The sequence below is a fragment of the Companilactobacillus nodensis DSM 19682 = JCM 14932 = NBRC 107160 genome, from assembly GCF_000615905.1.
Lineage (GTDB): Bacteria > Bacillota > Bacilli > Lactobacillales > Lactobacillaceae > Companilactobacillus > Companilactobacillus nodensis.
Map to the genome: position 1 here is coordinate 1 of NZ_BAMN01000015.1, position 51596 is coordinate 51596.

General features: G+C 39.3%; 32 protein-coding genes, 5 tRNA genes and 5 pseudogenes. 34 read left to right on the plus strand and 8 right to left on the minus strand.

Annotated elements, in window-relative coordinates; genetic code table 11:
- The first annotated feature begins 188 nt into the window (after positions 1-188).
- Positions 189-1487: a DASS family sodium-coupled anion symporter gene (locus JCM14932_RS15265; RefSeq protein ID WP_235700585.1), complete on the plus strand. Its 1299-nt coding sequence runs from the start codon at positions 189-191 to the stop codon at positions 1485-1487.
- Between the two features lie 261 nt (positions 1488-1748).
- On the opposite strand, the gene mscL is transcribed toward JCM14932_RS15265, so the two are convergent.
- The 5 genes from mscL to JCM14932_RS10115 all read right to left on the minus strand — a co-directional run bounded on the left by mscL (position 1749) and on the right by JCM14932_RS10115 (position 6935).
- Positions 1749-2162, minus strand: a complete 414-nt coding sequence (gene mscL / locus JCM14932_RS10095; RefSeq protein WP_025024748.1) for a large conductance mechanosensitive channel protein MscL — start codon at positions 2160-2162, stop codon at positions 1749-1751.
- Between the two features lie 76 nt (positions 2163-2238).
- Positions 2239-2916: an MmcQ/YjbR family DNA-binding protein gene (locus JCM14932_RS10100; protein ID WP_051528115.1), complete on the minus strand. Its 678-nt coding sequence runs from the start codon at positions 2914-2916 to the stop codon at positions 2239-2241.
- A gap of 55 nt (positions 2917-2971) precedes the next feature.
- The gene (locus JCM14932_RS10105) at positions 2972-4672 is read right to left on the minus strand and encodes a glycerol-3-phosphate dehydrogenase/oxidase (protein ID WP_025024750.1); all 1701 of its coding nucleotides are present in this window, start codon (positions 4670-4672) and stop codon (positions 2972-2974) included.
- A gap of 92 nt (positions 4673-4764) precedes the next feature.
- On the minus strand, positions 4765-6105 hold the full coding sequence (locus tag JCM14932_RS10110; RefSeq protein ID WP_025024751.1) for an HD domain-containing protein: 1341 nt from the start codon (positions 6103-6105) through the stop codon (positions 4765-4767).
- Complete coding sequence (locus tag JCM14932_RS10115; RefSeq protein WP_025024752.1) at positions 6105-6935, minus strand: lipoate--protein ligase family protein; 831 nt, start codon at positions 6933-6935, stop codon at positions 6105-6107. Before JCM14932_RS10115 ends, JCM14932_RS10110 begins: the two co-directional genes overlap by 1 nt.
- 63 nt (positions 6936-6998) lie before the next feature.
- Here JCM14932_RS10115 and JCM14932_RS10120 point away from each other — a divergent pair, with 63 nt between their 5' ends.
- The 6 genes and pseudogenes from JCM14932_RS10120 (at position 6999) to JCM14932_RS10145 (ending at position 13300) form a co-directional block, all read left to right on the plus strand.
- The gene (locus JCM14932_RS10120; protein WP_025024753.1) at positions 6999-7439 is read left to right on the plus strand and encodes a YwiB family protein; all 441 of its coding nucleotides are present in this window, start codon (positions 6999-7001) and stop codon (positions 7437-7439) included.
- A gap of 46 nt (positions 7440-7485) precedes the next feature.
- Positions 7486-8130 carry a DNA-directed RNA polymerase subunit delta gene (gene rpoE, locus JCM14932_RS10125; RefSeq protein ID WP_025024754.1) on the plus strand — a complete coding sequence of 215 codons (645 nt, stop codon included), beginning with the start codon at positions 7486-7488 and terminating at the stop codon, positions 8128-8130.
- Positions 8131-8291: 161 nt separating this feature from the next.
- On the plus strand, positions 8292-9905 hold the full coding sequence (gene pyrG / locus JCM14932_RS10130; RefSeq protein WP_025024755.1) for a CTP synthase: 1614 nt from the start codon (positions 8292-8294) through the stop codon (positions 9903-9905).
- Positions 9906-9943: 38 nt separating this feature from the next.
- Positions 9944-11220: pseudogene (murA, locus tag JCM14932_RS15270) on the plus strand (UDP-N-acetylglucosamine 1-carboxyvinyltransferase).
- 331 nt (positions 11221-11551) lie between these two features.
- Positions 11552-12952 (plus strand): ATP-binding cassette domain-containing protein, encoded by a 1401-nt coding sequence (locus tag JCM14932_RS15275; RefSeq protein ID WP_235700582.1) that lies wholly within the window; start codon positions 11552-11554, stop codon positions 12950-12952.
- Between the two features lie 99 nt (positions 12953-13051).
- Entirely contained in the window at positions 13052-13300 is a 249-nt protein-coding gene (locus tag JCM14932_RS10145; protein ID WP_025024756.1) for a type B 50S ribosomal protein L31, read from the plus strand.
- A 14-nt stretch (positions 13301-13314) separates the two neighbouring features.
- On the opposite strand, the gene JCM14932_RS10150 is transcribed toward JCM14932_RS10145, so the two are convergent.
- Complete coding sequence (locus tag JCM14932_RS10150) at positions 13315-14553, minus strand: multidrug efflux MFS transporter (protein WP_025024757.1); 1239 nt, start codon at positions 14551-14553, stop codon at positions 13315-13317.
- 89 nt (positions 14554-14642) lie between these two features.
- Here JCM14932_RS10150 and JCM14932_RS10155 point away from each other — a divergent pair, with 89 nt between their 5' ends.
- The 7 genes and pseudogenes from JCM14932_RS10155 to JCM14932_RS10180 all read left to right on the plus strand — a co-directional run bounded on the left by JCM14932_RS10155 (position 14643) and on the right by JCM14932_RS10180 (position 22916).
- Positions 14643-16007 (plus strand): UDP-N-acetylmuramoyl-tripeptide--D-alanyl-D-alanine ligase, encoded by a 1365-nt coding sequence (locus tag JCM14932_RS10155; protein WP_025024758.1) that lies wholly within the window; start codon positions 14643-14645, stop codon positions 16005-16007.
- 81 nt (positions 16008-16088) lie between these two features.
- Positions 16089-17639: a degradosome RNA helicase CshA gene (gene cshA / locus JCM14932_RS10160; RefSeq protein WP_025024759.1), complete on the plus strand. Its 1551-nt coding sequence runs from the start codon at positions 16089-16091 to the stop codon at positions 17637-17639.
- Positions 17640-17750: 111 nt separating this feature from the next.
- Positions 17751-17957, plus strand: a complete 207-nt coding sequence (locus JCM14932_RS17220; RefSeq protein WP_235700583.1) for a 4'-phosphopantetheinyl transferase superfamily protein — start codon at positions 17751-17753, stop codon at positions 17955-17957.
- Entirely contained in the window at positions 17942-18118 is a 177-nt protein-coding gene (locus JCM14932_RS17225) for a holo-ACP synthase (protein ID WP_235700584.1), read from the plus strand. The genes JCM14932_RS17220 and JCM14932_RS17225 overlap by 16 nt, the downstream gene beginning before the upstream one ends.
- A 28-nt stretch (positions 18119-18146) precedes the next feature.
- Complete coding sequence (gene alr / locus JCM14932_RS10170; RefSeq protein WP_025024760.1) at positions 18147-19259, plus strand: alanine racemase; 1113 nt, start codon at positions 18147-18149, stop codon at positions 19257-19259.
- A 117-nt stretch (positions 19260-19376) separates the two neighbouring features.
- Positions 19377-21136, plus strand: a pseudogene (locus JCM14932_RS15285) (ABC transporter ATP-binding protein).
- The gene (locus JCM14932_RS10180; RefSeq protein WP_025024761.1) at positions 21129-22916 is read left to right on the plus strand and encodes an ABC transporter ATP-binding protein; all 1788 of its coding nucleotides are present in this window, start codon (positions 21129-21131) and stop codon (positions 22914-22916) included. The pseudogene JCM14932_RS15285 and the gene JCM14932_RS10180 overlap by 8 nt, the downstream one beginning before the upstream one ends.
- A 49-nt stretch (positions 22917-22965) precedes the next feature.
- Here the strand turns inward: JCM14932_RS10180 and cbpA are convergent, their stop codons facing one another.
- Both cbpA and JCM14932_RS15290 read right to left on the minus strand, forming a co-directional pair.
- The gene (gene cbpA, locus JCM14932_RS10185) at positions 22966-23628 is read right to left on the minus strand and encodes a cyclic di-AMP binding protein CbpA (RefSeq protein WP_025024762.1); all 663 of its coding nucleotides are present in this window, start codon (positions 23626-23628) and stop codon (positions 22966-22968) included.
- A gap of 107 nt (positions 23629-23735) precedes the next feature.
- Positions 23736-24717, minus strand: a pseudogene (locus JCM14932_RS15290) (L-lactate dehydrogenase).
- A 144-nt stretch (positions 24718-24861) separates the two neighbouring features.
- Between JCM14932_RS15290 and pth the strand changes: the two are divergent.
- The 20 genes and pseudogenes from pth to rpoC all read left to right on the plus strand — a co-directional run bounded on the left by pth (position 24862) and on the right by rpoC (position 51367).
- Positions 24862-25418: pseudogene (gene pth / locus JCM14932_RS15295) on the plus strand (aminoacyl-tRNA hydrolase).
- A 396-nt stretch (positions 25419-25814) separates the two neighbouring features.
- The gene (gene mfd, locus JCM14932_RS10200; RefSeq protein ID WP_025024763.1) at positions 25815-29342 is read left to right on the plus strand and encodes a transcription-repair coupling factor; all 3528 of its coding nucleotides are present in this window, start codon (positions 25815-25817) and stop codon (positions 29340-29342) included.
- Positions 29343-29387: 45 nt separating this feature from the next.
- Entirely contained in the window at positions 29388-30902 is a 1515-nt protein-coding gene (locus JCM14932_RS10205; protein ID WP_268870373.1) for a putative polysaccharide biosynthesis protein, read from the plus strand.
- Between the two features lie 2 nt (positions 30903-30904).
- Positions 30905-31147, plus strand: a complete 243-nt coding sequence (locus JCM14932_RS10210; RefSeq protein WP_025024765.1) for an RNA-binding S4 domain-containing protein — start codon at positions 30905-30907, stop codon at positions 31145-31147.
- Positions 31148-31241: 94 nt separating this feature from the next.
- Complete coding sequence (locus JCM14932_RS10215; RefSeq protein ID WP_025024766.1) at positions 31242-31634, plus strand: FtsB family cell division protein; 393 nt, start codon at positions 31242-31244, stop codon at positions 31632-31634.
- A 22-nt stretch (positions 31635-31656) separates the two neighbouring features.
- The gene (locus JCM14932_RS10220) at positions 31657-32058 is read left to right on the plus strand and encodes a S1 domain-containing RNA-binding protein (RefSeq protein WP_025024767.1); all 402 of its coding nucleotides are present in this window, start codon (positions 31657-31659) and stop codon (positions 32056-32058) included.
- A gap of 222 nt (positions 32059-32280) precedes the next feature.
- Positions 32281-33609: a tRNA lysidine(34) synthetase TilS gene (tilS, locus tag JCM14932_RS10225; RefSeq protein WP_025024768.1), complete on the plus strand. Its 1329-nt coding sequence runs from the start codon at positions 32281-32283 to the stop codon at positions 33607-33609.
- 2 nt (positions 33610-33611) lie between these two features.
- Positions 33612-34157 (plus strand): hypoxanthine phosphoribosyltransferase, encoded by a 546-nt coding sequence (gene hpt / locus JCM14932_RS10230; RefSeq protein ID WP_025024769.1) that lies wholly within the window; start codon positions 33612-33614, stop codon positions 34155-34157.
- An 82-nt stretch (positions 34158-34239) separates the two neighbouring features.
- Positions 34240-36399, plus strand: a complete 2160-nt coding sequence (gene ftsH, locus JCM14932_RS10235) for an ATP-dependent zinc metalloprotease FtsH (RefSeq protein WP_025024770.1) — start codon at positions 34240-34242, stop codon at positions 36397-36399.
- Positions 36400-36465: 66 nt separating this feature from the next.
- Positions 36466-37347 (plus strand): Hsp33 family molecular chaperone HslO, encoded by an 882-nt coding sequence (gene hslO, locus JCM14932_RS10240; RefSeq protein ID WP_025024771.1) that lies wholly within the window; start codon positions 36466-36468, stop codon positions 37345-37347.
- 82 nt (positions 37348-37429) lie between these two features.
- A complete protein-coding gene (gene dusB, locus JCM14932_RS10245; protein ID WP_025024772.1) occupies positions 37430-38458 on the plus strand; it encodes a tRNA dihydrouridine synthase DusB in 1029 nt (342 codons plus the stop codon).
- Between the two features lie 52 nt (positions 38459-38510).
- Positions 38511-40000, plus strand: a pseudogene (gene lysS / locus JCM14932_RS15300) (lysine--tRNA ligase).
- A gap of 526 nt (positions 40001-40526) precedes the next feature.
- Positions 40527-40599, plus strand: a tRNA-Val gene (locus JCM14932_RS10255).
- A 49-nt stretch (positions 40600-40648) separates the two neighbouring features.
- Positions 40649-40731, plus strand: a tRNA-Leu gene (locus JCM14932_RS10260).
- Positions 40732-40781: 50 nt separating this feature from the next.
- Positions 40782-40854: transfer RNA gene (locus JCM14932_RS10265), tRNA-Thr, on the plus strand.
- 4 nt (positions 40855-40858) lie between these two features.
- Positions 40859-40930 (plus strand) — tRNA-Gly (locus JCM14932_RS10270).
- Between the two features lie 19 nt (positions 40931-40949).
- Positions 40950-41023 (plus strand) — tRNA-Pro (locus JCM14932_RS10275).
- A 291-nt stretch (positions 41024-41314) separates the two neighbouring features.
- On the plus strand, positions 41315-43807 hold the full coding sequence (locus JCM14932_RS10280; protein WP_025024773.1) for an ATP-dependent Clp protease ATP-binding subunit: 2493 nt from the start codon (positions 41315-41317) through the stop codon (positions 43805-43807).
- A gap of 256 nt (positions 43808-44063) precedes the next feature.
- The gene (rpoB, locus tag JCM14932_RS10285; protein ID WP_025024774.1) at positions 44064-47669 is read left to right on the plus strand and encodes a DNA-directed RNA polymerase subunit beta; all 3606 of its coding nucleotides are present in this window, start codon (positions 44064-44066) and stop codon (positions 47667-47669) included.
- A gap of 29 nt (positions 47670-47698) precedes the next feature.
- On the plus strand, positions 47699-51367 hold the full coding sequence (rpoC, locus tag JCM14932_RS10290) for a DNA-directed RNA polymerase subunit beta' (protein WP_025024775.1): 3669 nt from the start codon (positions 47699-47701) through the stop codon (positions 51365-51367).
- The last annotated feature ends 229 nt before the right edge of the window (positions 51368-51596 follow it).

The window sequence follows — 51596 nt, forward strand, 5'->3', positions numbered from 1 at the left end:
ATACTAAGTTTTATATTTTTGCTATCTCCTTTTTTGATACAATGTAAGAAATTAATTAAGGGGAGAAACAATGCAAGGACGTAATAAAAAAATTATTTATTCGATCCTGATCGTCTTGGCAGTCGTCAGTTATCTGGTTCTTACCAGTTCCAACTGGAGTCAAGGCAGCAGGTTGGCATACTTTCGCAATTTTTGTGGGCTTTATTTTGGGGTGTTTATTAAACGTTGCACCGCTAGCAATATTAGCAATCATTATGATGGCGGTATTGACGATATCCCAGGCAATGCCGGCGATGATGGTTTACGCCGGATTTGGTAACAGTGCCGTTTGGCTGATCATGTTTGCCTTTTTTGTGGCCATTGGTTTTCGGACGACTAGACTAGGATTTCGGATCGCTTATTATTTGATCTATCGGTTTGGTCATTCTTCATTGGCATTATCATATGTTCTGACAATTTGTGATGTTATCATGGCACCATTTGTGCCAAACACGAACGCCCGTGGAGCCGGAGTGCTCTACCCGATTACGATGTCACTTTCGAAGTCACTCGGTTCAGAGCCAGATGACGGTACGCAGAACAAAATCGGTTCGTATTTGTTATTAACGAGTTTTCATCAGAATCTGATTGCTGGTTCATTATTTTTAACGGCAATGGCAACTAATCCACTCGCTATCAGTATGGGGAAGAGCGTTTTTCATATTTCTATCTCATGGTTGGATTGGTTCAAATATACGTCAGTTCCAAGTATTTTGGCTTTGATCATCGTTCCACTGGTAATTTATTTTATCCACAAACCAGAGTTGAAAAAAATTCCTAATGCGCAGAGTTTTGCGAAGCAGGAATTGGATAAGATGGGCAAAATTTCACTCAAGGAAGGCATCATGGTGGCGGTCTTTGTTCTGATGATCATCCTGTGGGCAACGACGCAATTTACTAATTTGGATAATACCAGTATTGCCTTGTTGGGATTAGCAATTCTTATTGTGACGGGAATCATTGGTTTGGATGATATTTTAGCTGAGAAAAAAGTTTGGAATATTTTCTTATGGTTGCCGCCGTTAATGGCAATCACGCCATACTTAGCACAAACAGGTGTCATCGAATGGTTCAAGAATATTATGGCAAATAGTGTTAAGGGTATGAGTCTGACACTAGCATTTATTATTTTGGCATTAGTATATTTATATATTCATTATTTCTTTACCAGTGTGTTAGTCCATATGCAGGCATTATACATTCCGTTTGCGACAGTCCTAGTTAGTTTGGGCGCAAATCCGACAATGGTCATTATGATGTTTGCCATGTTGACATGTATTTCTCCAAGTACGACACATTATGGGACCGGAACGGCTTCAATTTATTTTGCGACTGGTTATGTAACGCAAAAAGAATGGTGGCGCGTTGGTTTCATAGTTTCGTTAACTGAATTCTTGATCTTCATGGTTATTGGACTAGGTTGGTGGAAACTGCTAGGAATGTTTTAAATAAGTTGGAACTAAAAAATCCCTCACAAGAATAAACTCAATTCTTGTGGGGGATTTTAATTTGATTTTAGTTGTTAAACAAGCCGGAGGGAGTGAGTAGATGAAGCCAGCAGTGGAAGTAGTATAAGGACGTTAAACGTCCTTATACTACAAGACATGTTTTGAAATTCACGATTTATGTGAAGTTCAAAACCGAGGTTCGAGGCCAAGGCTCGAACCGGTCTCACAGCAGGCGTAATCTACTCACCCCCGGAGGCGGAACTACCTTCTTTTATCCTTTTCCTGATCACGTAATTGTTGATAACGTAACAAATCACGAATCTGTTGTAAGTATTCAAGTTGAGGATCAAGTTCCTCGACACTTTCGTCGAACTTACTCTTAGAACCATCACGACGCATCTTATTCATTAATTTAACAATTGTGAAGATAACGAACATGATGATCAGGAAGTTGATCAAAGCATTGACGAAGTCACCAATTTGGAAACTAGCACCAAGTACAACAAACTTCATTTCTGATAAGTTGATTTGACCAATCAAAATACCTAATAATGGATTAATGATATAAGTAGTTAACGCTGATACCAAGTTATTAAAGGCGGCACCAACGATAACACCAACAGCCAGGTCAACGACACTACCACGAGAGATAAACTCTTGAAATTCTTTAAACATTAAGTGGCTCTCCTTTACAGTTTTGAATATACTGACTACTTTACTATAAATTCGGAAGGGTGTAACAATAAATTAATTATTTTTTGGCGAGGTCATAGCTGGCGTCAATCCGTTTGAATAATTCTTCATTCGAGAGGCTGCCGTCGAGATAGATCGTGTACCAGTGTTTTTTGTTCATGTGATAACTGGGGAAGAAAACCTTGTTATCAATCACATCTTCTAAGTCATCGGTCTCAATTCTGAGGTCAATTATCTCAATATCGTCATCGGATTCTAAACCAATCTTATCGCCACTGAGACCAATAGTTAGACAGAACCATTTATTATTGTCGGGTCTACGCCAGATAGCATTTTTGGGAAATCTTTTCCACAAGAATTCTAGGTCACTGTCGTACTTGTCTTTGATGTATTTACTGATAGCTTTAATCTGTTTTGTTTTGAAGACATTGGAGTCGAAACACTTTGACGAAATATTGGCGATAACATCGAGATAGGCGGTTCTAACCTCATTGACGAAGGCACCATTAGCCTGCGGGTCTAGATGGAGATTGTATATTTCACCATTACTGTCGATTAATTTAGTAGTCAAGTCTCCGTTGGAACTGAGTCCAATCGATAGGTTGAATTGGTTATCAAGAATAGTAGTTTGGAAACTATATTGATCTGGTGCAGTTTTTTTGAAGCCAAATTTCAGTGCTTTATTTTCGTTAAATTTTTTGTCCTTGAATACATTGTCCGTTATTGCGGTTGCCAAGATATTTCCCCCTAAAAATAAAAGACCTGTCCAATTAGACAGGTCTTTTGATTAATTAAATTTCTTTTGCGATATGTGCGTGATAAGCATCTTTGATGTCGCTCAAATCAGTTAACTTGAGCTTTTCATTGACCTCGTCAGTCATAGCCTGTTTCGTATCTGCATCCCAATTGTAGAATTCGGCCATATAATCGATCACGGCATCTTCAATATCTTTCATGTGATTGATATCAAATAACATTTGGCTGCTACGACGAAGTAAGTAATCAATTGGATGTTCAACCATTTCTGCCTGTAATCCATATTGTAGCATTGCCCAGTCGACACGTGGAAGATTATCCTTGGTTTCTTCATCAGGTAATAAGTCATAGATATCAGTCACGTTTGAACCGTATCTTTGAACTAGTTTTTCGGCGTCTTCACGATCCAAGTCGAAGTTGACGATACCTTGTTCGGCCATTTCATCGAAATAGAGCTTCCAGCCTTCGTCTCCACCAACTTCACCACCGGATAGAGTTAGGTTCTCAGTTTGTTGTGATTGATATTCGTAGTCAGTTTCATTCGATAATTCGAAGGCGACTTCGTTGACGATCTTTTCGGCCATTTTACGATAGCCGGTTAATTTACCACCAGCAATTGATAATAATCCTGAGTCTGACTTGAAGATTTCATCTTTACGAGAAATCTCTGAAGGTGATTTACCTTCTTCTTGAATCAATGGACGAACACCTGACCAACCAGTTTCTACATCATCTGGAGTTAGTTGTTCTGGCAAGTCGAACATTTGATTTGCGGCAGCTAAGATATAAGTTACGTCTTTGATAGTTATATTTGGTTCCTTAGGATCATCAGTCCAAGTTGTATCAGTTGTTCCGATATAGGTCTTACCTTCACGAGGAATGGCGAACATCATTCGGCCATCGTGAAAAGGTGTATCGAAGTAAATTGAGTTGGAGATAGGGAAGTTTTCGTGGTCGATAACTAAGTGAACACCCTTAGTTAAGTGCAAGTGTTTGCCTTCATTAGAACCGTCCATATCTCTGATTTCGTCGACCCAAGGTCCACAAGAATTAACAACTTTTTTGGCGTGGATCTCGCCAGTTTTGCCAGTGACCATATCTTTGAAGATCACGCCGCAAACTTTGTTTTCAGCATCGTATAACAAGCCGGTGACCTTAGTATAGTTAGCAATTAAAGCACCGAGTTCGTTGGCTTTTTTGACTACTTCCAATGTCAATCTGGCATCATCAGTCCGGTATTCGACGTAGACACCTGAACCCTTGAGATTCTCACTCTTGATGAAAGGCTCACGGTCAACAGTTTTCTGTGGATCAAGCATGTACTTACGTTCAGAAGACTTAACTTGTGCTAGTCGGTCGTAAACATCGAGGCCGATAGCAGTACTGAATGGTCCAAAAGTTCCGCCATCATAAAATGGTAGCATCATTTTCAAAGGAGTTGTGATTTGTGGGGCATTGTTATAAACAATGGCACGTTCGCTACCAACTTCGTGAACTTCATTGATAGCAGCTTGTTTCAAGTAACGCAGTCCACCGTGGACTAACTTCGTTGAACGACTTGATGTTCCTGAAGCAAAGTCACGCATTTCGACTAGACCGGTCTTCAAGCCACGAGTCTGGGCATCAAGTGTGATTCCTGATCCGGTGATACCACCACCGATGACCAAGAGATCAAGCTCACCATCTTGCATAGCTTGTAAGTTGTCGTTTCTAGTTTTTTCTGAGAATTCTTTCATTGAGTGTTCCTCCTAAAAAAGTTCATTTGCTTATAGTTTAGTAAATTAAGCAAAAAACTGGAAGCGTTTCACCTTGGAACAGGATACAAATCTTAGATGATAGAATCGTTATGGATGTGGCTTTGGAATTCTACGTATGCGTCACTGAAAATATCACTCGGATGTTCGATCAGCATTGACTTAGGAAAATAGAAGCGTTCATCCCCAGAAATCTTACCAGTCAAGGCATTGACTAGATTACTGATAGTCGAAAGTTCAATCAGTGAACCATCGTCATTCATGATCTCGATTTGGGTACGACTCTTATTACTATTAGGACTGTACGTATCGTATGGTAAGTCGTAACTAGTATTGATAGCTGTGTAATATTTCTTATCAAAACCAGCGCTCTCAACAATATCGGCTAGTTCTGGTAACATTTTTTCGGTTACTTGATTGTATTCAGCAGATTTGAATGGCTTACGATTTAAGAAACGATGTGCCAAGTCCTTGAGTATTTCGTCAGGATAATCTTGCCATAAGGTGAAGTAGGTATTTAGAACCCCGTCATCTAGTAATAAGTAATCATTGATACTAACATGATTCTCGAAGAATGGTATCAACAAACTAGGCATCTCGAAGTCATTCATGTGGTTGTGTTCGTACAAGTCCTTAGCGCGTTGTAATAACTTCGTTAGAACAACTTCCATACCACGTGATACGGGATGGAAATAAACTTGTTGATACATCTGAAATCTTGAGAGCACATAATCTTCAACGGCATGCATCCCATCATTATCGAAGGCGATTCCGTCTTTGTAGGGACGCATAACACGGAGGATTCTAGTTAGGTCGAACATTCCGTACTTGGTACCAGTGAAGTAGGCGTCACGTAGTAAGTAATCCATTCGGTCGGCGTCGATTTGGCTGGAGATCATTTGGACAACTTGAGGATTCTCATATGTGTGAGCAATAACGCCAGCAACTTTTTCAGGGAAGTCAGCAGATACTTTGCGCAATACTTGGTTGATCTCAGTTTCTGGTGATGTGATTATTTCACGTGTCCAGGCTTCATGGTCGGTATTGAAGATGTGTTCGAAGGTATGTGAGTAAGGACCGTGGCCGACATCGTGCAGTAATGCAGCACACAGTGCAACGATTCGTTCATTGTCATCCCACAAACCATCGCCGGGAGTCTTCGTTGGATAATTTCTTTGGAAGTTATCACAAATCTGGCGTGTTATTTCATAGACACCCATACAGTGAGTGAAGCGGGAATGTTCAGCGCCTTGGAAGGTGAATGAAGCAGTTCCCAGTTGTTTAACACGACGTAATCTCTGGAATTCCTTGGTGTTGATCAAGTCGAGGATCACTCGATGTTGAACGTGGATATAGTTGTGGATCGGATCACGGAAAACTTTTTCTCTAGGTAACATTTCGAGATTATAAGTCATTATTTTTCCCCCAGTAGTAGTTTTTTGTTTTTGTAGATAAGATCATCCATAGTTTGGTTATAAGCATCTTTATAAGGTAATGATTCTCTAACGATATTGAAGTTTCCGCGGTCGATATTGTAGTCACTAGTACTTAATTCATCAAGAATTCTTTGCTTGGCAATGTCGATTGTTAATGGAGTATCGAGCATTTCATCCAGATCAGTCATACAGTGGACGTCGATGTCAGGGTATTCAATATTTTCGTGTTTTGGATAATTACTAATTTCATAAAAATCTTTCATTAATTGCGAGCGTTTCTTCTGGTCACCTGTTACACTGATATAGGCCATAATTGCCACAGCGTTTCCGGCACGGCGTTGAGATATTCCGGCAATTTTTTTACCGTCGATACTCAAGTCGTAGGTGCCAGGACAGTATGAACGAGTGATCTCGCCAGTTTTAATTTTGTCAGAAAAACTTTTTTGCATAATTTGGTGCATCTGTTCATATGCTTGGTCAATTGTGATATTGTTTTTATTTGGTAAAAACAATGTAAAATTGAGAATGCCTGAATCTGTGACGACACCTAGTCCACCAGAGTTTCTAACGTAGTAGATGTAATTTTTTTCTTCTAGGCGTCGCATGCCACCGGCAATATTCTTGAGTCGCTGGTCTTGTAGACCTAGGATGACAGTGGGTGGTGTGGTCCAAAAATGAGCCACAGGGATGGAATTCTCAGAGACGAATTTTAAAATTGCTCCCGTATCTGCAAAAGGTACGAGCATATCTTCGTCTTTAATTATTTGTTGATTGTATAATAGAATTGTATTGTCTAATGATTTATTCATTTAAGTAATCACTTCTTTAAGATTAATTGTTATTCTAATTTTAGCATGTAGAGGCGTCGTATATTGGAAAATAACAGTGAGAATATAAATGTAGAACTAAATATGGAAACTCTTCAGTCTGGAGAGCTGACTCATACAAAGATTGCGGAACCTGGTAAGTTTACTAGGATCGGCAAGTCGATGTACTTAAGATTTAACGAAAGTCTAGAAAATAATGATACAGCTTCGATCTTAGTTAAGGTCACTGATAGTGGAGAGATCCATGTCAAACGTGTATCAAAATCAAATAACTTAGCATCACTATTATATTTTACTCATAAAAGTCATAACAGTGGACATCTGGAAACAGAGTACGGAACAATGTTACTTCATACTTTTACGAAGGATTCAGCGGTCGAAATCGTTAACCGACCACTATCTGGAAAGATAAACATTGATTATGATTTGATTTATGACAATAATGTAGTAGGTAATTACAAGTTTCGATTGATTTTTAGTGCTTGACAATCTATCATTATAAATAAGACGCTGCGAAAGGACGTGTACCCGTTTGGAATTTGAAAAATTCAAGAACCAAAACAAAGATGAGCTTTCTCTAATTGAGGTTGCTTACGAAATTCTTGATACAAGCAAGAAAGAGGCAATGAACTTTTCTGACATTGTTAATAAGATTCAAGACTACTTAGGTAGATCAGATGATGATGTTAAGGAATCACTTCCTCAATTTTATACAGATTTAAATAATGACGGAAGTTTTCTTTCACTTGGTGAGAACGTTTGGGGATTGCGCAAATGGTACCCATTTGATTCTGTTGATGAAGAAGTTAATCATCCAGAAGACAACGGTACTGAAAATACACATAAGGCAGCCCAAAAGGTTAATGCCTTCATGAGTGATGACGCTGAAGATGATGACGTTGTTGACTACGATGATGACGCTGATTTGGACGTAAACGATATGGATGATGACGACGAGAGTGATGGATCAACAAGTAATGGTCCTGATCTTTCTAAGTTTACTAATTCAGATCTTTCAGTTGATGATGATAGTGATGATGAACAAGATACTGGCTTAGATGACGGTATTGAGGGTCAATTATCAGAGTTTGATGCTGATGACGAAGATGACGCTGACATCGATCTTGAAGACGATGATGATGACGACTCAGACGATGACGAAGACGACGATATTTAAATTTGTGAATTTAAAGTTTGACGATTTGGATAGATAACAGTATTATATTGTTTGGGCTCTATTAGATTGTCTAATTACAAGTTCCCTGTTCAGTAGAATAGGGAACTTTTTTATTTTTGGTTGAGTAGGAATTCCCTAGAAAGAATATGTGGAGGAAAGCTATGACTAAGTATATTTTTATTACAGGTGGAGTTGTTTCATCTCTTGGTAAGGGTATTGTTGCGGCATCCCTTGGTAGATTACTAAAGAACCGTGGGCTAAAGGTAACAATGCAAAAGTTCGACCCTTATATTAATGTGGATCCAGGAACTATGAGTCCATATCAACACGGTGAGGTTTACGTTACCAACGATGGTACAGAAACTGACCTTGACTTAGGACACTATGAAAGATTTATTGATAACGATTTGAACAAGTATTCAAACGTTACGACAGGTAAGATTTACTCAGAAGTAATTCGTCGCGAACGTCGTGGTGATTACAACGGAGCAACAGTACAAGTTATTCCACATATTACAGATATGATTAAGCAAAAAATAATGCGCGCTGCTACAACAACTGATTCTGATGTTATTATCACAGAAGTCGGTGGTACAGTTGGTGATATCGAATCACTTCCATATCTAGAAGCACTTCGTCAAATGAAGTCTGAAGTTGGTTCAGAAAATGTTGTCTACATCCATACTTCACTAGTACCTTACTTGAAGGCTGCTGGCGAAATGAAGACAAAGCCAACACAACACAGTGTTAAGGAATTGCGTGGAATTGGTATTCAACCAAACATCTTGGTTGTTCGTACCGAAAAACCTATGCCACAAAACATGAAAGATAAGATTGCTTCATTCTGTGACGTTGATTCAGAGGCTGTTATCGAATCACGTGATGCAAGTTCACTATATGATATTCCATTGAACCTACAAGCACAAAACTTCGATGATATCGTATGTCGTTACTTACATCTTGATACTCCAGAAGCTGACATGACAGACTGGAACAAATTGGTTGATCGTGTTCACAACTTGAAGCACACAACAAAGATCACACTTGTTGGTAAGTATACTAAGTTACAAGATGCTTATATTTCTGTTACAGAAGCACTTCACTCAGCCGGTTATGCTTATAATACAGATATCGAATTGAAGAAGATCTCTGCTGATCTTATTACTGAAGATAATGTTGAAGAGATGCTGGGCGATGCTGATGGTATCCTAGTTCCCGGTGGTTTCGGTAGCCGTGGACTTGAAGGCATGATCACAACTATTAAGTATGCTCGTGAAAATGACGTTCCTTACTTTGGTATTTGTCTTGGTATGCAAATGGCAAGTATCGAGTTTGCTAGAAACGTTGTTGGAATCAAAGATGCCACAACTGGTGAAGTTGATCCCGATGCAGAAAATAAAGTTATTGATATTATGGCAGATAAGAAGGATGTTGAGGACCGTGGTGGTACACTACGTTTGGGTGCATATCCATGCAAGTTGAAACCAGGTTCAAAGACAGCTGCTGCTTATGATGATCAATCAGTTATTCAAGAAAGACACAGACACAGATATGAATTTAACAATGCATATCGTAAACAATTCGAAGATTTAGGATTAGTATTCTCAGGTGTTTCTCCCGATAACCATTTGGTTGAAATTATTGAAGTTCCAAGCAATAAGTTCCACATTGCTGTTCAATATCACCCAGAGTTCTTATCAAGACCAACAAAACCAGAAGGTCTATTCAAAGCATTTATTGGTGCAGCTTCAGGGTTAGACGAAGAGAATATGTAATTTCCTGAAGTAGTTAAAAATTAGTTAGGGAAAAGCTTATGCAAAAACTTGTAATCAATGGTGGAAAAAAGTTATCAGGTGAAGTTACGATCGGCGGCGCTAAGAACAGCACTGTGGCGCTGATTCCTGCTGCTATTTTATCTGATACACCTGTAGTGTTAGATTCAGTTCCACAAATTAGAGATGTAAAGAATTTACGTTCTATTTTGAAAGATATGAACGTTACTTCAGAGATGAAGGATGATGTATTAAAGATTGATCCGACAAAGATTCAATTTGCCGAACTACCTAGTGGTAAGGTAAGCAGTTTGCGTGCTTCATATTACTTTATGGGAGCGATGCTGGGCCGTTTTGGCAAGGCAATCGTAGGATTTCCCGGTGGCGATGACATTGGACCACGTCCAATTGACCAACATATCAAGGGATTCGAAGCACTAGGTGCGCATGTTGAAAATAAACACGGTCAAATAATTATTACAACTCCAAATGGCGGTCTAAAGGGTGCAAAAATCTTTTTGGACATGGTTTCAGTTGGAGCTACTATTAATGTTATCTTGGCTGCTGTTAAGGCTAAAGGTACGACCATCATTGAAAATGCTGCTAAAGAACCGGAGATCATTGATCTAGCAACATTCCTTAACAATATGGGTGCTGTTATTCGTGGTGTCGGTACGGAGACTATCCGTATCGAGGGAGTTGATAGTTTGCGTTCAAACAACGCACATACTATTATTCCTGACCGTATCGAAGCAGGAACATATTTGAGCTTGGCCGCTGCTAATGGCGGTGGAATTCTGGTTAAGAATATCATTAGTGAGCACTTAGATGCCTTCCTAGCTAAGTTAGATGAAATGGGCGTTAATTTGGAGATCGGTGAAGATAGCATCTACGTCAAGGATTCTCCAGAACTAAAAGCTGTTAATATCAAGACGATGCCATATCCCGCTTTGCCACTGATTTACAGCAACCAATCACACCTTTGTTGATGAAGGCTGATGGCGAAGCAATGGTGATTGATACGATTTATCCTAAGCGTATCAAGCACATTGCGGAACTTAATAAGATGGGCGCTAATATTACGAGTGAAAATGATTTGATTTTTGTTCGTGGTGGTGCTGAACTTAAGGGAGCAACTGTTTCGGCTGAAGAAATTCGTGCAGGAGCTTGCTTGATGATTGCTGGATTGTTGGCAGAAGGACAGACAACTATCAACAATGCTGAAAATATTCTTCGTGGATATGATCAGGTTGTTTGGAAGTTACACTGTTTAGGTGCTGATGTTAAATTAATCGGTGAAGACGATTTAGTTGAGTAAAGTATTGACAGATATTTAATTTGTTGGTAGATTATTAAATAGTTTATAACAAGAAAGGGAGTGCAGCCGTTGAGAAATTAAGTTGAAATTTCAAATTATACAAAATAAGTGTGTAATTTGACTTCGACTTAGTGTGTCTCAATAGCTAGCATTCTTTAAAAGATATAATTTTAAAGGACGCTAATAATTAGTGTCCTTTTTTGTTGGGGTCAAAACACCGTAAACGAGGTGTTTTATTTATGGGAACAATACAAATAGAAAATTTAAATTTTAAATATGATCAAATGGTGGATAACTTATTTGATTCGTTAAATCTTAGGATCGATGAGAGTTGGAAGTTAGGACTTATCGGCCGCAATGGCGTGGTAAGACGACTTTGATGAATATCTTACTGGGTAAGCTCCCTTATTCAGGTCAAATTGTTTCGAATCTTAATTTTTATTATTATCCACAGAATATTACTGATAAGGATCGTCCGGCTGTGGAAATCGTCAAAGAATTGACCGACTTGGAAGATTATGATCTGTGGAAAATCGAAGTTGAGCTGGACAAACTGCAGGTTAAGACAGATGTTTTGGAGCAAAATTTCTCGACCTTGAGTCCTGGTGAACAAACCAAAATATTGTTAGCAATTCTGTTCATTGATGATTATGGATTCCAATTGATCGACGAACCGACTAATCACTTGGATATTGTCGGACGTAAGATCGTTGCCGACTACTTGAAGAGCAAGAAGGGCTTCATTGTTATTAGTCATGATAAGACCTTTTTGAATCAAGTTATCGACCATGTTATTTCGATCAACCGTCAAGATATCGATGTATATAAGGGCAACTTTGATACCTGGGAGCGAGAGAAGAATCTGCGGGATCAGTCAGAACTTGAGGAAAAGAATCAACTCAAAAAAGATATCAACAGGTTGCATGAAACAGCTGTGAAAAGAGAAAATTGGTCGCGTCAGACTGAAAAGGGTAAATTCAAGACAGGCCTACAACAGGTGAATCTGGATAAGGGATTCATTAGTCACAAGTCATCCAAAATGATGAAAAAAGCTAAGACGATCGCCAATCGTGTGGATAAAGAAATCGACACAAAGCAAAGTCTGTTGAAAAATATTGAGATCGAAGATCCCATTAAACTAAATTACGTGGAATTAAAGCATCCGAAACATTTAATTACTGTGGATAAGTTACAATTGCAGCATGATGAGGTTGTAACTCCAGAAATAAGCTTTAAGCTACCTGTTAATAAAGTTATTGCATTGGTGGGCCAGAATGGTGTGGGTAAGACAACAGTCTTCAAGCAAATTTTGGGCCTCAAGCAGCCGTTTAAGCAGACTGGAGAGTTGCGTATTGGAAGTAACGTAAAAATCTCTTATCTGGCTCAAGAAGACGAATTAACCGGTATGATCAGACAGCTAGCTACCCAAAAACACATTGATGCAGAAATGATCTTCTCTAATCTGCGTAAATTGGGATTCGAACGTGAGTTATTCGAGCAGCCTGTGGAAAACATGAGCCAAGGTCAGAAGCGAAAAGTAGCACTGGCAATTAGTTTGTCCGAAGAAGCAAATGTCTATCTCTGGGACGAACCACTGAACTTCCTGGACGTTATTACACGTCAACAGATTATTGATGCAATCAAAAAGCAGCATCCAACGATGCTGCTGATAGATCACGATCAAGATCTAATAGATGAAGTTTTTGATCAAAAAGTAGTCTTACAAAAATAAAATTGTATTGAATAAAGTGGAAGTTCATGTTAATATTTAATACCGTTAGTAAATTAATCTCTATTTCTGCAAAAGATTTAGGGCAAAGGAGCGCATAGCATGAAACAAGGAATTCATCCAGATTATCACCAAGTTGTATTCATGGACTCATCAACAGGTAAGAAATTCTTAGCTGGTTCAACAGTTCAATCAAGTGAAACAACTGATTACGAAGGTACAGAATACCCACTAATTCGTGTTGAAATCTCATCAGACTCACATCCTTTCTATACTGGTAAGCAAAAGTTTGCTCAAGCAGATGGACGTATCGATCGTTTCAACAAGAAATATGGTTTAGCACAAAAATAAAAAGCCATCCTATATTAGGAGGCTTTTATTTTTTTACCTTTTTTTGATTTGAAATGTGTGGATACCCAAGCTAGGTTGACTGCAGCTAAACAGCTGGTACTGATGAAGACGGCTGAGTAACTTAAGGTGCTGGAAATGAATGAACCGAGTAGTGGTCCGCAGACATTACCAACAGACTGGAACGACTGGTTGTATCCAAAGATTCGACCAGTGTATTTGGCGTCAGTATACTTAGCTAGCAAGGTCTGAACTTGTGGTACTAGACAAGCATCGGAGATCCCAACGAAGAATCGCAAGGTTGCCAGCTGCCAGACATTAGTAACAAAGGCCTGTGGAATATATACCAAGACAGCAAAAATCAAACCACCGATCAAAATCTTACTTGTACCGATCTTATCGCCTAGAGCACCAAATCGTGGTGCGGCAATAATATTGGCAATACCAGGAACAGCGGCTACGAATCCTGCGACTAAAGTTATTTTGTCAGATCCGTGCATCAATTGTTTGACGTACAAACTGATGATGGGGTTGATCGAGTTATTTGAAGTCTGGATGATCATAGTTGTGACGAACATAGCTAAGATCAAATTAGGATTTTTTAACTTGTGGAAAATTTCTTTGGTGGTTTCTTCTTCACCCTTAGGGATAGGAGTGAAATCTTCCTTGATGAAGATCGTAACTAAGATAAATGCCAAGAACAATAATGATCCAGTTAGCATAAATGGAATTCTATATCCGAAGTATTGAGCAATTACACCACCGACTAAAGGACCGAGCAAGGTACCGGAAATAACTCCGGTATTCAATGTTCCAAGTGCTTTACCACTTTCGGCACGTGGTGCTGTCGATGCAATCAAAGTATTAGCGTTACTTACGAAACCTGAGAAGACACCTTGCAAAAGTCTTAAAACGACGATTTGCCAAGCGGCAGTAGCAAAGGCTTGAAGTGAGATGACGATCGCCATACCGAGGGCAGCACGGATAAGCATGAGCTTACGGCCTCTGCGATCAGCAATTTTACCCCAAATTGGAGATACGATCGCCATAACTAAAAAGGTAGAAGAGAATGCAATACCATTCCAAATGACAAGTTGGTTTTTTGTGAAATTCCCTAGTTGATTAATGTATAATGGCAAAAAGGGTGTTATCATACTAAAGCCAATACCTGTCATGAAAGTACTGAACCAGAGAACGGTTAGATTACGTCTCCAATAACTATTCTCTCCAGGTACTTTTGGTGAGTTAGATGTCATAGTGCATCAATTCCTTTCTAAATAATATACTATACTCTTTTTATTTAGTGTGGATTAAAATAATTTTTCAGAATTGGGGAAAAATATTCATGAAAATGAAGTTAAAAGAAGTTTATTCTGCTTTAAAAATCAACGTTGATTCTGTACCTGACGTAGATATTACTGGGGTTTGTTTTGACAGTCGCAAAGCTAAGGAGGGGGATCTATTCTTCCCGCTTAAAGGTGAACGTGACGGTCATGAGTTTATCGGCAGTGCAATTTCTAATGGAGTCAGTGCAACTGTTTGGCAGAGTGATCACGAAATCCCTAATCAAGAGATTCCTTATATAGTGGTTAAGAATGTCTCCGCTGCATTTGAAACACTAGCTAAGTATTACTTGGCAAAGGTCAATCCTAAGGTCGTAGCCGTTACTGGAAGCAATGGTAAGACAACTACTAAGGATATGATCGCAGCAATTTTGGCAACCAACAATAACGTTGCTAAGACACCAATGAACTTCAACAACGAGATCGGTGTGCCATTTACTATTTTGAATATGCCAATCAATACCGAAGTATTAGTGGTAGAAATGGGGATGGATCGTCCTGGTCAGATCGATCATTTGAGTAGTCTCGCTAATCCAGATATTTCAGTTATCACAATGATCGGTGAAGCACATATCGAGTTTTTTGGCACACGCGATAAGATCGCTGATGCTAAGATGGAGATAGTCGATCATTTACAAGAGGATGGCAAGTTTGTTTTTGACGGTGATGAACCACTATTAACTGAGCGTGCTCAAAAAGTTGAACAAAAAAAATTAACTTTTGGAAAAAAAGATGTGAATACGCTTTACGCTACGTCAATAAAGGCTGGCAAGTCCACAATTTCGTTCAAAACTAACCTTTGGCCGGACTTAGAGTTTGATATTCCGATGATGGGCGAATATAATGTTAAGAATGCCTTGGCTGCAATTTTAGTTGGTCAAGCCCTTCATGTTAAGCCAGAGGCTATGGCAAAAGCTTTGGCTGACCTATATGTTACCGAGAATAGAACAGAATGGTTAAAAGCAAAAAATGGCGCAGACATTTTAAGTGATGTATATAACTCAAACCCGACTGCTGCAATAGAAGTTCTAGAAAGTCTCAAAAAGATTTCAACCCCTGGACGTAAGATCGTCGTTCTAGGAGACATGCTGGAACTCGGTAGTGCATCAAAGCATTTGCACGAATCACTTGCGGACCACATCAATACAAGGGACTTTGCAAAAGTTTATCTTGTAGGGGATGAAATGAAGGCTCTGAAAACTAAGTTAGATCAAAAATATGCTGATAATGATTTGATTTGGTATAACAAGGATCAATTAACGGAATTAACAAATGATTTAGAAAAAGAAGTAAACTCAAGTGACACTGTCTTATTAAAGGCTAGTCATGGCATTCATTTGGAGAACGTATTAAGTAAATTAGTATAAGAGTGTGTTATTTGAGAATGATTGAATAACGTGTTATAGTTGCCAATTGTGATTTTAACGCGTAACAACTGGAGGATTTTTGTGAAATTTAGTGAATTAAATTTAGATTCAAGATTACTACAAGCTGTAAATGAGGCCGGTTTCGAAGAAACTACCCCCATTCAAGCAGAAACTATTCCAATGGTATTAGCCGGAGACGACGTCATTGGACAAGCCCAAACAGGTACAGGTAAGACCGCAGCTTTTGGTCTACCTATTCTAGATGCCATCGATATGTCATCTACAGATATTCAAGCGCTAATCATCTCACCTACTAGAGAATTAGCTATCCAAACTCAAGAAGAGTTATACAGATTAGGCCGCGACAAAAAAGTCAGAGTTCAATCAGTTTATGGTGGTTCTGACATTAGAAGACAAATTCGTGCCTTAAAGAACCATCCTAATATTGTTGTTGGTACTCCAGGTCGTATGCTCGATCATATCAACAGACACACTCTTAAATTAGGTAACGTCAAAACAGTTGTTTTGGACGAAGCCGACGAAATGCTAGATATGGGATTCGTTGAAGACATTGAAAGCATCCTTTCAAATGTTCCTAACGTACACCAAACTCTATTGTTCTCAGCAACAATGCCTAAGCCTATCATGCGTATTGCTGATAAGTTCATGACAGATCCTAAGATCGTTAAGATCAAGTCAAAAGAATTAACTGCTGACAAGATCGATCAATACTACGTTAAGGCTCGCGACTTCGAGAAGTTCGACTTAATGACAAGAATCTTTGATGTTCAAGGACCAGAACTAGCCTTGATCTTCGGTAGAACAAAGCGTCGTGTTGATGAATTAACACGTGGTTTGCAAGCTCGTGGATACAATGCTGAAGGACTTCACGGTGACTTGTCACAAGACAAACGTACTAGTGTCCTTCGTAAGTTCAAAGCTGGTAAGCTAGAATTCCTTGTTGCAACTGATGTTGCTGCTCGTGGACTAGATATCTCAGGTGTATCACACGTTTATAACTATGATATTCCTCAAGACCCTGACAGTTATGTTCACCGTATTGGCCGTACAGGTCGTGCCGGACATTCTGGTGTGTCTGTAACATTCGTTACACCTAACGAAATGGGTTACTTACGTACAATTGAGAACCTAACAAAGAAACGTATGAAACCACTTGCTCCACCTACTGACAATGAAGTTCTTAAAGGACAATTGGAAGCAGTTAAGGAAGAAGTTAAGAATACTATTGCTGTTGACAAGAACTTGGATCGTTTCGACGATGCAGTTAAAGAATTGTTAGAAGAGTATTCACCAGAAGACCTAGTTAAGGTTTACTTGAGCACAACTATCAAGGACGCACAAAGTGTTCCTGTTAAGATTGCTCCAGAAAGACCACTTCCTTCACGTAAAAATAGCCATAGCCGTTCAGGCCATGGTCGTCGTGGACGCTTTGGCGGCGGTCGTGATCGCAACCGTAATGGTGGCGGACATCATTCAAGAAGACATGATGATCGTGGTGGAAACAACCACGGTGGTAAGTCAGGCGAAAGACGTCACGACAGTCACAATAACAATTCTTCCAAATCAAAAGGTCAATCAAAGAAGAACTTCAAGATCAGAACAAATCTTTAATCTGACGTAAATATTTGGAATATAAAACATTTGTTTTATAATATAAGTAATTAAGACAAGGTAATTAATTTTGCTTTGTCTTTTTTTTCAAAAAAATTATGGAGAGATATTATGATAAAAGGACTAGGAGTAGACATTGCGGAAATCGATCGGGTTCGTAAGATCTATGGTCGACATCCTAGATTTGCGGATAAAGTTTTGACAAGTGAGGAAATGGCGGTATTCTTAACTAAGAAGACTGAAAAAGCTCAAATGACTTATTTGACAGGTAGGTTTTCGGCTAAAGAATCATTCACCAAAGCATGGGAACCGGATTAGGTAAGATTGGGTTTCATGATCTCAGTGTATTGAATTATGAATCTGGTCAACCATATATTAAAACGGATATTTTTGAGGGAAACATTCAAATTTCTATTTCAGATACGGATGAACTAGTAATAACGGAAGTTATTATTGAGGATGTGGATAAGTCTGAATAGTTATTTGTAACTTTTTAGGAGGTATCACATGTTACCATCAATCCATCGCCCCGCATATGTCGAGGTTAACTTAAGTAATCTAAAGGAAAACTTGCAGAACGAATTGAAGTCTGTGCCTGAAGGTACAGATGTCTTCGCTGTGGTCAAAGCCAATGCTTATGGACATGGGCTAGTAGCTGTTGCTACAGCTGAACTAGAATACGGCGCTAGCGGACTTTGTGTCGCTACACTGGATGAAGGGCTTGAGATCCGTCAAAATGGCGTTCAAGCTCCGATATTAGTTTTGGGTATTACTGGTGTGGATAACGCTAAAGTTGCTGCAGACGCCGATATTTCGTTAACTGTGGGTAGTTTAGAGTGGCTACAACAAGCCGCTGAGGCCGGTGTTAAGAATCTCAAAGTTCATTTGGGAATTGACAGCGGTATGGGAAGAATCGGTTTTAGAGAAAAAGCTGATCTGATTGCTGCCTGCAATTATTTAAATGATAATTCTGATAAATTTATTGCTGAAGGATTATTCACACACTTTGCGACAGCTGATAATCCGGATGAAAAATACTTTGAAAAGCAAGTTAGCCGTTTCAAAGAAATGACCAGTGATTTACCAACTGAATTCAAATACGTTCACTGTGCAAATTCGGCCACAGCCTTGTGGCATCAGGATTTGGCAGTCAACTTAGTGCGTGATGGAATTGCTCTTTATGGGTTGAATCCATCACAAACTGATATCACTAAGACACCTTATGAATTGAAACCTGCCTTAGGCTTGTATTCAGAATTGGTCTTCGTCAAACAGATCAACAAGGGTGACAGTGTTGGTTATGGTGCAACCTATACCAGTGAAGATTCTGAATGGATTGGAACAGTTCCGATGGGATACGCTGATGGCTGGTTACGTCGTATGCAAGGCTTTGAAGTTTTGGTCAACGGTAAACGTTGTCCAATCGTCGGACGTGTCTGCATGGACCAATTCATGGTCAAGTTACCTGAGAAGATGCCAGTTGGTAGTAAGGTTACACTGATCGGTAAGGATGGCGATGATGAGATCACCGCTACTGAGGTTGCTCAATATGCTGGAACTATTAATTATGAAGTTCTTTGCAGTTTGAGTGAAAGATTACCTAGGAAGTATATTAAATAAATTAAAAAAGCCTGCATCGCTTATGATGCAGGCTTTTTGTTTGCCCTAAAGTCCACTTCAAGGTGTAAAGTAAAAGATATCGAATTTTTAATAACATTTAATAACAGGTGAATTAATATGGGGATTTTTTCTAGATTAGGTTGGTTTTTTAAGCATCGTTGGAAGCAGTACACATTAGGCGTTATAGCACTTTTACTTGTGGCTGCCTGTAATGTGATACCGCCGCGGATCGTTGGTATCATCGTCGATGCTGTCAGCAAGAGGACGCTGACGATTCATTTTTTGGTGATGAATTTGGTTCTATTAGTTTTGGTAGCAATCTTGGGATATTTACTTAGATTCGTTTGGCAAAAAATGATTTTTGGTAGTTCATATGTTTTGGAACGTGATCTTCGTGATCGATTGTTCAGACATTTTATGAAGATGGATACGACCTTTTACCAGAAGTGGCGTACCGGTGACTTGATGGCACATGCGACGAATGATATTGATGCTGTCCGTGAAGTTGCTGGCCCCGGTGTATTAACATTAGCTGATTCGTTGATAACTGGGTTGTCGATGATTTTTGCGATGGGGATATTTGTCAATTGGAAATTGACGTTCTATGCTATCTTGCCATTGCTCTTGTTAGCGGTCATGGCAAATGTGCTTGGTAATAAAATCCATGACGCCTTCATGAAGTCACAAGCGGCGTTTTCAAGTATCAACAACAAGACGCAAGAGAGTGTTCTCGGAATCAAAGTATTGAAGGCACTCGGACAAGAGCACCAAGATGAACGGGATTTTGATAAGTATGTGGATAAAAATATCAAAGCTAATAAAAAGTCATATCGCCTGGATGCAATGTTTGATCCATTAACATCCATAATTATGGGTATCTCGTATGTTATTACGATTATTCTCGGTGGTTTGGCAGTCATCCATTCACAGATAACTATTGGTGAGTTGGTTTCATTTATTACGTACATGGCGGAGTTGACTTGGCCGATGTTTGCTATCGGTAGTTTGTTCAACATTTTGGAACGTGGTTCAGCTAGTTATGATCGGATCACCGAACTGCTGGATGAAAAGTCATCTTTAGTAGCACCACGTCATGAAGTAAAATCCGCACCTAGTGGTGTTTTGGATTTTGAAATGAAAAAATTCCACTATCCAGATGACAAAGCAGTTGCTTTGAATGATGTTAGCTTTGAACTAAAGGAAGGTCAAACGATGGGTATCGTTGGTCCGACTGGTGGTGGTAAGTCGACGATTATTGGATTATTGATGCGTGACTTCGATCATTATAATGGTCAAATAACCGTTGGTGATCACGATATTCGTGATTTTAAGCTGGATAATTATTTGGATACGATCGGTTACGTTCCACAGACTAACTTCTTATTCTCAACCGATATCCGTGACAATATTAGATTTGCCAATATTGATGCGACACAAGAACAAGTCGTTTCTGCAGCACACATTGCGACCTAGATCATGATATTGATGGCATGCCAGAGGGTTACGATACGCAAGTGGGTGAGTTGGGTGTATCGCTATCGGGTGGTCAAAAACAACGTCTGGCGATTGCCAGAGCTGTTTTGAGTGATCCTGAGTTATTGATCCTAGATGATTCTCTGTCGGCCGTAGATTCGAAGACGGAACGAAATATTGAAGAACGTATTGCTGCCAATCGAAGTAAGAGTACGACGATCATTGCTGCCAGCAGATTGAGTTCTGTAGAATATGCCGATCAGATCTTGGTGGTTGATCATGGCACAATTATTGAACATGGAACGCATCAAGAATTATTGGCTAATAAAGGATGGTATTATGATACGTTTAATTTGCAAGCTAAAAATGCTGAAATAGAAGGGAGATTGAATAATCGTGGATAAAAAAGAAGAAACAACAATTGAAGATATTCAGACTCTTTCTCGTAAGCAACAACGAAATATTTTGAAACGATTATTTAGTTTTGCTTGGGCATTCAAACGCCAATTTGTTACAGCAATAATTTTTGCAGTTGGTTTGAGTGTAATTAATATAGCTTTACCAAGGTTGCTGCAATATTATATGGATCACTACTTAGTTCACCAAGACACTGGTATTCAAATCATTATTGGTTTCGCAATCGTGTACTTTATTGGAACAGTCATCAAGGCGATGGTGCAATTTATTCAGAACTTTGCCTTTTCAATGGGAGCTGAACGAACGTTAGAAAGTATTCGTAGTCAGTTATTCCGTAAGTTGCATACTTTGGGAATGGATTACTTCGATAAGACACCAGCTGGGTCGATTGTTTCCAGAGTTACCAATGATACGAAGACATTGTACGATTTTTGGACATTATTTTTGATGATCTTGGTTGCGGCCTTTTCGATAATTTCTGCCTTTGTGGCAATGATGTCGGTTAATACTACCTTGGCAATTGCGACAGCCTTATTTGTTCTAGCCCTGTACTTCTTAATCTGGCTGTATCAACACTTGAGCTCTAAGATCTATCAACGATTACGTGAATATTTGAGTCAAATCAATACTAAGCTGAATGAATCATTGATGGGAATCAGTATCATTCAACAATTTGGCCAACAGAGGCGAATGATTGCGGAGTTTGAACATAAGAATAATTTGTATTTCACACAACGTAATAAAATGATCAACGTTAATTCGTTCTTGCTTTACCCAACTATTACGTTGATGTTCACATTGGCAGAAGTAATTGCATTAGGTGGTTTTGGATTAGAAAGCACGCATACGATTGTAGCAGCCGGTGTCATTTATGCTTTTATTTCTTACCAACAAAACTTTTTTAATCCGTTATCTAATGTGATGAATTACATGTCTTATTTCCAAGATGGAATGGTCGCGGGATATCGGATTATGAAGTTGTTCGACAATCAGACAACTAGTCCCAAACAAAACGAAACTAGCGATGCGGAGATTGCGGTCGGTAAAATTGAATTCAGACATGTTACTTTTGGCTATGTACCAGGAGAACCAATTTTGAAGGATATTTCTTTTGTAGTGGAACCGGGGCAAACCATTGCACTAGTCGGTCACACAGGTAGCGGTAAGAGTTCGATCATCAATATTCTGTTACGATTTTATGAGTTTGGCGAAGGTCAAATTCTGATTGATGATCACGATATTCGAGACTATTCAACTAAGGAATTACGTGAGAAGTTAGGATTAGTTATTCAAGAACCGTATTTGTTTTATGGTGATATTTCCAAGAATATTCGTATGTACGACGAGAGTATTTCGGATAAACAAGTGAAACAGGCAGCAAGATTCGTTGATGCGGATGGGTTCATTGAAGAATTGCCAGATCAATATCATGCTAAGGTAACTGAACGTGGTAGCAGTTTTTCAGCTGGACAACGTCAGTTGATATCATTTGCGAGAACCATTGTTCGTAATCCCAAAGTATTGATATTGGATGAGGCGACGGCCAATATTGATCCACAGACTGAGCAGAGTATTACTAAGGGATTGTCGAAGATGAGGGATGACAGGACCACAATTGCGATTGCACACAGGTTATCCACCGTTCAAGATGCCGATCAAATATTAGTCTTGAGTCATGGACGTATCGCTGAACGGGGTACGCATGATGAATTGTTAAAGTTAGGTGGATTATATTCAGAGTTGTACGAACTTCAATCCATGGATTAGACAAAAAAATTGCTACCTTAGCTGGTAGCAATTTTTGTTTGTTATTAAATTATAAAGCATCACGGTTCAAAATCTTACCAGACTTCAAATCGTCGATTTCAGCAACGACAAAACTCTTCTTTTCAAGGCGCTTGATAATTTCCTTTAGAGTTTCAACACTTACACCTGAAGGTAGTGTGAACAATGTACGACGAACAACTTCGTTTGATTTGGCATCCAATGTCACACAAGCAGAGATCGAAGCATACTTCGAAATGATCTTAGACATTTTTTCTAGATCACCACGATCGCCAGATGAACTTACAGTTAGAACGTAACTGCTGATTTCCAAATTCCAGGCATCTGATAACATGCTCAATAGTCTTGAGTGAGTTAGGATTCCGTAGAATAAGTTGGATTCATCAAGTACGGCAATGTAAGGAAGATCCTTGATGTTGAAGAATACTTTGAAGAATGGTGAGTCAACGCTAATTGTCTTAGTAGCGTTTTTCATCAATGTTGTTACGGGCAAGTTCATATCTCCACCACGTGACTTATGACGATAAATGTGCATCTTGTAAATATTTCCCCTGAATATTTGACCACTTTCGTCAAGAATTGGCACACAACGATAACCTGAGTCTTCAAGAACTTTCAAAGCTTCTTCAAGAGTGACTGTTTCTTTGACGGTTGTGAGCTTTTCCTTTTTTAAAACCAATGATTTTACTAACATATATATCACACATCCAATCTTCTCTAATTGAATCAATGATACAGTAAAAAAATGAAAAAAAAAAGAGCCGAAACATAAGTTTCAACTCTTAATTAGGATATTAAGGATTATTGACGACCCTTGATACCTGTAGCTTCAAAACCATCTTTAAGGATCTTTTCAAGTTCTGCAGCTGATTTCTTCATTTGTGTTGATTCTTCATCGTTTAATGGAACTTCGATGATTTGTTTTAGACCTTTACGGTTGATGATAGCAGGTGAACCGATGTAAATATCAGAAACGCCATATTGGCCAGTCATCATGTTTGATAATGGAAGAACAGTGTTTTCGTCGTTTAGCAATGCCTTGCAGATTCTTGCAAGTGCAGTACCAATACCGTAGAATGTAGCACCCTTAGTATTGATGATGTCGTAAGCAGCGTTAACAACCTTCTTGTAGATTGCGTCAAGAGTATCTTGTGTAACCTCTGGGTGTTGTTCCATCCATTCAGCCATTGTAACTCCACCGATTGACAAGTGTGACCATGCAGCGAATTCTGAATCACCGTGTTCACCCATGATGTAACCATTAACGGCACGAGTCGATGTCTAGTTCTTCACCAACGAATTTTTGTAATCTAGCTGAGTCTAGTGATGTACCTGAACCAATTACACGTTCCTTAGGGAAGCCTGAAAGTTTCCAAGTAGCGTATGTCAAGATATCAACTGGGTTAGCAGCAACCAAGAAGATACCATTGAATCCTGATTCAACGATTGGGTCAACGATTGTCTTCAAGATGTTCAAGTTCTTGTTAACAAGGTCAAGTCTTGTTTCACCTGGTTTTTGTGGAGCACCAGCAGTGATAACAACGATGTCAGCATCCTTGGCATCTGAATATTCACCAGCGTGAATGTTCTTAGGGAATGAGAATGGAAGTGCATCAGCAAGATCCATTGCGTCACCCTTAATCTTATCTTTGGCGATATCGCAGATTACTAATTCTTGTGCAATACCTTGAAGTGTCATTGCGTAGGCAAAAGTTGAACCTACAGCACCGTCACCAACTAGAAGTACTTTTTGGTGGTTCTTTTCATTTGTTGGAGTTGTCATATTTTTTTATCATCCCTTCGAAATAAATATGTTTCGTATCCAATTATACAAATAATTTTTGAAAATAAACAGGGTGATTGTGAAAAAAGTAAAAAATTCCCACTTTTTGCATGATATAATTACAAGTTGAAATGAGGTATTAATATGAAACTTATCGTTGGATTAGGCAATCCAGGCAAAAAATACGACCGTACAAAGCATAATATGGGCTTTATGACGATCGACAAGTTAATGGAAGAATATAATCAAACTCAAATGAAAAAAGATTTTGAGGCTGAATATTGTAAATTCAAAGTTGACGGCGAAACAGTCTTTCTAGTTAAACCTTTAACATTTATGAATGAATCCGGTCGAGCTGTGAAGTTCTTAACAGGATATTATCAAATCAAACCAGAAGAAATTATGGTCATCCAAGATGATCTAGATATGCGATCGGCAAAATTAGACTACGTGCCAAGGGCTCAGCCGGTGGTCATAACGGGATTAAGAGTATAATCGCATCTATGGGTACAAAAGATTTCAAACGTATTAAAATCGGTATTCAACATCCAGATAAACAGACTGTTGTAAATTGGGTTTTGACTCCATTTACAAAGGATCAAGCACCAGTCGCATTAACTGGGATCGATAATGCAGCAAGCGCTGTGAAGGATTGGATTGCTGGGGATACGTTTGATCAATTGATGAATAAGTATAATTAGAGAGAGTGGAGGAGGGGCGGTCAGACCTTGAGCATTACCTAGATTAATGATGGTGCCAACGAAGTTGGTGCAATTATTAATCGTAGTAAGCGCAGAGGTTTGCCACTCCGGAACTCGTTTCCGCATACTTATCCGGTTTCCAAAACGAGTTGCGAAAGCCAGATTCCTGCGCCTGCTACAGATAGCAAATGCACCAACTTCGTTGGCACTTTCGCCATCTTAGGCAGTGCTCAGAATCTCCCGGCTTTCGCAACTCTCTGAAACGAGTTGCGAAAAACAACTCCCTCCGCTTAACTACGCTAACGAGAAGATGCCAAGACCGCATCGTCACGTTACCTAGGTTAATGCTCAAGAGTTAACCGTTTTTCTCCACTCTCTGATAGAAAGGAATCAAACGTGAACCTAACAGACTTTATTTCAAATAAATTGAACCTTGGGGAATTTATTGAACAAGTCAAACCAAAGACAAAGAATATGTTGACGGGATTGATTGGTTCAACGATTTCCCTATTTGCATTACAAACACTTAAGCAAAAAAATAAAAAAATATTAATAGTAGAAAATACTAACTTTCATGCTAATCGGCTATACGATGATTTGAACTTGCAAGATAGTGAACATACACATATTTTTCCAGTTGAAGAGGCTATCTCAACTGAAATCGCTACTAGTTCACCAGATGAACTGAGTCAGCGACTTGATGCCTTGAGCTTTTTGATTGGTGATGAACCGGGTATTGTCGTCACTTCTGTCGCAGGGTTGGAATATGCACTTTCACCACGTGAGTTGTTCAAGTCGGCTCAGATGAAGATTGCCATGAGTGAGGAGTATGACTTAGAGAATCTTAATTCCACCTTTGTTCAGATGGGTTATAAGAAGGATAAGTTGGTTGCCAAACCGGGCGACTTCGCAATTCGTGGAGATATCGTTGATATTTATCCATTGAATGTGGATAATCCTGTGCGAATCGAATTCTTCGGCAATGAGGTTGATAAGATCAAGTTCTTTGATACGGAAACACAACGTAGTATGGAGGAACTCGATGAGATCGAGATCTTGCCAGCTAATGATCGTGTCATTACAGCTGAACAAGTGGCAGTTGGACTGAAAAAGCTTCAGAAAAGTTATGATAAGCAGGTTAAGTCAGCTGGAGATAACAAGGAAGTTAAGAATAATCTTGATCTAACTTTCTCGCAGATGATCGAGGAATTATCTGAGGGTATGCGTCCTGATAACATTGGTAGTATTATTGATTACTTATTGGATGAATCCAGCAGCCTGCTTGATTATTTGACTAATGACGACATTGTGATGTTTGACGAATACAGTCGTCTAGTTGAACAGTCGAATGATAACAAAGCTGACAACCAAGCATGGTTAGCCAGTCAATTAGAGTATGGCAAAGCTTTGCCGGAGCAAATTATTCGTCAAAGTTTCATTGAAATGATGAAAACTAACGAAAATCCGCAAGTTTACATGTCAGCCTTTCAACAAGGTATGGGACATATTCGCCTTAATCAATTGCACAATGTGCCTGTCAGAAGTATGCAGCAATTCTTCAGTCAGATGCCATTATTGAAATCAGAAGTTGAACGCTGGCAAAAGCAAGGCTATACGATTTTACTGTTGATCAGTAACGAAAAGCGCATCTCGGCTATTAATAACACTTTGATCGACTTTGGAATCAAGGCAACTTTGACCACGACTGATAAGGTGATCGAAGATCAAACTCAAATTATGAATGCTAGTCTGGGCTTGGGATTTGAAATGCCTGAAGAAAAAGTTGCTATCATTACTGAGAAAGAATTGTTCAATAAGCAACCTAAGCGTCGTCGCCATCAGACCTTAGCTAATGCTGAACGTTTGAAGAGTTACAACGAACTCAAGCCGGGTGATTACGTTGTTCATGTCAATCATGGTATTGGTAAGTTCATCGGAATGCAGACGATGGAGGTTGACGGTAAGCACCAAGATTATATTACGATTGAATATCGTGATGATGGTCGGCTATTTATTCCCGTATCACAGCTTGATATGGTACAAAAGTACGTCTCGGCTGAAGGTAAATCACCACGTGTTAACAAACTTGGCGGTAATGAGTGGCAAAAGACTAAGCGTAAGGTTCAATCAAGTATTGAAGATATCGCTGACGACTTGATCGACTTGTATGCTAAGCGTGAAGCTGAGAAGGGTTATCCGTTTCCTAAGGATGATGATATGCAGCATGACTTCGACAATGCCTTCCCATACCCAGAGACACCTGATCAATTACGTTCGATCGATGAGATCAAACGCGATATGGAAAAGGCTCACCCAATGGATCGATTATTAGTTGGTGATGTTGGTTTTGGTAAGACAGAAGTTGCACTGCGTGCAGCATTCAAAGCTGTTGAAGCTGGCAAACAAGTTGTCTTCTTAGCGCCAACTACTTTGTTAGCGGAACAGCATTATCAAACAATGAAAGATCGTTTCGAAGGATTTCCGGTTAATATTGAAGTATTATCAAGATTCCAATCGAGAAAACACAGCAAGGAAATCATTCAAGGATTAGCCGAAGGTCAAGTGGATATCGTGGTCGGAACGCATCGTTTGTTATCAAAGGATGTTAAGTTCTCAGATATTGGTTTATTGATAATTGATGAGGAACAGCGATTTGGTGTTAAGCACAAAGAAAAAATCAAACAATTAAAGGCTAACGTTGACGTCTTAACATTGACAGCGACGCCGATCCCTAGAACTCTGAATATGTCGATGCTCGGTGTACGTGATCTCTCATTGATCGAGACCGCACCAAGTAATCGCTATCCAGTGCAGACATACGTAATGGAGCAGAATTACGATGTCATTGCTCAAGCTATTAAGCGTGAGATGGAACGTGGTGGTCAAGTCTTCTACCTGCATAATCGGGTTGATGACATGGAACAAGTTGCTGGTCAATTGCAGGCTTTGGTTCCAGATGCTAGAATTGCGACTGCGCATGGTCGAATGACCGAAACCCAAATGGAAGGTGTCATTTCTGATTATCTAGCTGGTGAGTATGATGTGTTGGTTACGACAACTATTATCGAAACTGGTGTTGATATGCCGAATACCAATACCTTGATCGTTGAAAATGCTGATCGATATGGCTTATCACAGTTGTATCAGATTCGTGGACGTGTTGGACGTTCCAATCGAGTTGCCTATGCCTATTTGATGTACAAACCTAACAAGGTGTTGACTGAAGTGGGAGAGCAACGACTAGAAGCCATCAAGAACTTCACTGAATTGGGTTCAGGATTCAAGATTGCGATGCGTGACTTGTCGATTCGTGGCGCTGGTAACTTATTAGGTAAGCAGCAACACGGATTCATTGATTCAGTTGGATTCGATCTTTATACACAAATGCTAAACGATGCTGTTGCTAAGAAACGTGGTCATACTAAGGCTGAGAAGACTAACGCTGAATTGAACTTAGAATTAGACGCTTATATTCCATCTGATTACATCAGTGATGAACGTCAAAAAGTTGAGTTGTACAAACGTATTCGTCAAATCGACTCGGACGAGAATTATCAAGAGGTTAGATCAGAATTACTTGATCGTTTCGGTGATTATCCACAAGAGGTATCTAATTTGTTGGATGTTAGTCTATTGAAGACATCACTGGATGAATCATTGGTTAAGAATGTCATTATGAAGAGTGGCATGATCGTCTTGAAGTTCTCTGACAAGGCTAATGATTATTTGACAGGTGACTTAGTCTTCAAGTTCTTAGGTAATACGACGATGAAGGCAACCGTTCATAATAAGAATGACGAGTTCAGTATTTCATTGGATTCGGGTAGTGTTGAAAAGAATGAATGGTTCCCACAATTACAAAAATTTGCTTTGGAAATGGCAAAAGAGTTCGACAAACTAAAGAAAGAAAAAATTAAAAACTAATAACAATGAAGAGAGAAGTATCAAGAGCCATCAAGTACGTGGATTCTGACGATTGCTTCACTTTTTTCAGAATTGATGAGTGCAATTTATCGGATTCCGCTGCAAAACATTGTTGGTGATCGGGGATATTTTATTTATCAGCAAGTGTATCCAATCTATGGTATTTTTTCAGTTTTAGCTTTATCAGGATTACCGGTAGTTATTTCGAAGACTTTCGCGCAGCAGGATAGTCCGGCGGCTAAGAGTAAGCTCTTGAAACTGACCTTTACAGTTTTGCTGGCAGGATGTTTGGCGTTAACTATCTTTCTTTGGGGTTCGGCTAGATACTTAGCCATTTTTATGGGAGATCCAAATTTGTTTCATGAGATTCGTGCGGTGTCTTTAACATTCCTATTAGTACCGTTTGAGGCAACCTTTCGAGGTTACTTCCAGAGTGATCTAGAAATGACACCGAGTGCGATTTCACAAATTTTGGAACAATTTATTAGAATTATAATTATCATCGGTTCCGCAATCCTTTTTGGTAAGGGATTTTTGGGTATTTACCAAATGGGGATGATTGCTAACAGTGGTGCCTTTATTGGTGGATTGTTTGCAGTTGTGATACTGATGCTGACATTTATTAAGCAACGTGAGCCGTTGTTGCAAGATGACCAAGACGTTAAGGTAAAGATCGAACGCGGATTAGCATTGGAAATACTTCTGATCGTTGTCTTTACCGGAATTACGATTTTTTATCAGTTTATTGATTCATTTACGATTTTGAGATTATTAATGCATAGCGGTATGCCGATCGACCGTGCCGAAATTTTAAAGGGCGTCTTTGATCGAGCACAGCCACTGATTCAGCTCGGAATCGTTATTTCACTATCGTTTGTGTCAACTATCATGCCGCAACTTCGAGAGGCCAATCAGACTAAGGTCAACAAGACCATCATTCAAAAGATGATGCGGGTCTGTCTGTGGTTGGCAGTCGCTGAAACGGCGGGGTTAGTCGCTTTGATGCCAGAAGTTAATACGATGCTGTTCACGACAGCGGACGGTTCGTTGGCATTGGCAATTTACATGTTGTCGATCGTGCTCGTTTCGTTTATCAATTTAATGGTGGCGATAACTAGTGGAGACGATGAGAAGAATCTGATCAAGTTGGTCTTATTCATCGTTTCGTTGGTGGCAAAGATAGCTCTGAATATCTTACTGATACCACATTTCAATATTGTTGGTGCCGCTCTGGCAACCATCTTGAGTGAATGTATCATTTTGGCAGGGATGTATTTGATCTACGACAACGGAGTATTCCTACTTAGTAGAGATTTCTTGACCAAAGTTATTTCAGTGGGACTACTCATGGGCATCGTTATCAAGGCTTTGGCTACCGTTAGCTCACATTACTTGTTCTTAAGTCGTGGGCACAGTATATTAATTAGTGTTGTGTTAATTCCAATTGGGGTATTGATATATTTGGGATTATCCAAGAAATTAAAGATTTTGAGCAAAAGTGAATGGGAAATTTTGCCAATGGGCGAGTTCATTACAAAATTCATGAAGATTGAGGATTAATTATGAGATTAGATAAATTTTTGAAGGTAAGTAGAATTATTAAGAGAAGAACTGTTGCTAAGGAATTTGCAGACAATGGACGTGCAATGGTCAATGACCGTGTAGCCAAATCGTCTACAGAGGTTTCTGTTGGTGACACAATGGAACTGCACTTCGGTGAAAAGACTATGAAGATTAAGGTCTTGAACATTAAAGAAACAACTAAGAAGACTGATTCTGCTGATATGTTCGAAGAAATTGATTAAAAGATTGCAATTAGATTAAAAAAAGTCAAAACAGGTTCAAAACATTCTCTAAAATTGTTATACTCAAAGTAATAATTTCTAGGGGAGTAGTAGCATGGAAGTACGTAAATTAGCAAATTCCAATGTTTCAGTTCTTGAACCGAAGCAACAAAAAACTTCTACAAAACCTAGTCGCAGCAACTTTGAGAGAAAAGTTCATAAACGGCGACTAGTTGCTCTTGGTGTGCTGTTTGCTATTGTTTTGCTTACTTTGGGGTCTCAGATCATCAGTGCACATATGACATATACGTCGACTGCACAGAAGATCGAGGTTAATCAAAAGAAGCTTAACAAACAAAAAGCCACGCAGAGTGACTTGAAAGTAGAAATAAATCAGCTACAGAATAAAAACTACTTGGAGAAATATATTCGGGAAAAATATATGTATTCCAAGCCTGGTGAATTGATTTATAATTTACCGGATAATGTTAATGCGATTCAAAAATAGGGGAAGGAACTATTATATCTAGATGACAGTTGAAGTAGGATCTAAAACAGAGGGTAAGGTTACTGGAATTACAAATTTTGGGGCATTCGTTGACCTAGGCGAAGGACAAAGTGGAATGGTACACATTAGTGAGATTGCTAATGGCTACGTAAAGGATATCCACGATGTACTTAAAGTTGGCGATACCGTAAAGGTTTTAGTTCTTAACGAAAAGGATCACAAGATCGCACTTTCAATCAAACAAGCCACTGAACAACCAAGAAAGCCTAAGTATCAACATCGTGAAAGAAAACCTCAACATAAACCGGTTGAAAGTTTTGATGACATGATGTCAGGATTCATGAAAGAAAGCGAAGAACGAATGAGTGTTATTCGCAAGAATACTGAAGGTAAACGTGGTGGTCGTGGTGGCCGCAGAAGTTAATAAAAAATAATAGAACAAAATAAGAGCTGTGACGATTGTCTCAGCTTTTTTTATTTCAGAGAGAGTGGAGAGAAACGGTAACTTCTGAGCATTACCTAGGTTTGGCAAATTTGCCACGAAGTGGTTAATTTGGCAGACCGTAGTAAGCGGAGGAAGTTGTTTCTCGCAACTCGTTTTAGATAATCCTAAAGGAAATCACAACAGACACCAAGGAGGCAAAAAGTGGAATTAGAAACAAAATTATTAGGAACCGTCAGAAAAACTCTAAAAAAATATCATGCAAAGAGACTACTGGTAGCTGTTTCTGGTGGTGTTGATTCGATGGTTCTGCTGGATTTGATCGCTAGAATAGTTGATAAAGACTCATTTGCAGTCATCAATGTTGATCATAATTTGCGTCCAGAAAGTGCGGCTGAAGTTGAGTTTTTAAGACAGCATTGTCAAAAAAATTCTTATAAGTTTTATACCACTAAGTGGACTGATCAGCCCGATGATGACGTTGGGATGGAAGCTGCTGGCCGTGAATTCCGCTATCAATATTTTGCTAATATAATGGACAAAGATAATTATGATACTTTATTGACAGCTCACCATGCTAATGATCTAGCCGAGAATGTTTTGATGAAGATGATTCGATCTGGCAATGTCTATGAGGTAACTAGTCTGAAGCAACAGCGACCATTTGAAAATGGCCAACTTGTTCGACCATTATTAGATTTTTCAAAGTCCGAATTACGAAGTTACGCCAAAAAACTTGATATAGATCATGTTCAAGATGAGACAAACTTTGAGAACATAACTATGCGCAATCGATTACGAAACAATATTTTTCCTGAATTGCAAAAGGAAAATGGTCAGATGCTATCTCACTTCAGACTATTTGATCAACAACTAACTGCTTTGATAGATCTTGCCGTGACACAATTTGCTACTATCCAATCCAACATGCAAGTAACGATCACTAGCCACAGTATTGAAGGCCGATTGTCACCCTTGAAGGTGCTTGATGATAATCAACAGACACTGTTCTGGGGCGGATTCTTTACCCGCAACTTAGATATACCAGTCAGTAATAAGCAAGTGGAACAGATAATTACTGTGATTATGGGAGACAGTCCTAATGCATCGATCGACTTGGAAGATGGTTGGAAGTTCATTCGCTCGTACGATAACTTCCTGTTGTCAGATCAAGCGGTCAATGATGATTATAGTTATGACATCAAGATTGGAGAATCTCTTATGATCAATGGCAGAAAGTTTCTGTTGGAAGAGTGTTCCAAAGACGATGCCACGATCATCACGAATTCATTGCCCCAAGAAATAACGTTACGGAATCGCCGTATTGGTGATAAACTAATAATTTCTGACGATAGACATCAAAAACTAAGCAAGAGATTTATCAACGAAAAGGTCCCAGAATACAAAAGAAGTAAAATTCCGCTGTTATTATTCGATAATCAGGTAGTTTGGGTTGAAAAAATTTATAAATTAGGCGATTATTTAAAAAAAGGTAATTACTTTTTGAAAATCGACTTTGAGGATGAGGTATAAAAATGAATTCGGATATTGAAAAAATATTAGTTTCGGAAGAAGAGATTGCTAAAGCAAATGAGCGTCTTGGAAAGGAACTAACTGAGGAATATGCAGGTAAGAATCCACTTTTTGTCTGTATCCTGCGTGGAGCAGCTATGTTTATGATGGATCTGATCAAGCATGTTGATATTCCTATGGAATATGATTTCATGGATGTTTCTAGTTATGGTGGTGAAAATACTACTACAACTGGTGATGTCAGAATTATTAAGGATTTGGATACTTCACTAAGAGGACGCGATGTAGTTATCGTTGAAGATATCATCGATACAGGATATACATTGGATCGTTTGGTTAAACTATTCGAGACTCGTGAAGCTAACTCTATCAAGCTAGTTTCATTCTTAGATAAACCGTCTCGTAGAATCAAGCACGTAAAGGTTGATTATATCGGTGTACAGATACCTGATGCCTTCGTTGTGGGGTACGGTATGGACTACAACGAACACTACCGTAACTTGCCATACGTCGGTGTCTTGAAGCCAGATGTTTATAGTACAAAATAATTAAGTTAGCGGTACAATTATTATTGTGTTAATGCCTGTCAATGTTACAATATGTAACGTCTAAGTAATTAGGAGGAAATATATGAAAAATAATCGAAATAGGTTAATCAATAATAGCCTGTTTTATATCTTGCTCTTCGTAGTTTTAGTGCTCGCAGCAAGTTGGTTTGCTGGTGGTCAATCCTCAGATCAATCTAAAACTCTAAGCCAAGATCAATTTATTACACAGTTGAAACAAGGGAAGGTTAAGAGCTTTAAGATCGAACCAGTTAGTGGTGCTTACCAAGTTACTGGTCAGTACAAAAAGGCTCAAACTACAGAGACAACACGTTCTGTATCTATTTTCAATAGAAGCCAAACTACTAGTCAATCTAAAGTGACTCAATTTACTTCGACCGTACTACCCAATAATGATACGCTGAAGAGAATTAATAACGCCGCTTCGGCTGAGAAAGTTAAGACGACTGCCAGTGCCAAATCACAGTCATCTCAATGGATCTCAATAATTCTTACTTTGGTACTACCATTTATTCTTTTCTTCTTTATCATCTTTGCGATGATGGGGCGTGGAGGACAAGGCGGTGGTGCAAACCGTGTTATGAACTTTGGCAAGTCCAAAGTTAAACCTGAAGACCCTAAGAAGAACAAAGTTAGATTTTCAGATGTTGCTGGTGCAGAAGAGGAGAAACAAGAACTTGTTGAAGTTGTTGAGTTCTTGAAAGATCCCCGTAAGTATGTTTCTCTAGGCGCAAGAATCCCATCAGGTGTCCTTCTCGAAGGTCCTCCTGGTACTGGTAAGACTTTGCTTGCCAAAGCCGTTGCTGGTGAAGCTAAAGTTCCATTCTATTCAATTTCTGGTTCTGATTTCGTTGAAATGTTCGTTGGTGTCGGTGCTTCTCGTGTTCGTGACTTGTTCGAGAATGCTAAGAAGGACGCTCCATCAATTATCTTTATCGATGAAATCGATGCTGTTGGTCGTCAACGTGGTTCTGGTACCGGCGGTGGAAATGATGAACGTGAACAAACACTTAACCAATTACTTATCGAAATGGACGGATTTACTGGTAATGAAGGTGTCATTGTTATGGCAGCTACTAACCGTTCAGATGTTTTGGACCCTGCTTTACTTCGTCCAGGACGTTTTGACCGTAAGATTCTTGTCGGTAGACCTGATGTTAAGGGACGTGAAGCTATCCTTAAAGTTCACGCCAAGAACAAACCATTTACTGATGATGTTGATTTGAAACAATTAGCACAAACAACTCCTGGTTTCGTTGGTGCTGATCTTGAAAACTTACTTAACGAAGCTGCCTTAGTTGCTGCTAGACGTGGTAAGCAAAGAATCGATCCAACTGATATTGACGAAGCTGAAGACCGTGTTATCGCTGGTCCAGCTAAGAAGAATCGTGTCATCTCTGATAGAGAACGTAACATGGTCGCATATCACGAAGCCGGACATGCTCTGATCGGTTTGGTTCTAAACGATTCACGAGTTGTTAGAAAGGTTACTATCGTACCTCGTGGTAAGGCTGGTGGTTATGCCATCATGCTTCCTAAGGATGATCAGAACCTTATAACTAAGAAAGAATTTACAGAACAAATTGCTGGATTACTTGGTGGACGTACAGCTGAAGAGATCATCTTCGGTTCGCAATCATCAGGTGCTTCAAATGACTTTGAACAAGCAACACAAATTGCTCGTACAATGGTTACTGAATATGGTATGACTGATCGTCTAGGTACAGTTCAACTTGAAAAAGATGGACAACCATTTAGTAGTGGCGGATATCGTCAAATACCTGCTTACTCAGAAGATACTGCTAAGGCAATTGACCAAGAGGTTAAACGTCTTCTTGACGAAGGTCACGAACAAGCTCGAGAGATCATCGAAAGCCACCGTGAACAACATAAGCTAATTGCTGAAGCCCTATTGAAGTATGAAACACTTAACGAAAAGGAAATTTTGAGTTTGTTCAATGACGGCAAGATGCCTGATAATGATATCAACACAGAATTCCCATCAGAAAGTGCTGCTACTTTTGAACAAGCAAAACGTGCTGTTGAAGCAAAAGATGCTGCTAAACAAGGTGCTAAGTCAACAACAGATAAGACCGATGATACTGATGTGAACGAAACTGAATTCCCATCAGAAAAATCAGACGATTCTGAACACAAAGACGATGCAGATAATAAGTCAGACTCATCCAACGATGATAATTCTGATAATAATGAAGATAAGTAGTAAAATATGTATCAATCAAAGAAGCGACTCATTCGAGTCGCTTTTTTAACTGAAAGGAAATAAAAAATGTCTGATATTTTAACAAAAGCTGTCTCTAAAGATGGTAAATTCAGAGTTTATGTTGTGAACGCGACTGAAACAATTGCTGAAGTTCAAAAACGACACGATACTTGGAGTAATTCAACTGTTGCCTTAGGTCGTACAATGATCGGCTCGATCTTGGTTGCTACTTCAACTTTGAAAGAAGACGAAGTCTTGACGACTCGTATTGTCGGTGATGGTCCTGCCGGTGCTATCGTAGTTGATGCTAACGCCAAGGGTGACACCAAAGGATATATTCAAAATAATCATGTTAGTTTGCCATTGAACGATAATCATCATATCGACGTTAAAGGTGCGGTCGGAACTAAAGGTGTCTTAAGTATTACTAAGGACTTGCATCTAAAAGAACCATTTACAGGTCAAGTACCATTAGTATCAGGAGAAATCGGGGCTGACTTCACTTATTACATGGCTAAGTCAGAACAAATCCCTTCAGCTATCGGTGTATCTGTCTTCGTCCAACCTAACGAAACGGTCGGTGCTGCTGGCGGATTCTTGATTCAAACATTGCCTGGTGCCGGGGATGCTGACATCGACAAAATCGAAAATAATTTAAAAATCGTACCTAATCTTTCGACATTGTTGAATGAAGGATTAACTAACGAAGAAGTAATGAATAAACTGATGAATGGAATTGACATGAAGGTCCTTGATACTATGCCAGTTCAATTCAAGTGTGATTGCTCCAAAGAGAAGTTCGAAAAGTCTCTAGCCACATTGTCCACTGATGAACTGCAGGCAATGATCGATGAGAATCATGGTGCAGAGGCTGTCTGCAAATTCTGTGGTAATAAATATCAATTCAGTGAAGCTGAATTACAAAGCATTATTTCTGAAAACAAGTAATGATGTTTGCCAATTAAATGTAAAATTTGTTATCATGACAAGTTGTAAATAAAAACGTGAAAAGTTTTTTGAGGTAGACAGTATGGAATGGAAAATAGGTAACGTTACAATCCCTAATCAGGTTGTCGTTGCACCTATGGCGGGTATTACTAATTCATCCTTTCGGGTCACTGCAAGAGAATTTGGAGCTGGATTAGTTGTCTGTGAAATGATCAGTGATCAAGGTATCAGGCATCGTAATCTTAAGACCTTGGGCATGATGTTTGTGGACCCGAAGGAACATCCAGTTAGTATTCAAATTTTTGGCGGTACGACTGAATCATTGGTCAGTGCTGCTCAGTATGTAGCTGAAAATACTGGTGCTGATATTATTGATATCAATATGGGATGTCCGGTCAAGAAGGTTACCAAAATTGGTGCTGGTTCCAGTTGGCTCCGTGATCCGGATAAACTTTATGAGATGGTAAAAGCCGTCAGTGAATCAGTTGATAAGCCGGTCACAGTCAAAATGAGAACGGGTTGGGATAATGATCACATTTTGGCAGTTGAAAATGCATTAGCCGCTCAAGAAGCTGGTGCCTCAGCTGTAGCAATGCACGGTCGAACTAAGGCACAGATGTATAGTGGACATTCCGACTGGGAGCTTTTGCACGAAGTGGCTCAACAGTTAACCATTCCTTTCATTGGTAATGGGGATGTTGTGACACCTCAAGATGCGAAAACAATGATTGATGATGTCGGTGCTGATGCTGTAATGGTGGGCCGAGCTGTCATCGGAAATCTTTGGCGTTTGAACGAAATGAATCATTATTTGGAAACAGGCGAGCTGCTTCCTGAACCAACTATTGGAGAAAAAATTAATATGGCTAAACTTCAACTCCAACGTCTGGTAGACTTAAAAGGTGAGCATGTTGATGTTCCAGAATTTCGTCAACAGGCAGCATATTATCTAAAGGGGATTCCCCATGCAGTCAGAACTCGTGCTAAAGTAGTGAATGAAGATTCAGTACAGGGAGTTTTTGATGCACTAGATCAATTTGTTGAAAGTTACGAACAACGAGAAGCGAGATCTTCAAAAAATTTCGTAGACAGGGGGAAAAATTTTGAGTAACGAGAATAAGAAAAAGCAACCAACTAAAGAAGATATAAAGAAGACAAGAGTCATGAATGACCAACTACGGGTCAGACGTGAAAAACTTCAAGAACTTTATGATGAAGGTGTAGATCCATATGGTTCACGTTTTGTCAGAACTGATTTGGCAAAAACACTTCAAGACAAATATAGCGAAGAAGCTAAGGATGTCTTAGAAGAACAAAACACACCAGTTATCATTGCAGGTCGTATGATGACTAAACGTGGTAAGGGTAAGGTTGGATTCGCTGATATCAAAGATAGAAGCGGTAAGATCCAAATTTACGTGCGTAAAGACGAAGTCGGTGAAGAAAACTATCACATCTTCAAACGTTCAGATATCGGTGATAACTTAGGTATCGAAGGTCATGTCATGAAGACTGATATGGGTGAATTGACTGTTAAAGCTACTAAAGTAACTATGTTAGCCAAGTCACTACGTCCACTACCTGACAAATTCCATGGTTTAACAAATGTTGAACAAAAGTATCGTCAAAGATATCTTGATTTGATTGCTAACCAAGACAGTTTCGACCGTTTCAAGAAACGTTCAAAGATTATTTCAGCTGTACGTGAATACTTAGATGGTGAAGACTTCATGGAAGTTGAAACACCTACTTTGAATGCACAAGCTGGTGGTGCTAACGCTAAGCCATTTATCGCTCACTACAATGCTCTTAACGAAGACATGTACTTGAGAATTGCACTTGAATTACCATTGAAGAGACTTATCGTTGGTGGATTCGAACGTGTCTATGAAATTGGCCGTGTATTCCGTAACGAAGGATTAGATACACAACACAGTCCTGAGTCACATCACTTGAAACATACGCTGCCTACTTTGATTTCAACGATGTTATGGACGAAACTGAGGGTATTATCAGACATGCTGCTCAAAAGGCACTTGGAACAACTGAAATCACATATCAAGGTGAAGATGTTGATTTAGGTAAGCCATTCAAGCGTGTTTCAATGGTTGACGCTATCCAAGAAAAGACTGGCATTGACTTCACTAAAGAAATGACAGTTGAAGAAGCTCGTAAGTTAGCTGATGACAACAATGTTCATTATGAGAAGTATTGGAAAGTTGGACATATCATCAGTGAATTCTTCGAAACATTTGTTGAAGATGAGATCAAAGAACCAACATTTATTTATGGTTATCCAATTGAAGTTTCACCGCTTGCTAAGAAGAACAAGCAAGATCCTCGTTTTACTGATAGATTCGAATTGTATATCTTAGGTAACGAGTATGGTAATGCCTTTACAGAATTGAATGATCCAATTGACCAACGCCAAAGATTCGAAGCTCAAGTTGCTGAAAGAAATGAAGGTAATGATGAAGCTGAAGGTATCGATAATGATTATGTCGAAGCATTGGAATATGGTATGCCACCAACAGGTGGACTAGGAATCGGTATCGATCGTCTAGTTATGTTATTGACTGACGCACCTACAATTCGTGATGTTGTGCTTTTCCCTACTATGAAGCCTGAAGATAATAGCAATAATGAAGAATAGGGGTGCCTACGGTCAAAAATGAAAAATCGCTGTGGGACCGACCTCAGCCGAAGTGCGGTCTGAGGTCTCGATTTTGAACTCTGCAGAAATCGCAGATGTCAAAAGTCGTCCTGTGCTGTACGGACGGTAAACCTTCGTCCTACAGCACTATCACAGCGGATTTTCCTTTTTTGCCCTCCGGCTAGCTAGTATGAGATATCAATTTAGATAGTATAACTAAGTTACTACTAAGTGGTATTAGACGGAGGTGGATAAATATTTTATTTGCCGTGAAGAGTGGCGTTAGAACGGTGAACCATCCGTTCTTACACCACGGGACGATCTTGGAGATTTGCGAAACAAAGCTTCAAGTCGAGGTGCGAGACCGCACTATGGATCGCACCGGTCCCCACGGCTAATGAAATATTTAGGAACCGCAGTCGTAAATAGAAGAATAAGATATATTTTAAAAAAGTTGACGAATTATCGTTGACTTTTTTTGTGCGTTTTGGGTATAATAATATAGTTGTTTGTTACAAGAACACATGGAGGATTAGCTCAGCTGGGAGAGCATCTGCCTTACAAGCAGGAGGTCACAGGTTCGATCCCTGTATCCTCCATTAAACTTTTAATCGAGTTTAGTGGTTTTCATAGCATCATTAACACTTTGCGGGTGTGGCGGAATTGGCAGACGCGCTAGATTTAGGTTCTAGTGTCCTATGGACATGAAGGTTCAAGTCCTTTCACCCGTATTTCGATATTTGAGATATTGAATTAGGTTTACACTAAGTGTTATACTGATGCCGACTTAGCTCAGTTGGCAGAGCATCTGTCTTGTAAACAGGGGGTCGGAGGTTCGAATCCTCTAGTCGGCATTATGCGGAAGTAGTTCAGTGGTAGAACATCACCTTGCCATGGTGGGGGTCGCGGGTTCGAATCCCGTCTTCCGCTTCATTATTCATAGAGCTATCGGGAAATAGCTCAGCTTGGCAGAGCATCGCGTTCGGGGCGCGGGGGTCGCAAGTTCGAATCTTGTTTTCCCGATTCAAAACAGTTAAAAGAGATCATCGACTTCTATACGAAGTGGATGATCTCTTTTGTTTGTGCTCTTTAGTAATGTCAAAGTGCAGATTGTGGGATAATAGCAATAGAAAGTTATTTATCTTGGAAATAAGTAACTTTGGTACAAAATAATTTATATTAATGTTAAGATAAGAATCAAACTTTTTTGTGGGATAAGTGGTTTTATATAGTAATTAAGCTTAATCACTTGCATTTTTACACAACAGAATTATACTTTCTACACTAAAGAATTTATAAGTCGAGGTAGTTATCATGGACAAAGTATTTACCGAAAGCGCAAAAAACGCACTTGTTTTAGCCCAAGATCAAGCTAAAACATTTCATCATAATGCTGTTGGTACTGAACACATTCTATTAGGTCTAACAATGGAAAATGATGGTATCGCCGGTATTACTTTAAGAGACTTAGCTGTTAGCGACAATGATGTCAAAGAAGAAATTGAACATTTGACAGGCTACGGTGATGTTTCATCTAATACCGCAAAGGGAATTTATCTTCCTTATTCTCCTAAGGGACAAACAATTCTCGCTAGTTCCGAAGAAATTTCAAATCAATACAATACAAGTCGTATTGGTACTGAACATATCCTACTGGCTATCTTGGACGACGCTGATAATTTAGCAAATCGTATTTTATCTAATTTGGGATTAAGTCTTGCAAAGACAAAGAGTCTACTACTAAACAAGATGGGCATGTCTAACAAGACAACTCGTCGAGGTATCGGACAAGCTCAAAAGAAAAAGGAAGTAGCTGGTACACCAACACTTGATTCATTGGCACGTGACTTGACTAAGATCGCTGCTGAAAATCAAATCGACCCCGTTATCGGTCGTGAGAAGGAAGTTGAACGTACTATTCAGATTCTTAGCCGTAGAACTAAGAACAATCCAGTTCTAGTCGGTGAACCTGGTGTTGGTAAGACTGCTATCGCCGAAGGTTTGGCTAACGCAATCGTCGCCAAGGATGTTCCACTAGATATGCAAAACAAACGTATCATGATGCTTGATATGGGCTCATTAGTTGCTGGTACTAAGTATCGTGGTGAGTTCGAAGATAGATTGAAGAAAATTATTGAAGAAATCTACAAAGACAAACATGTTATTTTATTCATTGATGAATTGCATACATTGATCGGTGCTGGTGGTGCCGAAGGTGCAATCGATGCTTCTAATATTTTGAAGCCTGCACTTGCTCGTGGTGAATTGCAATTGATCGGTGCTACAACATTGAATGAATATCAAAAGTACATTGAAAAGGATACTGCGCTTGAACGTCGTTTTGCTCAAGTACACATTGAAGAACCTACTGAGGAAGAGTCAGTTAAGATCCTTGAAGGTTTGCGTCCTAGATATGAACAACATCATGGTTTGACAATTTCTGACGAAGCTATTGAAGCTGCAGTTAAGTTGTCATCACGTTATCTAACAAATCGTTTCTTACCTGATAAGGCAATTGATTTGATGGATGAGGCATCAGCCAAAGTTCGTATCCACAATGTATCTAAGAATAATGATCTTGAGAAATTAACTAATGAATCAATGAAGCTTATCAATGATAAGAATGATGCTATTTTGGATCAGGATTTTGAAAAAGCTGCACAGATCCGTGAACATGAACAAGATGTTCAAGAAAATATTGCTAAGATCAAAGAAGACCAAAACAATGGTCGTTCTAAGAAGCCAGTTGTTAAGGTCGATGATATTGCTGAAATTATTGCCGAATGGACTGGTGTTCCAGTTAAGCAGATCACTCGTAAAGAGAGTGAACGTCTGCTTAACCTTGAACGTGAGCTACACAAGCGTGTTGTCGGACAAAATGATGCCATTAGCGCTGTATCACGTGCTATTCGTCGTGCTAGAAGTGGTATGAAGGACCCTGATCGTCCAATTGGTTCATTTATGTTCCTTGGACCTACTGGTGTTGGTAAGACTGAGCTTGCTAAGTCTATCGCTGAAGTAATGTTTGGTTCAGAAGATAACTTGATCCGTGTTGATATGTCAGAATACATGGAACAATACAGTACTTCTAAGTTGATCGGTTCTGCACCTGGTTATGTTGGTTTCGATGAAGGTGGACAATTGACTGAGAAGGTTAGAAATGAACCTTATTCAGTAATTCTGCTTGATGAAGTTGAAAAAGCTCATCCAGATGTCTTCAACCTATTACTACAAGTATTAGATGATGGTATCTTGACTGATGCTAAGGGTCGTAAGGTTGACTTCAGAAACACTATTATCATCATGACTTCTAACTTGGGTGCTCGTGCATTGCAAGATGACAAGTCAGTTGGTTTCGGTGCGAAGGATGTCCACGATGACTTCAAGGAAATGCAAGCCCGTATCAATACAGAATTGAAGAAGTTCTTTAGACCAGAATTCTTGAACCGTGTTGATGAAACAATCGTCTTCAAGGCGCTTGATAAGGATCAACTTAAGGCAATTGCTAAGATCATGAGCAGTAATCTAGCTAAACGTCTACAAGAGAGAAATATCAAATTAGTTATTTCTCCATCTGCATACAGTGACTTAGTTAAGGATGGCTACAATCCAGAATATGGAGCTCGTCCAATGAGAAGGACCATTCAACGTGAGATCGAGGATCCAGTCAGTGAACTATTATTGATGAACAAAGTCAATGAGGGTGACACGATCAAGGTTGGCTCTAAGCAAGGTAAGCTATCGATCAGCGTTGCTGAAAAGAAAGCTAAGGCCGCAACTAAAGCAGGTAAATCATTAACTCATTAAAAAAAGAGCTTGACTATTGACAATGATAATGATTGCGAGTAATATTCTTTTATGAGATTTAAAGTTCAAAACGTAAGCCGCGATCTATTGTCCGTGGTTATGCCGTAATAAGAAAAGCAAAAATAGATTCAGTTCTATTTTTGGTTTTTTTTTGCCTAAAAACCGGTTTGTAAACCGTTTTCTTGCAATTTGTAACATAATTGTAATATTAGGATGGCGTTATATTTTGAACAAATTATATGTTGAGGTGAAAAATTTGACTTATCATAACGTTAATTATGGTGCACACCGTGTTCGTCGTAGTTATGCAAAGATCAAGGAAGTACTTCCACTGCCAAATTTAATAGACATCCAAACAAATTCTTATAATTGGTTCTTAGATGAAGGACTAAAAGATATGTTTGACGATATTATGCCTATTGATGATTTTGCTGGAAATCTTTCATTGGAATATGTTGACTACAAATTACTAGAACCTAAATATACCGTTGAAGAAGCAAGACAACATGATGCTAACTACTCAGCACCATTGCATGTCACTTTGAAGTTAACTAACCACGAAACTGGTGAGATCAAGACACAAGATGTCTTCTTCGGTGACTTCCCACTAATGACAGAACAAGGTACTTTCATTATTAATGGTGCCGAACGTGTTATTGTTTCTCAATTAGTACGTTCACCTGGTATCTATTACAATGATGATACTGATAAGAACGGCCGTATCAACTATGGTACAACTGTTATCCCTAACCGTGGTGCATGGTTAGAGTTTGAAACAGATGCCAAGGGTCTTGGATACGTAAGAATCGATAGAACTAGAAAGTTGCCTATTTCTGAGTTGATCAGAGCTTTAGGTTTCGGTGCTGATTCAGAGATTCTTGATATCTTCGGCGAAAATGACACATTGAACCTTACTCTTGAAAAAGATGTACATAAGGATACAAATGATTCACGTGTTGAAGAAGCTTTGAAGGATGTCTATGAAAGACTACGTCCTGGTGAACCAAAGACTGCGGACAGTTCTCGTTCATTGCTCTATGCTAGATTCTTTGACCCACGTAGATACGATATGGCTCCAGTTGGTCGTTACAAGGTCAACAAGAAGCTCAACATTAAGACAAGATTATTGAATAAGACATTGGCTGAAACATTAGCTGATCCTGATACAGGTGAGGTTATTTTGGCTAAGGATACATTATTAGATCGCGATGCTATGAGCAAACTTAGCCCATATCTTGATCGTGATGATTTCAAGACAGTTACACTTCAACCATCTGACGAAGGTGTCTTGACAGATCCTATTACTATTCAATCAATTAAGATCTATTCAGAAATGGATAATGAAAAAGTTGTTAACTTAATCGGTAATGGTCACATTGACGAACATGTTCGTACAATTCAACCTGCTGATATTTTGGCTGGAATCAACTACTTCTTGAACCTTAGAGAAGGCGTTGGTACAACTGATGATATTGATCACTTGGGTAACCGTCGTATTCGTTCAGTCGGTGAATTACTTCAAAACCAATTCCGTATTGGTTTATCACGTATGGAACGTGTTGTACGTGAGAGAATGTCAATTCAAGACTCATCAACTGTTACACCTCAACAATTGATCAACATTAGACCTGTTGTAGCTTCAATCAAGGAATTCTTTGGTTCATCACAATTGTCACAATTCATGGATCAGACTAATCCACTTGGTGAGCTAGAACACAAGCGTCGTCTATCAGCCCTTGGACCTGGTGGTTTGACTCGTGACCGTGCCGGATATGAAGTCCGTGATGTTCACTATACCCACTATGGTCGTATGTGCCCAATCGAAACTCCCGAAGGTCCTAATATCGGACTTATCAATAACTTGGCCAGTTATGCCATTATTAATAAGTATGGTTTCATCGAAACACCTTATCGTCGTGTTTCATGGGATACACATAAAGTTACAGATAAGATCGATTACTTAACAGCTGACGAAGAAGATAACTATATTGTTGCTCAGGCTAATACTCTATTGAACGATGATGGTTCATTTGTTGATAACACAATTTTGGCTCGTCACAAAGATGACAATATTGAAACAACACCTGAAAAAGTCGATTACATGGACGTTTCACCTAAGCAAGTAGTTTCAGTTGCTACAGCATGTATTCCTTTCTTGGAAAACGATGATTCTAACCGTGCCTTGATGGGTGCTAATATGCAACGTCAAGCTGTTCCTTTGATCAATCCACATGCTCCACTCGTTGGTACAAGTATGGAATATATTGCTGCCCACGATTCTGGTGCTGCATTACTTGCTAAGCATGCTGGTACGATCGAATACGTTGATGCTAAGAAGATCACTATCAAACGTGATGATGATGGCACAACTGATGAATATAAAGTTACTAAGTTCCGTCGTTCAAATAATGGTAAGAGTTACAACCAAAGACCTATTGCTCGTAAGGGTGAAGAAGTTAAGGCTGGAGATATTATCGCCGATGGTCCTGCTATGGAAAACGGTGAATTAGCTCTTGGTCAAAACCCACTTATTGCCTTTATGACATGGAACATGTACAACTACGAAGATGCCATTGTGCTTTCAGAGAAGCTTGTACGTGAAGATGCTTATACTTCAATCCATATTGAAGAGTACGAGTCAGAAGCACGTGATACAAAACTTGGACCTGAGGAGATCACACGTGAAATTCCTAACGTTGGTGAGGAATCACTTAAGGATCTTGATGAGTTCGGTATTATCCGTATCGGTGCTGAAGTACGTGACGGTGATATCTTAGTTGGTAAGGTCACACCTAAGGGTGTTACAGAATTATCAGCTGAGGAACGTCTATTGCACGCTATCTTCGGTGAAAAAGCTCGTGAAGTTCGTGATACTTCACTTCGTGTACCACATGGTGGTGGCGGTATTATCCAAGATGTTAAGGTATTTACTCGTGAAGCCGGCGATGAATTAGACCCTGGTGTTAACATGTTAGTTCGTGTTTACATCGCTCAAAAGCGTAAGATTCAAGTTGGTGACAAGATGGCCGGACGTCATGGTAACAAAGGTACTGTCTCAATCGTTGTCCCTCAAGAAGATATGCCATATATGCCTGATGGTACTCCAGTAGATATTCTATTGAACCCAATGGGTGTTCCATCTCGTATGAATATCGGACAAGTTCTAGACCTTCACTTAGGAATGGCTGCTAGAAAACTTGGAATTCACGTTGCTACACCTGTTTTCGATGGTGTTCAAGATGATGAATTATGGGATATTGTTAAAGAAGCTGATATGGATTCAGATGGTAAGTCGATCCTTTATGATGGACGTACTGGTGAACCATTCAAGAACCGTGTCGCCGTTGGTGTCATGTACTACATGAAGTTAGCCCACATGGTTGATGATAAGTTACATGCTCGTTCAATCGGACCATACTCACTAGTTACTCAACAACCACTTGGTGGTAAAGCACAATTTGGTGGACAGAGATTTGGTGAAATGGAAGTTTGGGCACTTGAAGCTTATGGTGCTGCTTATACACTTCAAGAAATCTTGACATACAAGTCAGATGATATCGTTGGTCGTGTAAAGACTTACGAAGCTATCGTCAAGGGTGAAAGTATTCCTAAGCCAGGTGTTCCGGAATCATTCCGTGTTCTGGTCAAAGAATTACAAGCCTTAGGACTTGATATGAAGGTTCTTGATTCTCATAACAAAGAAATCGAACTTAGAGATATGGATGAAGATGAAGATACGGTAAGTATTGACGCTCTATCTAAGTTTGCTAAACAACAAGAACAAAAACGTGCTGAAGAAGAAGCTAAAAAGCTAGAAGAACAACAATCAGCCGAATCACAAAGTACTAAATCAGAAAAATAGTAATAATTTAGATTTAGGGAGGTTACCTTTTGATAGACGTTAATAAATTTGAAAGTATGCAAATTGGTTTAGCATCTCCTGACAAGATTCGTAGCTGGTCTTATGGAGAAGTTAAGAAACCTGAAACAATCAACTACCGTACTTTGAAACCAGAAAAAGATGGTCTATTCGATGAAAGAATTTTCGGACCAACTAAAGACTGGGAATGTGCCTGTGGTAAGTACAAACGTATCCGTTACAAGGGTATTGTTTGTGACCGCTGTGGTGTTGAAGTTACACGTTCAAAAGTTCGTCGTGAACGTATGGCCCACATCGAATTAGCTGCACCAGTTACACATATCTGGTATTTCAAGGGAATTCCATCACGTATGGGACTTGTATTGGACATGACTCCAAGAAACCTTGAAGAAGTAATTTACTTTGCTTCATATGTTGTTATTGAACCAGGTGATACAGACCTAGAACAAAGACAACTACTTACAGAATCAGAATATCGTAAGAAACGCGAAGAATTCGGTGATAAGTTCGTTGCCAAGATGGGTGCCGAAGGTATCAGAGAACTTCTAAGCAAAGTCGATATGGATGCTGAAGTTAAAGAATTACGTGAAACATTGAAGACTGCACAAGGTCAAAAACGTACACGTGCTATCAGACGTTTGGATATTATCAGTGCTTTCCAAAAATCTGGTAACAAGCCTGAATGGATGGTAATGGAAGCTATTCCCGTTATCCCACCTGACTTACGTCCTATGGTTCAACTAGAAGGTGGCCGTTTCGCTACTTCTGACTTGAACGACTTGTACCGTCGTGTAATTAACCGTAACAACCGTTTGAAGAGATTGTTGGATCTACATGCTCCTAACATCATCGTTCAAAACGAAAAGAGAATGCTCCAAGAAGCTGTTGATGCGTTGATCGATAATGGTCGTCGTGGCCGTCCTGTTACAGGACCTGGTAACCGTCCATTGAAGTCACTATCACATATGCTTAAAGGTAAGCAAGGACGTTTCCGTCAAAACTTACTTGGTAAACGTGTTGACTATTCTGGTCGTTCAGTTATCGATGTTGGTCCTACATTGAAGTTCTATCAATGTGGACTTCCTCGTGAAATGGCTCTTGAACTATTCAAGCCATTCGTAATGCACGAATTAGTTAAACGTGAAATTGCTTCTAACGTTAAAAATGCTAGAAGAAAGATCGATCGTCAAGATGACGATATCTGGGATGTACTAGAAGACGTTATTAAAGAACGTCCAGTATTACTTAATCGTGCCCCTACACTTCACAGACTTGGTATTCAAGCCTTTGAACCTGTATTGGTTGATGGTAAGTCGATCCGTCTTCACCCATTGGCTTGTGAAGCTTACAATGCCGATTTTGATGGTGATCAGATGGCCATCCACGTTCCTTTATCAGATGAAGCTCAAGCTGAAGCACGTATGCTTATGCTTGCCGCTCACCATATTCTTGCTCCTAAAGATGGTAAGCCTATCGTTACACCATCACAGGATGTTGTTTTGGGTAACTACTACTTAACAATCGAAACAAGACATATGACTGGTGAAGGTAAGATCTTCAGAGATTCAAACGAAGTTCAAACAGCATTGCTTAACGGTGATGTTCACTATCACTCAAGAATTGGTTTGGCTGTTTCATCAATGCCAAACAAACCATTTACAGATGATCAACGTAATAAGATCATGATGACTAGTGTTGGTAAGGTTATCTTCAACGAAATTCTTCCAGAAGATTTCCCATACTTGAACGAACCAACTGATGATAACTTGGAAAATGGTGTTCCTGATAAGTACTTCCTAGGTAAAGGTGAAGACATCAACAAACGTCTTGATGAAATGGATCTTGTAGACCCAATCAAGAGTGGTTACATGTCAGATATCATTGCCAAAGTATTCAAGGTTTACCGTGTTCAAAGAACCTCATCATTGCTTGATGATATGAAGGAATTAGGTTACACAATCTGTACTATCTCTGGATTGACAGTTGGTGTTACTGATGTTCCTAACTTAACTGAAAAGCCTGAAATCATTGAAAAGGCCCACAAACAAGTTGCTTCTATTTCTAAGCAATTCCGTCGTGGACTTATCACTGATGATGAACGACATGATCGTGTTATCAGTGTTTGGAATGATACTAAAGACGAAATTCAACAATTACTAATCGATTCATTTGATCCAACAAACCCTATCTCAATGATGTCGGACTCTGGTGCCCGTGGTAACATCTCAAACTTTACTCAGCTCGCAGGTATGCGTGGACTTATGGCTGCCCCTAATGGTGGTATGATGGAAATCCCTGTTATTTCTAACTTCCGTGAAGGACTATCTGTCTTGGAAATGTTCATGTCAACCCACGGTGCCCGTAAAGGTATGACTGATACGGCTTTGAAGACAGCCAACTCAGGTTACTTGACTCGTCGTCTAGTTGATGTTGCTCAAGATGTTATTGTTCGTGAAGAGGATTGTGGTACTGACCGTGGACTTCTTGTAAGTTCAATCATGGAAGGTACAGATATGATCGAACCATTGTATGACCGTCTTGTTGGACGTTATACACAAAAGACTGTTAAAGATCCTAATACTGGTGAAGTTCTTGCTGCCCGTGGCGTTCTTATGGACGAAAACTTGGCACAAAAGATCGTTGATGCTGGTGTTAAGGAAGTAACAATCCGTTCTGCATTTACTTGTGATACAAAACACGGTGTATGTAAGAAATGTTATGGTCGTAACTTGGCTACTGGTGAAGAAGTTGAAATTGGTGAGGCAGTTGGTACTGTTGCTGCTCAATCAATCGGTGAACCAGGTACTCAATTGACTATGCGTAACTTCCATACCGGTGGTGTTGCTGGTGGCGACGATATTACACAAGGACTTCCTCGTGTTCAAGAAGTTGTTGAAGCTAGAAACCCTAAAGGTCTTGCAGTTATTTCAGAGGTTGACGGTACAGTTACTGCCATCGATGAAAACCCTGCAGAACATACTAAGGAAATCACTGTTGAAGGTGCTATCGATACTAGATCTTACAGTGTTCCTTATACATCAAGTGTTGCTGTTGCTGAAGGCGATCACGTTGATCGTGGTGGTAAGTTGACACAAGGATCAATCGATCCTAAGGAATTGATCAAGGTTACAAACGTTCAAACAACAGAAAACTATCTACTTGCAGAAATCCAAAAGGTTTACCGTATGCAAGGTGTTGATATTTCTGATAAGCATTTCGAGGTTATGATCAGACAAATGCTACGTAAGATCAGAATCCTTGATCCAGGTGATACTGATGTATTGCCAGGTCAATTAATGGATATTTCTCAATTTACAGATCACAACCGTGAGACATTGTTCAATGGTGGTGTTCCTGCTACAGGACGTCCAGTATTGCTTGGTATTACTAAGGCATCTCTTGAAACAAACAGTTTCTTGTCAGCTGCTTCCTTCCAGGAAACAACAAGAGTTCTTACTGATGCATCTATCAGAGGTAAGAATGATCCACTTCTTGGTCTTAAGGAAAATGTTATTATTGGTAAACTTATCCCTGCTGGTACAGGTATGGCTAAGTACAACCACATGGAACCTAAGAAGACAGGTCCTATGGCTGATAACTCACTTAATGGTGCTTACACAATTTCAGATATTGAAGCCCAAATGAAGGCTGAAGAATCTGCTAAAGAAGAAAAGCATTAGTAGAGTGTGTCGATAGACGGGTAGCACCCGAGCATCACTTATCCGTAGTAAGCGGAAGGTGTTGTCTATCGTAAGCGCGTTTTAGAGAGTGAAATAAGTGCAGAGGTTTACTCTTCTGTAACTTGTTTCAAAAAACTGAACAACTCAAAGACCCCATTACTATTCGTTAGTAATGGGGTCTTTTTCTATCTAAAAATTAACATACAAATTGTATATCATTTAATTATTA

Excerpts from the sequence above, each read along its gene's own strand:
- mscL (WP_025024748.1), bottom strand. The coding sequence starts at position 2,162 with ATGTTTAAAGAATTTCAAGAGTTTATCTCTCGTGGTAGTGTCGTTGAC.
- JCM14932_RS10105 (WP_025024750.1), bottom strand. The coding sequence starts at position 4,672 with ATGAAAGAATTCTCAGAAAAAACTAGAAACGACAACTTACAAGCTATG.
- JCM14932_RS10110 (WP_025024751.1), bottom strand. The coding sequence starts at position 6,105 with ATGACTTATAATCTCGAAATGTTACCTAGAGAAAAAGTTTTCCGTGAT.
- JCM14932_RS10115 (WP_025024752.1), bottom strand. The coding sequence starts at position 6,935 with ATGAATAAATCATTAGACAATACAATTCTATTATACAATCAACAAATA.
- pyrG (WP_025024755.1), top strand. The coding sequence starts at position 8,292 with ATGACTAAGTATATTTTTATTACAGGTGGAGTTGTTTCATCTCTTGGT.
- JCM14932_RS10145 (WP_025024756.1), top strand. The coding sequence starts at position 13,052 with ATGAAACAAGGAATTCATCCAGATTATCACCAAGTTGTATTCATGGAC.
- JCM14932_RS10150 (WP_025024757.1), bottom strand. The coding sequence starts at position 14,553 with ATGACATCTAACTCACCAAAAGTACCTGGAGAGAATAGTTATTGGAGA.
- JCM14932_RS10155 (WP_025024758.1), top strand. The coding sequence starts at position 14,643 with ATGAAAATGAAGTTAAAAGAAGTTTATTCTGCTTTAAAAATCAACGTT.
- JCM14932_RS17220 (WP_235700583.1), top strand. The coding sequence starts at position 17,751 with ATGATAAAAGGACTAGGAGTAGACATTGCGGAAATCGATCGGGTTCGT.
- JCM14932_RS17225 (WP_235700584.1), top strand. The coding sequence starts at position 17,942 with ATGGGAACCGGATTAGGTAAGATTGGGTTTCATGATCTCAGTGTATTG.
- alr (WP_025024760.1), top strand. The coding sequence starts at position 18,147 with ATGTTACCATCAATCCATCGCCCCGCATATGTCGAGGTTAACTTAAGT.
- cbpA (WP_025024762.1), bottom strand. The coding sequence starts at position 23,628 with ATGTTAGTAAAATCATTGGTTTTAAAAAAGGAAAAGCTCACAACCGTC.
- JCM14932_RS10210 (WP_025024765.1), top strand. The coding sequence starts at position 30,905 with ATGAGATTAGATAAATTTTTGAAGGTAAGTAGAATTATTAAGAGAAGA.
- JCM14932_RS10215 (WP_025024766.1), top strand. The coding sequence starts at position 31,242 with ATGGAAGTACGTAAATTAGCAAATTCCAATGTTTCAGTTCTTGAACCG.
- JCM14932_RS10220 (WP_025024767.1), top strand. The coding sequence starts at position 31,657 with ATGACAGTTGAAGTAGGATCTAAAACAGAGGGTAAGGTTACTGGAATT.
- hpt (WP_025024769.1), top strand. The coding sequence starts at position 33,612 with ATGAATTCGGATATTGAAAAAATATTAGTTTCGGAAGAAGAGATTGCT.
- ftsH (WP_025024770.1), top strand. The coding sequence starts at position 34,240 with ATGAAAAATAATCGAAATAGGTTAATCAATAATAGCCTGTTTTATATC.
- hslO (WP_025024771.1), top strand. The coding sequence starts at position 36,466 with ATGTCTGATATTTTAACAAAAGCTGTCTCTAAAGATGGTAAATTCAGA.
- dusB (WP_025024772.1), top strand. The coding sequence starts at position 37,430 with ATGGAATGGAAAATAGGTAACGTTACAATCCCTAATCAGGTTGTCGTT.
- JCM14932_RS10280 (WP_025024773.1), top strand. The coding sequence starts at position 41,315 with ATGGACAAAGTATTTACCGAAAGCGCAAAAAACGCACTTGTTTTAGCC.